This window comes from Streptomyces sp. NPDC030838, from assembly GCF_055572035.1.
In genome coordinates this window covers 110,272-167,100 of record NZ_JBVIED010000013.1, presented here as the reverse complement: position 1 = coordinate 167,100, position 56,829 = coordinate 110,272, and the positions used below count along the sequence as shown (strand labels likewise).

Sequence of the window (56,829 nt, the reverse complement as noted above, 5' to 3'; positions counted from 1 at the left end):
ATGGTCGGGGCCTGGTGCTTCGTCGACCACTACGGTCCCGACGACATCGCCGACGAACCCGGTATGCAGGTGCCGCCGCACCCGCACATGGGCCTCCAGACCGTCAGCTGGCTGCACGAGGGCGAGGTCCTGCACCGCGACTCGACCGGCAGCCTCCAGATGATCCGCCCCCGTGAACTCGGCCTGATGACCTCCGGCCGGGCGATCAGCCACTCCGAGGAGAGCCCCCGGCCGCACGCCCGCTTCCTGCACGGCGCCCAGCTCTGGGTCGCCCTCCCGGACGCCCACCGCCACACCGACCCGCACTTCGAACACCACGCCGACCTCCCGGTCGTCACGGCACCCGGCCTGCGCGCCACCCTGATCCTCGGCGACCTCGACGGCGCGACCTCACCCGGCACCGCGTACACCCCGATCGTCGGCGCCGACCTCGCCCTCAGCCGCGGCGCGGACGTACGCCTCCCCCTGGAACCGGACTTCGAGTACGCCGTCCTCGCCATGTCCGGCGAGGCCCACGTCGACGGCGTCCCCGTCCTCCCCGGCTCCATGCTCTACCTCGGCTGCGGCCGCACCGAACTCCCCCTGCGCGCCGAGTCGGACGCGGGGCTGATGCTCCTGGGCGGCGAGCCGTTCGAGGAGGAGCTGATCATGTTCTGGAACTGGATCGGACGGTCGCAAGAAGAGATCGCACAGGCGCGGCATGACTGGATGGAAGGGACACGTTTCGGCGAGGTGAAGGGGTACGACGGTGCTCCGCTGCCTGCTCCGGCACTGCCGGCGACTCCACTGAAGCCGCGGGGAAGGGTGCGTTGACTGCACAAATAGTGGATGGGTGGATGACGGTGGACGCTCCGTCGTTTGCGCTGCCTCCTGTTGTCCCACCGTGCCTCAGCCGCTAAGACGCGCCGCCGCCCGGCTCGAGGCGCTGTCGCTGCGGAGTCACCACGTACGCCGGGTCCTCGGCGGACGCGATGCCCGCTGCGAAGATGCCGAAGCGGGTGCACAGTCCCGCTGCCAGGTACGCCCCTCCGGCCAGGACGGGGGCCGGGACCGGGACCGACCGGCGATCCGGGAGAACCGACAGCACGGCTCCGGCCCCGGCCAGCGCTTTGGCCAGGGTCAGCAGCCGGCCGGGCCGGCCCGTGACGTATGGCTCACCGACCAGCCCGAGCCGTCGCTCGATGCGGTGCATCGCGGCGATTTCCATGACCGTGCCGAGGAGGCCCATCCGGGTCGGCGGCCCGTGGTCCGCGGCGGGTGCGCAGAGCAGCGCGGCACCCGCGGCGCCGGCCAGCGAGCTGCCGGCGAACAGATACGGCAACTCCGGATACGCCTCGTGCCACGCCGGCACCGCCGTGTCGGAGAGCAGCACCGCGGTGTAGGTGCACATCGCCGGTCCCAGCACGCCGGAGCCGAGGGCGGCGAGTCGGCCGAGCCTCGGCAGCCGCCCGGTGACCTGCGAGGCGGCCGAGGCGGTGGCGAGCGCGGAGAACGGCGCCAGGATCCAGGAGCCCACCGACAGCGGCGAGGTGGGCTTGAGGACGCGCAGCATGTGCGTGAAGCGCTCCGGACGGCCGAGGTCGTGGACCAGGGCGGCGACGCCGGCCGCCGACGCGGCGGCGGCGACCCACCGGCCCGTCCCGGCGAGCTCCCGACGTCCGGTCAGCTCCGCCACCGCCGCCATGGCCGCGGACGCACCGGCCGTTCCCCCGAGGAACAGATATCCCGGCACGTCCGGCACCTTCCAGGTGGGACGCTTCAGGATCGGCCGCCCGTAGTACGACCGGAACTCCGCGCGCGGAACCATGCGCTGCTCCCGCTCACCGCTCCCCGTCACGGCTTCCTCCTCTCCGTCGCCCGTCGCGGCTGCTCGCGGCCCGCCCTGCCGTTCAACGCCGTCGCCCGTGGAACGTGCCCCGCCCCACGAAGGACAGCGCCACGCTCACGGCCACACCGGCGGCGGCCGCGGCCGCGTGCCGCCACATCGACGGCAGGTCACGGGTGGTGACCACCGGGTCGGGCGGCAGCCCGTACACCTCGGGCTCGTCCAGCAGGAGGAAGAACGCGCCGTCACCGCCGACACCGTCCTGCGGATCCCGGCCGTACAGCCGTGCCTGGTCCACCCCGCGCTCGTGCAGCTCGGTCACCCGCCGGTCGGCCCGCTCGCGCAGTTCCTCCAGGCGGCCGAACTGGATGGAGTCGGTCGGGCACGCCTGGGCACAGGCCGGTTCCCGCCCCGCCCCCAACCGGTCGTAGCACAGCGTGCACTTGAAGGCCCGGCCGTCGCCCGGGCGTACGTCGATCACGCCGTACGGGCACGCCGGCACGCAGTATCCGCAGCCGTTGCAGATGTCCTCCTGCACCACCACGGTCCCGAACTCGGTGCGGAACAACGACCCGGTCGGGCAGACGTCCAGGCACGCGGCGTGGGTGCAGTGCTTGCACACGTCGCTGGACATCAGCCAGCGCACCCGGTCCTCCCCGGCATCCGCGTCGTGTCCGGGCGGACCCATCGCCGGCATGCCCAGATCGACGGGTGGCCGGTCCGGCGCCGCCTTCTGCTCGATCTTCTGCTCGATGAACGCCACGTGCCGCCAGTTGTCGGCGCTCAGCGCGCCCGTGTTGTCGAACGACTGCCCGAGCAGGTCGAGTTCCTCGGTCTCCGCCGGAAGCCGGTTCCACTCCTTGCACGCCACCTGGCACGCCTTGCAGCCGATGCAGACGGAGGTGTCTGTGAAGAACCCCATCCGGGGCGGGTGGGTGTCCGGGTAACCGGCGTCCGCGCTGGGGTCGGCCATCGGGCCGGACAGCCGGTTGTGGTCGGAAGTCATCGCTGCCCCTCTCCTGTGCCCGGCGGGGGGTCGTCGGGGAGGCCGGCGCGTCGCCGGTACGCCGCCACGTGGGCCGGCAGCGCCGGGCCCCGTGGTCGCCTGCCCGGCCGGATGTCGCAGGTCGCCGCCTTGGACTCCTGGATGCGCACGTTCGGGTCGAGCACCACGGACAGCAGTTCGTTCGCCGCGTCACCCGTGGACAGTCCCTCCGGGCCCCAGTGGTACGGCATCCCCACCTGGTGGATGGTGCGGCCTCGGACCCGCAGCGGTTTGATGCGATCGGTCACCAGCACTCTCGCCTCGACCGCCGCGCGGGCCGTGGTGATGGTCGCCCAGCCGAGGTGCTCCAGGCCGCGCTCCGCGGCGAGTTCGGGGGAGACCTCGCAGAAGAACTCGGGCTGCAGCTCGGACAGATAGGGCAGGGCACGGCTCATGCCGCCGGCCGTGTGATGCTCGGTGAGCCGGTAGGTGGTGAACGTGTACGGATACACCTCGCTGCCGGCCGGGTGGTACCGGTTCACCGGACGGTCGTAGGCCTGGAGCGCCGGGTTCGTCTGCTGCCCGTACAGCGGGTTGTCCACCGGCGACTCGTACGGCTCGTAGTGCGCGGGCAGCGGGCCGTCGGCCAGTCCGGCCGGCGCGAACAGCCAGGCCCGGCCGTCGCTCTGCATGATGAACGGGTCCGTGCCGGCCAGGGCGTCCTGGGCTCTCGCGCCCGGGGGCGGCCGGTAGTCGGGCGGCTTGTCCGCCTCGAAGTCCGGGACGTCCTCCCCGGTCCACCGGCCCTGCTGGGCGTCCCACCACACGTACCGCTTGCGCTCGCTCCACGGCCGCCCCTCGGGATCGGCGGACGCCCGGTTGTAGAGCATGCGGCGATTGGCCGGCCATGCCCAGCCCCAGTCGGGGGCGACTCGGCTCTGCTCGTCACGCGGCCGGCGGTTCGCCGCGTGGTTGTGCCCGTCGGCGCGGACCCCGCAGTAGATCCACACTCCGCAGGCGGTGGAGCCGTCGTCCCGGAGCTGGGCCGACGTCGACAGCGGCTGCGCGTCCGGCCCGTATCCGTTGATCTCGGCCAGCACGGCCTCGGCGCTCGGTTCGGCCAGCGGGCCGGACGTCGGGTAGTCCCAGGTGAGGTCGAGCAGGGGGCGGTCACGTGGGTCGGTGGACCCCGCGAGCCTCTCCCTGATGATGCGTCCGAGGTGGTGGTAGAACCACAGGTCGCTGCGGGCGTCCCCCGGCGGGTCGACCGCCGCGTGGTGCCACTGCAGCAGCCGTTGGGTGTTGGTGAAGCTGCCGTCCTTCTCCGTGTGCGCCGCGGCCGGCAGGAAGAACACCTCCGTCGGGATCTCCTCGGTGCGCAGCTCACCGGTCTCGATCTCCGGCCCGTCCTTCCAGAAGGTCGCGCTCTCGATCAGCCGCAGGTCCCGCACCACCAGCCAGTCGAGGTTCGCCAGGCCCAGCCGCTGCAGTTTGCTGTTGGCCGAACCGACCGCCGGGTTCTCCCCGACGAGGAAGTAGCCCTTGCACTCTCCCGAGAGCTGGTTCAGCACCGTCCGGTAGGTGCCGTGGTCGCCGGTCAGCCGGGGCAGCCAGTCGAAGCGGTAGTCGTTCTCCTCGGTGGCCGCGTCTCCCCACCACGCCTTGAGCAGACTCACCACGTACGCGCGCATGTTGCCCCAGAAGCCCGTCGTGCCGGCGTCCGCGGCGACGAACGCGTCCAGGTTCTGGTGCTGGTGGGCGTGCGGCATGGGGATGTAGCCGGGCAGCAGGTCGAACAGCGTGGGGACGTCCGTGGAGCCCTGGATGCTGGCGTGTCCGCGCAGGGCCAGGATGCCGCCTCCCGGACGCCCGATGTTGCCCAGCAGCGCCTGCAGGATGGACGCGGTGCGGATGTACTGCACCCCGACGGTGTGCTGGGTCCAGCCGACGGAGTAGCACAGCGCCGTGGTGCGCTCGCGGCCCGAGTTGGCGGTGATCGCGTCGGCCACCCGGGCGAACAGCTCACGGGAGACGCCGCAGACGTCCTCGACCAGCTCCGGCGTGTAGCGGGCGAAGTGCCGCTTGAGGACCTGGTAGACGCAGCGAGGGTGCCGCAGCGTCGGGTCCATGGCCGGCTTCCCGTCCAGGGCGGGGCCGCCGGCGCCGTACGACTCCGCGCGGGCGGTCTCGCGCAGCTCACGGCCTCCGTGCTGCCGGGCGGCCGCGCCCTGCTCGCCCTCGTCGCCCGCCGCCGTCCACCGGTCCCGGTCACCGGCCGCGGCCGAGGCCTGCGCGCCCTCGTACATCCAGCTGGTCGCCTCGTAGTGGTGGCTCTCCGGGTCGAAACCGGAGAACAGCCCGTCCAGGTCCTCGGTGTCGGCGAAGTCCTCCCGGAGGATCGCCGGCGCGTTGGTGTAGGCGACCACGTACTCGCGGAAGTCCTTGCCGTTGCTCAGCACATGGTTGATCAGGGCGCCGAGGAAGGCGATGTCCGTCCCGGCGCGCAGCGGCACGTGGACGTCCGCGAGCGCGCTGGTGCGGGTGAAGCGGGGGTCGACGTGGATGATCGTGGCACCCCGTTCCCTGGCCTCCATCACCCACTGGAAGCCGACCGGATGGCACTCGGCCATGTTGGAGCCCTGGATGAGGATGCAGTCGGCCTCGGCCAGGTCCTGCTGGAACGTCGTGGCTCCGCCACGGCCGAACGAGGTCCCCAGACCGGGAACCGTGGCGGAGTGTCAAATCCGCGCCTGGTTCTCGATCTGGATGGCGCCCAGCGCCGTGTAGAGCTTCTTCATCAGGTAGTTCTCTTCGTTGTCCAGCGTCGCTCCGCCGAGAGAGGCGATGCCGAGCGTGCGCCGGACGGGGACGCCGCGATGCGTGTCCTGCCAGGTCCGCCGACGGGTCTCGATGACCCGGTCGGCGATCATGTCCATGGCCCGGTCGAGCGGGATCCGCTCCCACCCCGTGCCGTGCGGCGGCCGGTGGAGGACGGCGCTGATCCGGCCGGGGCCGGTCACCAGCTGCTTGCTCGCCGCACCCTTGGGGCACAGCCGGCCGCGTGAGATCGGCGAGTCCGGGTCGCCCTCGATCTGGGTGACCTTCTCGTCCTGGACGTAGACCTTCTGCCCGCAGCCCACGGCGCAGTACGGGCACACGGACCGTACGACCCTGTCGGCCCGCTCGGTACGGGCGGACAGCCGCTCGGTACCGCGCGAACGTGCCGCGGTCCCTCTGCCCAGCGCATCGTCGCCGGTGAGCTGCCGGTACACCGGCCAGCCGTCGATCCACTGCCGCAGGCCCATGGCGATCTCCCGCCTCGCGCCCTTCCGCCGTCCCAGCCAACGTAACGCCGGGTCGGGTGGGGGGCATGTCGAGTCCCGTCGGCTGTCCCGGGAAAGCCGGCCCGCGCCGGTCGCGTCGGCCTCGGCACCCAGCACCGATCAGGCCTCGCCCCGGGCCGGGTGACCGTTCGGCGGCAGGGTACGCACGCGACGGGTGTCGTCGGGCAGCCGCTCGGTGGCACCGCGGCGGTCCAGCAGCTCCAGCAGCGGTACTGCGACCCGCCGAGTGGTCCGCAGCGCCTGCCGTGCCTGGCTCAGGGTGAACGGCTGGGGCAGTTCCGCGAGCACCTCGGCGGCCCGTGCCTCGCCGTCCGGAAGCAGGAAGACGCCGTCGGCCACTTTCAGCAGGCGGCCGGCGCGCACCGCGGCGGCCAGCTCCCGGGGACCCAGCCGCAGCTCCGCCATCCTGGCGGCGTCCGGCGCCGCGAACGGCGCATCGCGCAACTCGGCGGCCAGCGCGGCCACCGCCGCCTCGACGGGTCCGGGAAGCGCCGCAAGGCGGCCCGGCGCGCACACCCGCCCGCCCAGCACCGGCAGCGACGCGGCATCGGCGAGCCGTTCCACCACACCGGTGGTGGGCAGCCGCAACCGCTGCCGTACCGCCTCCACGGGCACCCCGGACTCCAGAGGGTGATCGCCGCCCCACTGGTCGACCACGGCACGCACGGCGGCGAGCAGCTCGCGCCACACGCTCGCGTGAACCCGTCGGCCGTCACCCACCGGCTCGCCGACCTCGGGCAACCCCATGGAGTGCAGTTCGCCCGCGGTCGTGAAGCGGCGCCGGAGCAGTATCGCCTCGGCCACCGCCCGGGGTGGGGCACCGGTCAGCGCGGCCAGCTCCACGGCACGCGACCGCGCGGCACCGCGCCAGCGCAGTTCGGGGGGCGTCACGTCGAGTACGTCGACACCGGCGGCGATGCGGTGGCGACCGGGGTCGCGCAGCAACGCGCGGTCGCCGACGCGCAGCGGCAGGGGCCGGGCCAGCCGCAGCCGGGCGCTGTCCGCTCCCAGCGGCCTGATACGGGCGGCGACGGATGCGGATCCCACGTGCAGCACGAGCTCGCGGGGAAGGTCGCGGCGTTCACCGACGTCACCGTCGCTGCTGTCGTCACTGACCTCACCGCCGTCGCCGCGCCGCCCGCGGCCGTCACGGTCGCCCTCGCCGCGCCACCCGCGCCCGTCACGGTCGCCGTCGCTGAAGCGCAGTGCGACGTCGACCTCGGCCGTCGTCAGCCACCTTCCCGGAGTGAGCAGCGCGTCGCCGCGGCCGATCGCATGGTGCTCGACGCCGCGCAGATTGACCGCCACCCGGGCCACGGCACGGACCTCGGGCGCGTTCCGGCCCAGCGCCTGCAGGCCGCGTACCCGCATCACCGCCCCGGTGGACGCCAGCTGAAGTTCCGCCCCCGCTCGCAGGGTGCCGGCCGGCAGCGTCCCGGTGACCACCGTGCCCGCTCCGACGACGCTGAACGAGCGGTCCACCCACAGCCGGACGTCGGCGTCCGGATCGGCGGGCGGGAGGGCTCCGACCAGCCGCGTCAGTCCGACACGCAGCCGGTCCAGGCCCTCGCCGGTGCGCCCGCTCACCGTCACCGAGTCGACCGGTCGCAGGCCGGCCGCCGTCATCCGGGCCAGTGCCTGTCGCCGGGCCGGTTCCGGGTCGGCCAGGTCGCAGCGGGTCACGGCGAGAAGCACGTGCCGCACGCCCAGCGCGTCGAGCGCCTCCAGATGCTCGGTCGACTGCGGCATCCACCCCTCGTCGGCGGCCACCACGAACAGCACGGCGGGGACGGGGCCGATTCCCGCGAGCATGTTGGGCACGAACCGCTCGTGGCCGGGGACGTCGACGAACGCCACCTCTGGTCCGCCCGGGAGGGTCGTCCAGGCGAAACCGAGGTCGATGGTCAGGCCGCGCCGGCGCTCCTGCTCCCAACGGTCCGGCTCCATCCCGGTGAGCTGCCTCACCAGCGTCGACTTGCCGTGATCGACATGACCGGCGGTGGCGATCACCTGCACGGCCGCTCACTCCCGTGGTCGTCCCCGCCGTCCGCGCTCCCGCCGCTCGCACCGCCTGTGTGTGATCGCCGCGCGGCGAGTACGGAATCCAGCACCGACTGCTCCTCCTCCGCCCGGATCGTGCGCAGGTCCAGCAGGCACCGTCCCCGCTCCAGCCGGCCGACGACCGGGACCACACCGGTGCGCAGCAGCGGGCCGTACCGCGCGGGCAGGCCGACGGCCGTGCTGGGCAGGGTCACCCCGGGCGCGCCGCCACCGCCCACGGCCGACTCCGTGCGCAGCACCTCCGCGGGTACTCCCTCGGCCCGCAGCCGTTCGGCCAGCCGGGTGGCGCGCTCCCGCACGGTGGTCTCGTCGGCGGCCAGGGCGGTGCGTACGGGCGGCTCCGGGCCGCGCAGCGTCGCCTCCAGCGCGGCCAGGGTCAGCTTGTCCACCCGGAGGGCCCGCGCCGCGGGGTGCCGTCGCAGTCGCTCGACCAGCCCTGCCTCCCCGAGCAGCAGCCCGGCCTGGGGACCGCCGAGCAGCTTGTCTCCGCTGGCCGTCACCAGCGCCGCTCCGGCGCGCAGAGCGGTGGCGGCGTCCGGCTCGTGGGGGAGCAACGGGTGCGGGGCGAGCAGGCCGGAGCCGATGTCCACGACCACCGGGGGTCCGAGCGCCGCAAGCTCGGCCACATCCGCCGCCGCGGTGAAACCGCTGATGTGGAAGTTGGACGCGTGAACCTTGAGCAGGAACGCGGTGTCGGGGCCGAGGGCCTCAGCGTAGTCCCGCGCATGGGTGCGATTCGTGGTGCCGACCTCGCGCAGCCGGGCCCCGGTGGACGCGAGCAGCTCCGGAATGCGGAACCCGTCGCCGATCTCGACCAGCTCGCCCCGGCTGATCACGATCTCCCGTCCGCGGGCCATCACCAGGGCGCACAGGAGCAGCGCTGCCGCGTTGTTGTTCACCACGTGCACCGCGCCGGCATCGGGTACGGCCTCGGCCAGCGCGGCGAGGGCCCCGCGTCCGCGGCGAGCCCGGCGGCCTTCCGCGAGGTCGAACTCGACGTCCGTGCATCCGGCCGCGGCCGTCACGGCGTCCCGGGCGGCATCCGACAGCGGCGCACGGCCGAGGTTCGTGTGCACCAGCACGCCGGTGGCGTTGATCACCGGCCGCAGGCCGCAGGCCCGCTCGGGCAGGTGGCCGACCACCGCGTCCACGACATCCTCCGGGGCGATCTCACCGTTCCTCGCGCGCCGCTGGGCCTCGGCGATCGCCGCTTTCACCAGGGGACGCCCCAGCATCCGTACCGCCGTGGCGATGCGCGGCTCGGCCAGCACGGAGTCGGTGCCGGGGATGCGCCGGCGCGGATCGCTCATGGCACCTCTCCTGCTCGCCGTGGCCCTCCTGCGCGGCCTGTGGCGGAGGCGGACGGGAATCGAACCCGCCAACGGCAGCTCCTGCCGTTCAACGGTTTTGAAGACCGGGCCGGTCACCAGGCCGGATACGCCTCCTCGCGCTGGCGGCCATCTTCGCAAAAGCCTCACACAAGCGCTAATGGGACATTTGCGGGATCATGGCCCATGTGACCTCATCGACGTCGCCCCGTGAAGCCGTCCGCCTCACCCAGTACGCGCACGGTGGTGGGTGTGCCTGCAAGATCCCGCCCGGTGAGCTGGAGGAGGTGCTGCGGGACCTCGGCGCCGCCGTCCCGGTCCGCGACCCCGTGGGCGAACTGCTGGTCGGGCTCGACGACGGTGACGACGCCTCGGTCGTCCGGCTGAACGACGGCACGGCCGTGCTGGCCACCACCGACTTCTTCACGCCCGTGGTCGACGACGCCTACGACTGGGGCCGGATCGCCGCGGCGAACGCACTGTCCGACGTGTACGCCACGGGTGGCCGTCCCCTGCTCGCCGTGAACCTGCTGGCCTGGCCGCGCGGGGTGCTCCCCCTCGAACTGGCCCGCGAGGTGCTGCGCGGCGGCCTGGTGACGGCCGCGGCCGCCGGCTGCCACGTCGCAGGCGGCCACAGCGTGGACGACCCCGAGCCCAAGTACGGCATGGCCGTCACCGGCCTGGTCGACCCCGGCCGTCTGCTGCGCAGCGACGCGGGCAAGCCGGGCGTGCCGCTGTCGCTGACCAAGCCGCTTGGCGTCGGCGTCCTGAACAGCAGGCACAAGGCCACCGGCGAGGTGTTCCCGCAGGCGGTCGAGGTCATGACACGGCTCAACCGGGAGGCGGCCGAGGCGGCGATCGCCTCCGGTGTCACCTGCGCGACGGACGTCACCGGGTTCGGGCTGCTCGGGCACGCCTACAAGCTCGCGCGGGCGAGCGGCGTCACGGCACTGATCGACGCGACCGCCGTGCCCTACCTCGACGGCGCCCGGCAGGCGCTGCGCGACGGATATGTCAGCGGGGGCACCCGCCGGAACCTGGAATGGGTACGCCCGCACAGCGACCTGCCGGCGGTGAGCGAGGACGAGGCACTGCTGCTGGCCGACGCGCAGACCTCCGGCGGGCTGCTGGTGGCCGGCGAGATCCCCGGCGCGCCCGTCGTGGGCGAGCTGCTGCCGCGCGGCGACCACGTGCTGGTGATCCGCTGACCCGGCCGCTGAGCCGGCCGCCGAGCCGGCGGGCGGGCCGGTTGGCGTGATCCCGTGGGGTGGGCGCGTGACAGACGCCCAACACGAAGCCCGCCGACCCGGGCTAGGCCCGGGCCGGCGGGCGGTGCCGCCACGGCAGAGCCACTGCGCTACTGCCCTGGGTGCAGGATGACCTTGGTGTAGCCCTCGACACGCTTGTCGAACTTGTCGTACGCCGTGGGTGCCTCCTCCAACGACACCTCATGGGAGACGACGAAGCTCGGCCGTGCGCGGCCCTGGATGATCAGGTCGCGCAGCTGCCGGTTGTAGCGCTTCACGTTGCACTGTCCGGTACCCAGACGCAGTCCCTTCTCGAAGAGCTTCCCGATCGCGACCATGAGCCGGCCCCGCTTGGCCTGCTCGTCCGGCGCCCCCGGGTCGGCCGGCACGTAGAGCCCGGGTATGCCGAGTGCTCCGGTCGGCCGCACGGTCTCGATGACCGAGTTCAGAACGGTCGCGGGTTCCTCGCGGTCCGTGCCCCCGGCCACGGCCTGGTACCCGACCGCGTCGATGCCCTTGTCCGTGCCTTCGCCGTCCGTCTGCTCCTTGATCTGCTCCACGGGGTTGCCCTCGGCGAAGTTGATCGGGATCGCGCCGATCTCCTCGGCCTTCTGCAGCCGCTCCAGCACCCGGTCGACGACGAACACCTTCGACGCACCGCGCAGCATGGCCGAATAGGCGGCCATCAGACCGACGGGGCCACCGCCGTACACCACGACACTCTCGCCCGGAGAGACCTGGGCGAGTTCGTTGCCGTGGTAACCGGTCGGGAAGATGTCGGCGAGCAGAACGAAATCGCGCTCGTTCTCGGTGCCTTCCGGCAGCGGCAGACAGTTGAAGTCGGCGTACGGTACGCGCACGTATTCGGCCTGACCACCGGTCCACGGCCCCATCGCCACATAGCCGTACGCGCCACCGGCGAATCCGGGATTCACGGTGAGGCAGAAGCCGGTGTAGTCCGCCACGCAGTTCTTGCAGAATCCGCAGGCGACGTTGAAGGGCATGACCACACGGTCGCCCTGCTTGATCGTCGTGACGCCCTCGCCGACCTCCTGGACGATGCCCATGTTCTCGTGGCCGAAGACGATGCCCGGCTCGGCGGCCGTACGACCCTCATACATGTGCAGGTCGGAGCCGCAGATCGCGGTGGACGTGACCCGTACGATCACGTCGTTCGGGTGCTGGAGCCGAGGCGTCTCGACTTCTTCCACCGCTACTTCGAATGGTCCCTTGTAGACAACGGCCTTCATACCGACACCTCCGTTGAGCGATATGTCCTCGCTGCCGGAGACAAACGGCCGTCAACCGAACGTAACCTGATGCGAACGGTCAGTGGAAACGGCGGAAAGAGCTGCGGCCGTTCGCCTCACGTGACCCAACTCTCATGCTCCCCCTATAGGAAGCACGGGACAAGCCGGGTATTTTCGAGTAATTATCCATTTCAACCTCGCGCCGAATCGGAGGACGAGCAAAGTGACTCAGCGCTTCGGGACCCTGCTCGTCCCTGTGCCCGGCGTGTCCGGCACCACGTACCCGCCCGGGACCCCTGTGACCATCAGCGGACGCGGGTCGACCGTCGACGCCTTCGTGGGCGGCGACTGGCTCCCGCTCGCCTGGTGGGAGTTCGCCGAGGGGCGTAACGAGGACGCCGTCGAGGGCTGACAGCGAGGGCGCCACAGCCCTCACGGCGATCGCCCCCCAGCGGTTCGGCGTACCGGCCCGCGCAGAGCCGGTGGGCACGGGCGGGCCCGGGGCCGCTATTCGACCGTTGTCCAGTCGAGGGTTCGCTCCACCGCCTTCTTCCATCCGGCGTAGCCCTCCGCGCGCTGCTCGTCGCTCCACTGCGGCTCCCACCGCTTGGACTCCTGCCAGTGACTGCGCAGTTCGTCCTCGCTCTCCCAGAACCCGGTGGCGAGCCCGGCGGCATAGGCGGCACCCAGCGCGGTGGTCTCGGCGACGACCGGGCGGCTGACCGGGACGCCGAGGATGTCGGCCTGCATCTGCATGCACAGATCATTGGCGGTCACCCCGCCGTCGACCCTGAGCACGTCCAGATGGACGCCCGAGTCGTGTTCCATGGCCTCCACCACGTCGCGGCTCTGGTAGCAGATGGCCTCCAGCGTGGCCCGTGCGATGTGGCCGCCGTGGTGGAAGCGGGACAGCCCGACCATCGCTCCTCGGGCGTCGGAACGCCAGTAGGGCGCGAAGAGGCCGGAGAAGGCCGGCACGAAGTACATGCCGCCGTTGTCCTCCACGGTCGCTGCCAGCTGTTCGCTCTCCGCCGCGCTTCGGATGATCTTCAGCTGGTCGCGCAGCCACTGCACGGCCGAGCCCGTCACGGCCATGGAGCCTTCCAGGGCGTAGACCGCCGGGCTGTCGCCGAGCTGGTACGCCACCGTGGTGAGCAGCCCGTGCCGGGAGTGCACCAGCTCCGTGCCCGTGTTGAGCACGAGGAAGTTGCCGGTGCCGTAGGTGTTCTTGGCCTCCCCGGGAGCGAAGCACACCTGGCCCACGGTGGCCGCCTGCTGGTCCCCCAGGACACCGGTGATGGGGATGGCGGCCCGCAGTGGCCGGGAGGTGCGCGCCTGGCCGTAGGCGTCGGCATGGGAGGAGGGATTGATGCGTGGCAGCATCGCTCGCGGGATGCCGAAGAAACCGAGCAGTTCGTCGTCCCAGTCGAGGGTTTCCAGGTTCATCAGCATGGTGCGGCTGGCGTTGGTCACATCGGTGGCGTGGGTTCCGCCATCCGGCCCGCCGGTCAGGTTCCACAGCACCCAGCAGTCGGTGTTGCCGAACAGCGCGTGGCCCGCCTCGGCGGCCTCGCGCAGGCCGTCGACGTTCTCCAGCATCCACTGGATCTTGCCGCCGGAGAAGTAGGTGGCCGGGGGGAGGCCCGCCTTCCGGCGAATGACGTCGCCGCGGCCGTCCCGCTCGAGCGCCGCCGCGATGGAGTCGGTGCGGGTGTCCTGCCAGACGATGGCGTTGTAGTACGGGCGGCCGGTCCTGGGGTCCCAGACCACGGTCGTCTCCCGCTGGTTGGTGATGCCGACCGCCGCCAGATCGGATGCCGACAGGTTGCGCTCCCGCATTGCGGTCTGCATCACGGTGTTGGTGCGTTCCCAGATCTCCACGGGGTCGTGCTCGACCCAGCCCGAGCGCGGAAGGATCTGGGCGTGCTCCAGTTGGTGCTTGGCCACTTCGTTGCCGTCGTGGTCGAAGATCATGAACCGAGTGCTGGTGGTTCCCTGGTCCACCGCGCCCACGAAGTCCGCCATGAGTTGCTTCCTCTCCGGAGAAAACCAGGGCTGCGCGCCGCTGGGCCGCTGGGCCGGTCAGCCCTCGGGGGCCGGGACGCGTCCCGGAGGCTCGGGTTCCGCCTTCGGCAGGAAGCGGCCGATGAGGAACTTGTAGAGGAACGCACCGAGCAGGCCACCGATCAGCGGTCCGAGGATCGGCACCCAGAAGTAGAGATTGCCGTACTGATCTCGCCACGCGCCGCCGTACCCGGTGATGAAGCTCGCCAGGCGCGGCCCGAAGTCACGTGCCGGGTTGATCGCGTATCCCGCGAGGGTGCCCCACGCCATGCCGATGGCGACCACGATGAGTCCCACGATGAACGGGGCCAGATTGGCACCCGGGGGATTGTTGAGCAGGTCCGTGACCGCCATGACCAGCAGCAGCAGAAGCGCCGTGCCGATGACCTGGTCACGGAACGCAGCCCACTCGTAGACCGGCAGGTTCGTGTTGCCGTTGGCGGGCAGGGTCGAGAAGACGCCCTGCGTCTTGATGGTGTGACCGGGATCGGCCTTCGCCAACGCCTCGGTGTAGTTCCATCGCACCAGCAGAGCGGCCACGAAGGCGCCCGCGGTCTGGGCGACGGCGTAGGGTGCCACCTTCTTCCACGGGAATCCCTTGAAGGCGGCGAGGGCGAGTGTCACTGCGGGGTTGATGTGGGCGCCGCTGATCCGCGCCGCCACATACACGCCGAGGGTCACGCCGAGCCCCCACCCCCAGGCGATGCTGTCGTGATCGCCCAGACCGCCCGGTGGAGTGGTGAGTGCTCCACCTGCGACCACTTGAGCGACCACACCGCAGCCGAACAAAATGAGCACCATCGTGCCGGCGAACTCCGCGAAGAGCTCCGCCACCAGTCCGGATGTGTCTTTGTTACGTGCCATGGAGTCCCGCTTCCCGCCGACTGAATCGGTAGCCGACTTGCCGGAAGTCCTTGCCCACATCGTAAGCCGATCAAGAGATCCCCGCCCCGCGAGACTTCCGCCCTCGCCTCACGCTGCCCGCAGTGCGGAAAAGGGACATCGCCCCGGGTGCCGTCGAACCGCGCGGCCACGGGGGCCGGCTGCCTCCGGAATTCCCGCCGATGGCGCTGAATCTCGTCGGGCTTTCGCCAACCCTGTGCTGATTCCACTGGCGAGTAATCAGATTGCTTCCGTCGAGCAGCGCTCCTTCAGCGCGCCGACACGCGGCGGGTGTGCCGGCTCTCCGGCGGCGCGCTTCCGTGCCACGGCCCAGACTGGATCCGTGCAGGGGGCACCGGTTTCCCATGTCGGCCGGCCGCAGTCGCTTGTGTCGCACGCTCGTGTCTCCGTATGTACGAGCGCACAGCGCCGAACGGGTGTCGGGAGCGTGAAACGGCGAACGTGAAACCGAAGGGAGAAAGCGCATGGACAGCCAGGGTGCGACCCCGCGGGTCGTGGTGGGCGTCGACGGCTCCCCTGGGACGTGCCGGGTGCTCGCGGTTGGTCCGCGCCGGCGGTCGACACGGAGTTCGACGAGGAGCAGGCCGAAAGGGCCTCGTCGAGGAGGTCCGAACCGTGCTCGGAGAGGCGGGTGCCGCTCGAGTCCATGAACGATTGGTCCGGGGAAATCCGGCAGAGGCCCTTCTGGACGAGGCGGAGGGAGCCGAGGTTCTGGTGGTTGGCAGCCGCGGGCGCGGTGGGTTCCGCCGGGCTCTGCTGGGCTCGGTCGGTCAGCAGTGCGCCCAGCACGCGACCTGCCCGGTGGTGATCGTCCGCCCGGGTGTCGACGTGGACAGCGCGACCTCCGAGGACCGTAACGCGGGCACCTGAACGAGCGGCCGACTGATCGCGATACATCAAGGGGCCGGGGGGTTCGGCGAACGTCAAGCCCGGACTCCGGCGTCATCACCGATGTCGGCCTGCGAGCCGAGCCGGACGGTCACGCCGCGCGATCCGCAAATGTCCGGGGCCGCCCGCCGTCGTAACGCGGAGTCGTGAAGCGGACCGTGGCGCCACGTCAGACATCGGTGCCGAGTGGCAGGGAGTCGACCTCGGCGTCACGCGCCGGGACCCATGTGTAGGATCCGCCCGCAAGTGGTTGAAGGCGCCACCTGCGATGGCAGTCAACTGCTCAACCACTCGGCAGCAGCGGCGAATTGCCCTGCGACGGGAATGGCGCGGCATATGACACGGGCCTATGGTGAATACATAACCCGCGATGCGCAGCGGCCCGGCGTGCGATGCGCAGATCACCTTCTTCACGTACCGGTCCCGTCACCGCTCAATATCTCGTGCCCGGGAGGCGCTGGGCCGGGGGCCCGGGAAAGTACGATCCGGTGGGTGCGGGATCAGCGGGCCTTGTTGCGCAGTTCCCGGGGGCTCACCCCGAAGCGCCGGCGGAAGGCCGTGCTCATGGCACTGCCCGAGGAGAAGCCCGAGGCGTACGCCAGATCCGTGATCGTCATGTGCCCGCAGTCCGCGCGCAGGAGACGCTCGCGGACCAGACGCAGGCGCTCCTCGCGGATCAGGTCGCGGGGCGTGGTGCCCACGTGCTGGAGCGCGAGCTGGATCTGGCGGAGGGACCAGCCGAGGGCGCGGGCCATCGAGGCACCGGACAGGTCGGGGTCGGCCGCGTGATCGCGTACGTAGCGGCGGACCATCGCCTCCACCTCGGTCAGATGGCCCGGGGCGTCGGGGCGGTCGTCGCCGCAGGCGAGCATGCACAGCAGTTCGACGACGCGGTCGCAGACGGCGTCGAACTGCGGGGCGGTGAGGTGGTCGCGCTCCTCGTTCAGGCTGCGCACCACGGAGTGCACCACGCGGCCCAGCCCCTTGGTCAGATCGAGCCCGGTGGCCAGCGGTGCCTTCCGGTTCAGCGGACCGTCGATCTCCTGGGCCGGGATCGACATGATGACACCGCGCAGGGACGCGCCGTGCAGGAGTTCGAAGGGCGCGCCGAGTGTGAAAAGGCTGCCGGTGCCCGGTGTCAGCCGCACCTCCTGGTCGTCCTGTCGCAGCCGCAGTTCGCCGGCGAGTGGTAGGAGGAGCCGGTAGTCGGGGTCGGGCCGCTGGCGGATCAGGCCCGGTGTGCGGACGTACTCGATCTGGTCGCTGTGCCACGTGACGACCTGGTAGCTGTCGCTGCGCTGCCGGATCATCTCGCCGCGGAAGACCTCGGCGCGGGCGTACCTGTAGTCCAGCCTGGTCTGGTACGCCGCGACGCGCTCACTCCAGAGGTCGGTCTGTTCGGTTGCCTCGACCTCGGCGGTCCTCGTCGTCTCCACGACGTAACTTCCCGTGGGCAACGCGTCCCCTTTGCTGCGACGTCTCTCGACGGCCTCGAGAGCGGCCCGGAACTCCCCGGTGTTCGACATCCGTTACTCGGCGCAGACTAGGGACCAGCAATCGGTTTCCGGAACTCGTCCCCGCTTCATTGGCCTACGCCACAGCCGAGCCGGTCGCGATGGGCAGGGCCCAAGAGCGCGCCTGCGTCCCGTGGCAACTTCTTTGCGCGCACGGACAAGTGCGGAAGCGGACGCGCCGCTACCGTCGTGCGCCCGTCGACCCGCCACCTGCTGTGAGGACTTGATGACGGAACACATACCGGAGGCGGTGTTCTGGGGCCTGGCCGTGGTCCTGGTCGCCGTCACCGTGCTGCTGGTGCGCGAACGCGGCATCACCGCTCGGCAGCGCAGACGGAACGCCGAGCTCACGGACGGCCTGCGGGCCCGGGACGAAGAGCTGCGGCACCTCGTCTCCGCCCGGCTGCCGGCCCTGGAGGACGCGGCCCACCAGCAGGTCCCGGCCGTCGGTCTGCTCGACACGCGGCTCGCCGACACGGAGTTCGCGAAGTGCCTCGACGCCGTCGTGGAGCGATTCGCCGGCGCGGTCGAGCACGCCCGGACGCGCGCCGACCAGTCGGCGAAGGCCGCCTTGAAGGCGTCGATGCGCTCCATCCAGGCCCTGGCCAACGAACAGCAGGTGTCCATCGCCGAGATGCAGGACCGGCACGACAACCCAGCCGTATTGAGCGACCTGCTCGAAATCGACCACGCCAACGCCCAGTTCGGCCGCCGTGCCCAGGCCATCGCCGTGCTGTGCGGCTCGTGGCCGGGCCGTCAGCGCGCCACCTCCGCGCTCGTCGAGGTTGTACGCGGCGCCACCTCCCGCATCCGCGACTACCGGCGCATCCGCATCAACGGCGACGTCGACATCGCCGTACGGAGCCGGGCGGTCGAACCGGTGGTGCTCGCGGTCGCCGAACTGCTCGACAACGCGGCACGTCACTCGCAGCCGGGCACGAACGTCGAGGTCACCGTCCAGACGGTGCACAACGGCGCCTGCGTGGTGATCGACGACGCCGGGGTCGGCATGGACGGCCGGGCGGCCGAGCACGCCGCCGAACTGCTCGCCGGTACACACCTGGTGGACATCACCCGGCTCGGCGATCCGCCCCGCTTCGGATTCGCCGTCATCGGGGCCCTCACCGAGCGCTACGGGTTCAGCGTCTCCGTCGACACGCTCTCTCCGTACGGCGGTGTACGCGCGGTGGTGTTCCTGCCGGCCGCCCTGCTCACGCACCTGGACGCCGCCACCCAGGCGCCCGTCCCGTCCGCCGAACCGCCCGCGCCCTCCGCCGCCGCGCCCATGCATCCCCCTGCGCAGACGCACTCGCCCGGCACGGCCCCCACCGCCGATCCGGACGCCCCCGCACCCGCACCCGCACCCGCCTCCGGTCCCGATCCCGCACCCGAACCCGAACCCGAACCCGCGGAGGCGACCACGCCGGGCGGCCTGCCCAGGCGCCGTCGCCGCTCCCCCCAGCAACCGGCCCCGCAGCCCGTACCGGCCGACGAGGTCGGTGGCCGCTCTGCCGAGGAGAACGCCCGGCGCATGGGCGCCTTCGCACGCGGCACCCGCTCCGGCAGGGCCGCCCGGCACACGCTCCACGACGACGAAGGGAACAGCCACGAATGACCGGGCCCACCAACAACACGTTGGGCTGGATGCTGGACGAGGTGCTGAAGGTTCCGCAGGCGCGTCACGCGATCCTGCTCTCCGCCGACGGCATGCTCCGCGCCTTCTCCAAGGACATCGACCGGGACGACGCCGAACGGCTGGCCGCGGGCCTGTCCGGCGTCCAGTCGATCAGCCGCAGCACGGCCGAGTTCTGCGGTACCCCGCACACCCCGTGGCGGCAGACCATGATCGAGTTCGCGCACGGCTACGTCTTCCTGGTCGCTGCCGGCGAGGGTGCCTACCTCGCGGTCTCCACCGGCGAGGACGTCGACATGGAGGCGGTCACCTACCGCATGCACAAACTCGTCGACCGGCTCGGCAAGGAGCTGACCAGCCCCGCCCGGCAGGACACCGGCAGCCCGGCATGACACCCCGGCGCCGCCCCGCAGACCGGCTGGTGCGGTCGTACGTCGTCACGGACGGCCGCGCCCACCCGACCCGCAACACCCTGGACCTGGTCACGCTGCTGATCGCGACCGACGATCTGCCGCTGACCGGACTCAACCCGGAAAAGCGCAGGCTCATGGAGCTGTGCCGGCCCGGAGCCCTGTCCGTCGCCGAGGTGGCCGGCCACCTGTCGCTGCCGGTCGGCGTGGCCAAAGTGCTGATCGCCGACCTCATGGACAGCGGCCACATCGTCACCCGCGCGCCGATCCCGGCCGCCCGGCCGACCGACGCCCGAATACTCCAGGAGGTGCTCGATGGACTCCGCGCCCGCCTCTGACGACGTCTACCTGCGGCCCAGTGTCCAGACGGCGGTCAAGCTGCTGATCGTGGGCCACTTCGCGGTCGGCAAGACCACCTTCGTCGGCACGCTCTCCGAGATCCGCCCCCTGCGCACCGAGGAGGTCATGACCGAGGCCGGCGCCCTCGTCGACGACCTGGCGGGCATGCGGGACAAGACGACCACCACGGTCGCCCTCGACTTCGGCCGGCTCACCCTCAACGACCACCTTGTGCTCTACCTCTTCGGCACGCCGGGCCAGCGGCGCTTCACCCGGCTGTGGCAGGACATGACGCGGGGCGCGCTCGGCGCACTGGTCCTCGCCGACACCCGCCGCCTCAGCCAGTCGTTCGAGGTCATGGGCGTTCTGGAGGAGCACGGACTGCCGTACGCGGTCGCCCTGAACCAGTTCCACGACGCCCCCGAGTACGAGCTGGACGAGGTGCGCGAGGCCCTCGACCTGCTGCCCGAAACCCCCCTCGTCCGCTGCGACGCCCGCGACCGGGTCTCGTCCACGCGGGCACTCATCCGTCTCGCCGAGTACCTCCTGACCCTCCCGCCCTCCCGGCTCCGCTCGAGCGACGGGACCCCCGACGGCCACCTGGAGCACGCGTGACCTCCGTACCACCCGTACCGCCGGTACCGTCTGTACCGCCGCCGGGCTGTCCCGCACACGAGTCCCTCTACGGCCCCGAGTTCGCCGCCGACCCGGCCTCCGTCTACCGGCGGCTGCGCGAAGTCGGCCCGATCGCGCCGGTCGAGCTGGCGCCCGGCGTGCGGGCCTCGCTCGTCGTCGGATACGACGCCGCCCTGCACGTGCTGCGCAGCACCGAGACGTTCTCCAAGGACCCACGCCGCTGGAAGGATCTCGCGGACGGCACCGTCCCCCTGGACAGCCCGGTCGTGCCGATGATGATGTACCGGCCGAACGCGCTGTGGACCGACGGCGCGGAACACCGCAGGCTGCGCGGCGCGATCACGGACAGCCTGGCCCGGGTGGACCCCGTGACCCTGCGCGGCTACGTCGAGGCGAGCGCGGACACGCTCATCGACCGCATCGCCCCGGCCGGGCGGGCCGATCTGCTCGGCGCGTACGCCCAGGTGCTTCCCCTGCTGGTGTTCAACCGTCTGTTCGGCTGCCCGGCCGACTACGGAGAGCGGCTGGTGCAGGGGATGTCCGGGATCTTCGACGGCGTGGACGCCGAGAAGGCGAACGAACTGCTCGCGACGACGCTGCTGGACCTCGTCACGCTGAAGCGCCGGCGGCCCGGTCCGGATGTGACGTCCTGGCTCATGGACCATCCCGCCGGGCTCACGGACGAGGAGATGGTGCACACCCTCGTCCTGCTCATGGGCGCGGGCACCGAGCCCCAGCAGAACCTGATCGCCAACAGCCTGCGGCTGCTGCTGTCCGACGACCGGTTCGCGGGCAGCCTCGCGGGCGGCAGTCTGCCGGTGGAGGACGCCCTCGACGAGGTGTTGTGGACCGACCCGCCCATGGCCAACTACGCCGTGCACTATCCGATCCACGACGTCGTGTACGAAGGGGTGCTGCTGCGGGCGGGGCATCCGCTCGTGGTCAGTCTCGCTGCGGCGAACACCGACCCGTCCCTGATGGCGGAGCAGCGTGCGGGAAACCGCGCCCACCTGGCGTGGAGCGCGGGCCCGCACAACTGCCCGGCACAGAGTCCGGCCCGGCTGATCGCGGCGGTCGCGGTGGAGAAGCTGCTCGACCGCCTTCCCGACGTCGAACTCGCCGTACCTGTCGAGGCGTTGACCTGGCGACCGGGCCCCTTCCACCGAGCGCTGGCCGCGCTGCCGGTGACGTTCCCGCCGGCCACCGTCACCCCGGCCACCGTCACCCCGTCCACCACCGGCGACGAGCCGCCCCTCGAGCGCACCGCGCCGACGCCCCGGCCGTCCGCGGTGCCCGAGGCCGGCCGCGTGCGGCGCGGACGGGCCGCCGTACGGCTGCTGGCGTGGTGGCGTGGCGAGTGATCAGGACAGGCGTACCGGAAGGGCGCGGTGGCCGTTGGAGATGAAGGAGTCGACGGGCTCCAACTCGTCCTGAGTGATGGCGAGTCGGAGTCCGGGGAAGCGGTCGAAGAGCGCCCGCAGCGCGATGCGGGCCTCCAGCCGCCCCAGCGGGGCGCCCAGGCAGAAGTGCACTCCGTGGCCGAAGGCCAGGTGCTCCTTGTCGACGCGGGTGACGTCGAAGCGGTCGGCGTCCTCGCCGTACTTCCCGGGGTGACGTCCGGCGGCCGCGTACGCGGCGAGGATGGCCTCGCCCTTGCCGATCACCACCCCGTCCGGGCCGTCGAACTCGCTCATCTTCAGGTCCTCGACGGCGTACCGCAGGGGCAGGCTGGCGACGGGCGCCTCCACGCGCAGCGCCTCCTCGACCACGTCCTCCCAGGAGACGCGGCCGGTGCGGACGTGGGCGAGTTGGTCCGGGTGGGTCAGGAGGAGATGGATGGCGTTGTCGATCAGGTTGACCGTGGTCTCGTGGCCGGCGCTGATCATGAGCACCAGGGTGTCGAGCAGCTCCTGCTCGCTCAGCCGGGTGTCGCCGTCGTCACGGGCCGCGATGAGCGCCGAGGTCAGGTCGTCGCCCGGCGACCGCCGCTTGAGGGCGACGAGTTCGCCCAGCGCCGCGTAGAAGCGTGCGTAGTTGTCGGTGACTTCCTCCGGGGTTGCGGAGGTGTGGAAGACGCCGTCCACGACGGCCCGTAGCTCCGCACCCTGTTCCTCGGGCAGGCCGAGGAGTTCGCTGATCACCTGGATCGGCAGCGGGTAGCAGAACTCCTCGCGCAGATCGACGACTTGGCCGTGCCGTCCGGCCGCCTCGACCCGGTCAAGCAGGGACGCGGTGATCTCCTCGACGCGGGGTCGGAGCGCCGTGGTGCGGCGTGCGGTGAACGCCTTGGAGACCAGGGCACGCAGCCGTTTGTGCTCGCCTCCGTAGGCGGTGAACATGTTCTGCACCGCCACCCAGGTGAACAGCGGCCATTCCGGGGTGATCTCGCCGTTGATCCACCGGGGCCAGTGCCGGCGCGGGTCCTTGGAGACGCGTGGGTCGGTGAGCAGGCGTTTGAGGAGGTCGGGACTGCTGACGGCCCAGGCCTGGACGCCGTCGGGCAGTTCGACGAGGGTCACCGGTCCGCGCTCGCGGATCCGGGCGGCCTCGCCGTGGATGTCGCTGCCGGTCGGGTCGATCACTAGGGGGTGGGGGTGTCCCATGGAAGCCTCCCAGGCGCTCGCACATCAATACGACCCGTGAAGCTACTTGGACGTAGCGTGCCCGGGCGAGGGCTGTCGGCGCGCGCTGCGCACGAGGACAACTTCCTTGCGCCCGGACGCAAGTCGGCGATTCGCCTCCGCCCTACGGTTCGGGGTGTCGGATCGGAGAGCCGGTGAGTGGGATGACAGTCGGCAGGACTCCCCGGTGGATGCGACCGGGCAGTGTCGAGGTGCGGACCATGGCCGCAGGTGGCTGGTGGGACGCCGTACGCGTACCGGTCGCCCTCGGGATCGACGCACTCCGCGACCTCGGAGACGAGACGGGGGCCGTGATCAGGGACGGCTTCAGCGAACGCCTGTACTGGCTGATACCTCCTGGTTCCGCCGCCGACTGGGAGCTCCCCCAGGTGCGTGTTCTGGGCCGCGGCTGTCACGTGGCGATCCCTCCGCTCCACCGCGTGACGCCCCCCGGCCTGTACTGGCAGGTCCCTCCGTCGCGCGACCACGAGTGGACGAGCACGCCCCGCCTGCACTCCGCCCTCCGCACGGCCCTCCTCCGCGAGAAGTCCCCCACCCTCTGACACCCGCCCCGGCCGATCCTGAGCCCGGCCGGGGTGGGCCTGGCTGTCGGCCACTACTTCGTGCGCAGCATCAGGGCGTGTCGGGTGTTGTCCCCGTAGACGCCGCTCTCGTCCCCGTGGATGCCGTACCGCTTCTGGAATCGGGCCACGGCCCGGCGGACTTCGGTGTCGTAGCGGCCGTTGACGGCGCCGCCGTCGTACAGGTGCGGGATCTGGAGCAGACGTACCTGCAACTCGTACACCCCATGTCCGCTGTCGCCCGGGCGCAGCACCCCGGTACCCGGAATCTCCAGGAGCGCTGAGTCGCCGGGAAGCGGCCGGTCCGGTTGCCCCACGGACCCGGGTGGTTCCTCCCGCACGGTGTACTCGTTGCCGAGCAGGGCGGAGGCGAGGAGCAATCCGCTCACGGCGCCCAGTCCCAGGCCTCCGGCGACACGGGTGGGCCGTCGGCCGATCAAGCGTCGACGCCCTCGGCTCCCTTCCGTCTCCGGTGGGGGCATGGCTTTGGTTCGCGCGCCGCGTGACCACAGCGGCTCGACCACGACTTCGTCCTGAGCCCGGCCCGGATGACCGGCGCGGGCGCTGACCGTGTCGCTGGGGTGACACTGCTGTCGTTCCAGCGAATGAAGGTCGGCCCGTGCGGCGTCCAGGGCGTCCAGAACGGCCTGGAAGGCATCCCGGATCTCTTGCGCGGGATCGCCCACAGGCCTGAGGGCCGGCTGTGGTTCGGTGTCGTGGAATCGCATCGGCAGTACTCCTCAGGCGACATCCGTGGACTGCTCCCCGCGTGGGCTCATCGGCTTCCTTGTGAAGCGATACGCACTCCGCGCAACGTTGTCTCAATCCGACCCTGCCCGGGACTACGACGGCGGCGCCGTGGTTGCCGACAAGGGGGCCCGTGCAAGGGCGCGTTGGGCCCCTGGGTCATTCGGCCGCGGCGAGAAGACGTGCCTCGTTCTCCTCGTACAACCGCCGGCTCTCCCGGCTGTCGGCGGCGCGGAGCCGGTGGTCCAGACGGCTGCCCAGCCAGCCCGCCAGGTAACCGAACGGGATGGAGACCAGTCCGGTGGACTCCATGGGGAACCAGTGGAAGTCGGCGTTCGGGAAGACGGCGGACGGCGTCCCCGAGACGGCCTCGGAAAAGACCATCAGCACAAGCGCGCAGGCCGCACCGCCGTAGAGGGTGGCGAGCAGGCCGGTGCGCGTGAATCCTCTCCAGAACAGGGAGTAGGTCAGGGCGGGGGCCACCGCGGATGCCCCGATGCAGATGGCCAGAGTGGTCAGTACGCCGACGTTCCAGTTCTGGACCAGGGCGGCGAGCCCGATGGCCACGGTTCCCACGGCCACGCTCGCCCACGCCGCCACCGCCATCTCCGTACGCGGCTCCGCCTGCCCCCGCCGCGCCGCATGGGCGAACAGGTCATGGGCGAGCGACGAGGCCGCGGCCAGGGTCATTCCCGCGACCGAGGACAGCAGGGTGATGAACACCATGCCCGCCACGGTCGAGTAGAGAATCGTCGTGCCCGCGGAGTCGGGGCTTCCGCCAAGCACCTGCGACAGCATGAGTACCGACGTCCTGCCGTGCGGGTCGGCGGCGGTGATGTGCTGCGCTCCCACCAGCGCCGCCGCACCCGTACCCATGACGATCACGAGCAGGCAGAACGTGGTGACCGTACCGACCGCCCACGACATGGAGCGACGTACGGCCGGCACGTCCTGCGCGGAGTACAGACGCATGGTGATGTGGGGCAGGCAGGCCACACCCAGGATGATGGTGAGCTGGAAACCGACGAAATCCAGTCGGTCGCCGGCCGAGGTTCCGAGCTGGAGGCCCTGCTCGAGGAAGGCGGCGCCCGTGCCGCTGCCGTGCTGGGCCGCCCTGAGCACCTCGCCCGGGCTCCAGTCGAAGCGGTTGAGGACCAGAGCGGCGACGATGATGCTGGTGCCGAGCAGGATGACGATCTTGATCATCTGCATGAGCGCGGTTCCCCTCATACCTCCGAGCGCCGCGTAAAGGATCATCAGGCTGCCGACCATGACGATGCACGCCGTCCTGGCGCCCACTCCGTGCGGGATGTCCAGGATGAAGGTGAGCAGCGACCCGGCCCCGGAGAGCTGGACGACCAGGAAGGGCAGGGTCGCCGAAAGCGTCACCACGCAGGCGGCGATACGGGGCGCCCGCCCGGGCATGTTGCGGGCCAGGACGTCGCCCATGGTGAACCTGCCGGCGTTGCGCAGGGGTTCTGCCATCAGGAACATCAGCAGCACCAGCGACAGGGCGGTGCTGACCGCGAGGACATAGCCGTCGTATCCGGCGAGCGCGACGATGCCCGTCGTGCTCAGCACCGTGGCTGCCGAGATGTAGTCGCCCGCGATGGCCAGGCCGTTCTTGAACGGGGTGAGCGAACGGTAGCCGGTGTAGAAGTTCGTCAGGTCGTCGCGGTCCGGTCCCGCCATCACGCACATCATCAGGGTGACGGTGGCCAGGGTGGCGAAGAGGACGAGGATGGTGGCCTGCGTCCCGGAGCTGAAGTCGTTCATCTCGCCACCCCCGTGTGCCGGCCGGTCGCCCGCTCCCTGACGGCGCGGGCCAACGGGTCCACCGAGCGTTGTGCGCTGCGTCCGTACCAGGAGACCGCCGCGAAGGTGACGACGAGCTGAAGGACCCCGAGGGCCATTCCCAGGCTCAGCTCCCCGGCGATCTTGGACCCCATCACGTCCGGTGCGTAGCAGGACAGCACCACGTACACCACGAAGGAGCCGAGCGCGGTGAGCGTGGAGACCCGGCGGAGCACGCGGTAGGCCGAGCGGAGGGCGGCGAGGTCGGCGCCGGCGCGGTGGGGCTCGTGCGCGTGCGGTTCCGGGGCCTGCCCGTACGACTCGTGTCGAGGGGCGCGGGCATACGGCTCGGTCCGCGGTTGCGGCCACTGCGGCGGTGTCGGCGGCGGGTACCGCTTGTCGTCGGGGAATGTCATGGGGTGGCCTTCCGGTGCGGCTCGGATCCGTGGTGGTGGCGTTGTGTGGTGGGGCGGCGGCGCGCACGATACCGACTGGTTGGAATGCCTGCTAAGACTGCTGAGCATCACGTTTTGAGCTCGGGGTTGCATCCGAAAGGCGGCGCCGCCTGACGGCTCGACGACCCCGAGAACCCTGGGAGCCCGACGGGGAGAGGTGGTTGTGGCCAATATCACGTGAGCAGGCGTACCTACTGGTCGGTATGGTCGCAGGGAGCCGCGACGACAGGAGGCGCGATGTCTGCGACCAACCGCCAGATCCGTCTGGCAGCCCGCCCCGTGGGCGAGGTCAAACCCGATGACTGGGAGCACTGTGCGGGGCCCGTCGACGAGCCGGGCCCGGGCCGGTTCGCGGGCCGCACGCGTGTCATCTCCCTGGACCCCGCGATGCGGGGCTGGCTGGACGACCGTCCCTCCTACCTGCCGCCGGTGGGCATCGGTGAGGTGATGCGTGCCGGATCGGTCATCGAGGTCACCGCATCGAACCACCCCGACTTCCAGCCGGGTGATCACGTGGTCGGAACGTTCGGCGTCCAGGAGTACGTGGTCTCCGACGGCAGAGGCGCCATGAAGATCGACACCTCCCTCGCCCCGCCCTCGACGTATCTCGGCGCGCTGGGCATGCCCGGTATGACCGCCTACTTCGGGCTGCTGGACGTCGGGGCGCTGAAGGACGGCGAGACCGTCGTTGTGTCGGGGGCGGCCGGCGCGGTCGGCACCATCGCGGGTCAGATCGCGAAGGCCAAGGGCTGCCGGGTCGTGGGCATCGCCGGAGGGCCGGAGAAGTGCGCGCTGCTCACCGAGGAACTGGGATTCGACGCGGCGATCGACTACCGCACCGAGGACGTCAAGAAGGCGTTGCGCCGACACGCCCCCGACGGCATCGACGTCTACTTCGACAACGTGGGAGGCGACATCCTCGACGCCGCCCTGACCCGGCTGGCGATGCACGCGCGCGTCGTGGTGTGCGGTGCGATCAGCCAGTACAACAACGCCACCGCGGTCAAGGGCCCCTCGAACTACCTCACGCTGCTGGTGCGCCGCGCCCGCATGGAGGGCTTCGTCGTCTTCGACTACGCGGGGCGCTACGCCGAGGCCGCCCAGGAGATCTCCGCCTGGATCGGCGCCGGCCGCATCAAGGTCAAGGAACACGTGGTCAGGGGGACCGTGGACGACTTCCCCGAGACGTTGCAGATGCTCTTCCGCGGCGAGAACGTCGGCAAGCTCGTCCTGGAGCTGGCATGACGGCCGCCGGGAGCGGGGCCGCGCTCCAGGACAAGGTGGCGATCGTCACCGGCGGTGCCAGCGGACTGGGCCGGGCCACGGCGCTGGCCCTGGCGAAGGCAGGGGCGCGCGTCGTGGTCGCGGACCTCGACGCGCGGGGCGGCCGCGAGGTGGCCGAGATGATCGGCGGCCGCTTCCGTGCCTGCGATGTCTCCGACCTCGAGGCCAACCGCGCGCTGGTGGACTTCGCCCAGCAGCAGTACGGCGGCGTCGACATCGCGTTCCTCAACGCTGGGGTGGCGACCGGATGCGGCGTCGACGAGGACTTCGACCTGGCGCGCTATCGCCGTGCGATGGGGGCGAACCTCGACGGCGTGGTGTTCGGCACCCATGCGGTGCTGCCGGCGCTGCGGGCCCGCGGCGGAGGGGCGATCGTGGCGACCGCGTCCCTGGCGGGCCTGGCGGCGGTGCCGCTGGATCCGCTGTATGCGGCCAACAAGCATGCGGTCGTGGGACTCGCACGCTCTCTGGGACCGGCTCTCGCGCGGGACAACGTGCGCTTCAACGCCGTCTGCCCGGGGTTCGCCGAGTCGCGGATCATCGACCACCTGCGTGACATGCTCGCCGAGCAGGAACTGCCGATCATCCCGGCTGAGGTCGTGGCGGACACGGTGCTGCGGATCGTCACCGGCGACGGCACGGGGGAGTGCTGGTTCGTCCAGGCCGGACGTGACCCGGAGCCGTTCCGTTTCCGTCATGTGCCTGGTCCGGGCAAGCCCGTCGGCATCTGAGAACGCTCACGGAAGTCTGTGTGGGCCACGCACTGCCGGTGTCACTGCTCGGCGGTTGCCATGGCGTCGGCGGCTGCCCCGAACCCACGGGTCCGGGGCAGCCGGGGCGCCGGGCAGGCTGACAGAGCCCCGGCGCCGCGCGGCACCGGGCTGCGCGGTGCCGCGCGTAGGTGCACTCCCCAGCGCGTCCGCCTGGCCGTCGAAGGTCCCGTGCCGCATCGTGGACGGTGCTGCTGACCTGCGCGAAGACCGCTTCACCTGCCCAACGCACTGAGAGGGCATGGCCACCGGTTCCAGCGGAGGAACCACGGGCGAAGGGGACAAGGGCCGGTCAGCCCAGATCGAGAAGACCGGCGTCGACGACGGCGCGGCCGAAGGGGCTCGCGAGTTCGGCCAGACGCTCACAGTCGGCGTCACCCAGGGTGGCGTAGGCGGGAAGGGCCAGACGGTCGGTGCGGTCCTCGATGTGCCGACGCAGCAACACGCCTTCCGGGCTGAGGGAATCGCCGTCGAGGAGACCTCGCTCGCGCAGGCGCTCGTGGGTGCCGGCCCACTCCTCCTCGGGCCATGCACGGCTCGCCTTGAGGAAGCCGACGGGAACCTCACCGGTCGCGGCGTGCAGAACCAGGGCCTCCAGGCCCCCGATGCCCTCGCTCAGCAGGCACGCGACATGGCCGTCTCCACGGAACTCCCGGAGCAGTGTCTGGGCATGCCACAGTTGCAGCACCGGCTCCTCCGGCCAGGGCAGTGCGGCATGAGCGGCGAACAGCGGGCGCCCCTGCGCGTGTTCGCAAGCCGCCTCGGCGGCCCGGCGGGTCAGCGCCAGCACCTCGTCCAAGCCGGGCAACTCGTGGATACCCGCCCGCCGCAGGGCTTCGGACGCCGCGGCGTACCGCGCGTCCAACACCTGCTGCGGCGTCGCTGCGTCCCAGGCTCCGTCGACCGCCTGCCGTACGACATCGGGGTTGAAGTTGTAGAAGGTCGAGATGACCAGCTCCGCGGATGCTCGGCCGAACGCGGCGCTCCGGGACGTGAAGTACCCGGCGCGTCCTCTCAGACCGAGGTCCGCGTACCGTCGCCTTCCCTCGGGGACGAAGTAGATCATGGCGTGTACGGGCTCGAGACGGCGCCAGGCCGTGCGCGCTGCCTTCATGGGGTCACCTCTTCGGAGAGTCGACGAACGGGGTATTCGCTGGACGGCGTACTCGCTGGACGGCGTATTCGCTGCCGGTTCAGTGGTCGCCGTGCGCTCGCAGGTGTTCGAGTAGGAGGCGGCTCAGCGTTTCGGGCGCCTCCTCGGGGATCCAGTGGCTGACGCCCTGGAGGGTCTCGAACCGGTACGGCCCGTTGACCCACCGCCCGGTCTCCCGTGCGGCTGCCGGGCCGAACGCGCTGTCCCCGGTGCTCCAGACGTACAGCGTGGGCACGTCGACGGCCCCGATCGCGCCGTCGGGGCGGCCGGCCCGGTACCAGTTCAGCGCCGCGGTGAGAGCCCCCGGCTGGGACAGGTGCCGTACGTAGGCCTCGGCGCTGTCCTGCGGGACCTTTCCGGCGAAGAAGCCGCGAACCTCTCGGGCGTCGTCGGCGAGCATGCGCTCCTCGGTCGCGGGTGTCGCGCGCCAGTCGATCATGTAGTGGGAGCGTGTGCGCTGGTCCTGGTCGGTGCGCAGGGTGGTGGCCAGAGCGCCGGGGTGCGGGGTCGAGACAACCGTCAGGGTGCGTACACGGCCGGGGTGGGCGTGCGCGGTCCACCAGGCCACCGCGCCTCCCCAGTCATGGCCGACCAGATCGAACGCCGCCCAGCCCAGTTCCTCGCTGATCGCGACCACGTCGTCGACGAGAAGGCCGATGCGATAGTCCTCGGGTCGCTGGGGGCGGGCGCCGGGGGAGTACCCACGCTGGTCGGGTGCCACCACCTGGTAACCGTGCGCCGCCAGCGCCGCGATCTGCCGTTGCCACACCAGCCCCGTCTGTGGGAAGCCATGCAGCAACAGCACCGGGCGACCGTCGGGCGGACCCGCCGCGATCGCGTCGAACACGCCCGCACCCGTGGTGATGCTCAGTTGGGTCACGATCCACCTCGCCATACCGACTGGTCGGTAGACTCCCTGTGGGGAGGGTGGGCTGTCAAGGTCAATGGTTGAACCTGACGCCGAATTCAACTATAACCGGTCGGGAGGCCGACTCCCGTCATCCCCGCGGCCATGGCTCGTTGTCATCGGTCACCTGAGGAGACGGTCAACGAGCCCTCATGGCGCCGCAGTTGGCGCAAGGCAGCGCCCGCCGACATCGATCCCGGCCCACGCCGCACGGATCTCCGGCCCCGAAGCTCAGGGACGAACCGAACCAGAAGAAGGCAGTGAGGCGACATGAGGGAAGCAGTCATCGTTTCGACGGCACGGACGCCGATCGGAAAGGCCTACCGCGGCGCGTTCAATGACACCCAGGCGCAGGAACTCGCCGCCCACGCCCTTTCGCACGCGGTGCAGCGCGCCGGGCTCGAGGGAGGTGAGGTCGAGGACGTGATCCTCGGCTGCGCCGTGCAGCAGGGGTCCTCGGGTTTCAATGTCGCGCGTCAGGCCGTTCTTCGTGCCGGACTTCCGGACACCGTCTCGGGGATGTCGATCGACCGGCAGTGCTCGTCGGGCCTGATGGCCATCGCGACGGCCGCCAAGCAGATCGTCGCCGACGGCATGCAGGTCGCTGTCGGCGGCGGTGTCGAGTCGATCTCCCTGGTGCAGAACGACCACATGAACACCCACCGCATGGCGGATCCCTGGCTGGTCGAGCACAAGCCGAGCATCTACCTGCCGATGCTGCACACGGCGGAGATCGTCGCCGAACGCTACGGCGTGAGCCGGGAACGGCAGGACGAGTTCGCGCTGGTGTCGCAGCAGCGCACCGCGGCGGCACAGGAGGCCGGCCGGTTCGACCGGGAGATCGTGGCGCTCACCAGCGTCAAGAAGGTTCTCGACAAGCAGTCCGGCGAGGTGCGGGACGAGGAGGTCACCCTGACCCGGGACGAGGGCAACCGCGCGTCGACCACGCTGGAGGGGCTGGCCGGGTTGGCTCCGGTGCTGCCGGACGGTCAGGTGAGCGCGCATTCCAGCGTCACGGCGGGCAACTCCTCGCAGTTGTCGGACGGGGCTTCGGCGTCGGTGCTGATGGAGTCGAAGGAGGCCGAGCGCCGCGGACTGGAGCCGCTGGGCGTCTACCGGGGTATGACCGTTGCCGGTTGCGGGCCGGACGAGATGGGCATCGGTCCGGTGTTCGCCATTCCGAAGCTGCTGAAGCAGCACAACCTCACCATCGACGACATCGGCCTGTGGGAACTCAACGAGGCGTTCGCTTCCCAGGCGCTGTACTGCCGGGACGAACTGCACATCGACCCGGAGCGGTTCAACGTCAATGGCGGCGCCATCTCGGTCGGTCATCCGTACGGAATGACCGGTGCCCGGCTCGTGGGGCACGCCCTCATCGAGGGCAAGCGCCGGGGCGTCCGGTACGTGGTGATCTCGATGTGCATCGGCGGCGGAATGGGCGCGGCCGGACTGTTCGAGGTCGCCTGACGTGGATATGTTGGCGAACGCGGTGGAAAAGACCCGAACCGCGGTCCTGGTGGACTTCGGCGGTGTCATCACCTCCAGTGTGCTGCGGGCCTTCACAGACTTCGGCGCCTCGCTCGGCGTCGACCCGCGCCTGCCGCTGGACCTCCTCGCCCGGGACCAGCCGTCACGCACCCTCCTGGCCGACCACGAGTGCGGCCGCATCGACGCCGAGGCCTTCGAGCGAGGATTCGCCGAACGTCTCCGTGTCCACGGCGCGGAGGTGTCGGCCGAGGGGCTCACGGCCCGGATGCAAGCGGGAATGTCGATCGACCAGGACATGCTCGCGCTGCTCGGCGAACTTCGAGCCGCCGGCCATCCCGTTGCGCTCGTGTCCAATTCGTTCGGAACCGGAACCTACGACGGCGTCGACCTCGCCGCTGTGGCCGATGCGATCGTCATCTCCGCCGAGGTCGGAATCCGCAAGCCCTCCCGACGGATCTACGCGATCGCATGTGAGCGCCTCGGCATCGACCCCGAGGAGGCAGTCATGATCGACGATCTGCAGCAGAACCTCGACGGAGCGGCACGGATCGGAATCGGGGGCGTACTGCACACCAGCGCCGCCGACACCCGCCGCCGGCTCGCCGAACGCTTCGGGATCACCGCCTGACCGATCGACCGACCGCCCAGCCACTTGCTCACATCCCGGGAGGCACTACCCATGACCAGCGTTTTCGATCCGGTCTGCCGCCACGCGGCCGCCACTCCCGACGCCATCGCACTGCGCGGCGCCACGGATCAGTGGACCTACCTCCAGCTGCGGGACGCGAGCGTGCGGTACGCGGGCGCCCTGGTCGCCGCAGGACTGTCCCCGGGGGACCGGGTGCTGCTCGCGGCGCCGTCGGTGCCCGAGTTCGTGGTGGCTTACCTCGGGATTCAGGCCGCGGGCTGTGTCGTGGTGCCGGTCAACACGATGTCCACCCAGGCCGAGGTCGAGTACGTTCTCGGCGACGCCGGATGCTCATTGGCGATCGCATGGCACGCCCTCGGCCCCGCCGTCGCGGAGGCGGCCGCGGCGCTCTCGGTGCCCTCGTGGACGCTGTCCCCGGGCGCGCCGGTCACCGCTGCCCCTGCTGACGTGGTCGACCGGGACCGCGACGAGACCGCCGCGATCCTGTACACCTCGGGAACCACGGGGCGGCCGAAGGGGGCCCAACTCAGCGTCGGGAACCTGCTGTCCGCCGGGGAGATCGGCGCCGAGTGCAGCCGGGCATCCAGCGCGGACCGCACCGGCACCGGACTCCCGCTGTTCCACGTGTTCGGCCAGGCATCGGTCATGATGGCGACCTTGACGGTGGGCGGCTCGATGTCGTTGCTGGCCCGATTCGACCCGGCGTCGATGCTGGAGATGCTGCGCCGCGACCGGCTCACGATCATGGCCGGCGTACCGACCATGTGGAACGCGATGCTGCACGCGGCCGGTGATGCGGATGCGGCGGACTTCGCCGGGCTCCGTGTCGCCGTCTCCGGCGGCGCGTCGCTGCCCGGGGAGATCGCCCGGGCCTTCGAGGCCCGCTTCGGCTGCACCATCCTCGAAGGGTATGGACTCACCGAGACCACCGCGTTCGCCACCTTCAACGACCTCGACCGCGGCGGCAAGACCGGGTACACCGGCAGGGCGGTGCCGCGGATGCAGGTTCAGGTGCGTGACGACCACGGCGAGGAGTGCCCGCCGGGTACCGTCGGCGAGGTCCACATCAAGGGGCCCACGGTGATGCGCGGCTACTGGAACCGCCCCGCGGACACCGCCGCGGCCATCTCGTCCGACGGCTGGTTCCGGACCGGCGACCTGGGCGAAACCGACACGGACGGCGACCTGCGCATCGTCGACCGTGTCAAGGACCTGATCATCCGCGGCGGTTACAACGTCTACCCCGGTGAGGTCGAGGAAGTTCTCTACGAGCACCCGGACATCGTCGAGGCGGCCGTGATCGGCGTTCCCGACGAGCACTACGGCGAGGAGGTCGCCGCGCTGATCGCCGCCCGGCCCGGTTCCGAGCTCGGTGCGGCCGAGGTGTCGAACTGGGCGCGAGAGCGGCTGTCCGCCTACAAGATCCCGCGCATCGTCCGGTTCGTCGACGCGCTGCCCAAGGGCCCGACCGGGAAGATCCTCAAGCGGTCCATCGACCGTACGGCCCTGGCCCGTGACACGGCGCCCGCCGACGTTGCCGCCCGACGCCACTGAGCCCCCGGCCCTTCGGCTTTGTGATTGTGGTGTCGGATTCAAGTACAGTTGCCCGGATGGAGACTACTGCGCGCGAGGAGACCGACGGCGAGCAGGCGCCGCCCATGGCACCCCTCTCGCACCTTCGTGAGCCACCCACGACGAAACGCGGAGCGCGGACACGGGCCGCTTTGGTGAAAGCCGCGCGGAAGGTGTTCGAACGGGACGGCTACCTCGACACGCGCCTGACCGACATCACCAAAGAGGCTCAGTGCGCCGCGGGATCCTTTTACACCTACTTCGCCAACAAGGAAGAGGTGCTTGCCGCCGTCCTCCTGGAGGCCCAGGAGGACATGATGCACCCCGGCATGGGCCGGGTGCAGGGTTCCGACGATCCCTATGCGGTACTCGAAGCGAGCAATCGCGCCTATCTCGAGGCGTACAAACGGAACGCGAAGCTGATGGGCCTGCTCGAGCAGGTCGCGCAAGTGGAGCCGGAGTTCCGCGAGTTCCGAAGCCGGCGCGCCGACGCGTTCATCCGCCGCAATGCCCGGGGCATCGCCGACCTGCAGGCGCGGGGTGTCGCAGACCGTGAAGTCGATCCGATGATGGCCTCCCGCGCGCTGTCGGGCATGGTCAGCGTCATGGCCTACAACGCCTTCGTGCTCGGCGAACGGCAAGAAGAAGGCACGCCCGTGGACTTCGAGGAGCTCTTGTCCACGGTCACCCGGCTCTGGGCGAACGCCCTACGGTTCCCCGGCCACCGCTGATCCGGCCGCTGATCCGCCTGTTCGGAAGCCGCTCAACCCCCTGGGGTTGGGCGGCTTTCTCCATGCGGCGCCGCGCACCCAACTATTGAACTTGACGTCGGATTCAATTATACAGGTCGCACGCATCGCACGCCCCGTCAACGGAGAGGGTTGCCGTGAACGTTGCACAAAGAGTCGCCATAGTCACCGGTGGTGGTGGCGGCATCGGCAGCGCGCTGGTCGCACGGCTCGCTCGCGAGGGTGCCCGTGTTGTCGTCGCAGACCTGGACGCTGACGCCGCGCGGGCGGTGTCGGAGGGAGTCAACGCCGACCATCCGGGAAGCACCGTCGGCGCCGGCGCGGACGTGTCGGACACCGAGCAGATCCAGCAGCTGGTCGACCTGGCGGAGAGCGCCTTCGGTCCGGTCGATCTCTACTTCGCGAACGCGGGCATCGCCGGCGCGCTCGGCCTCGACGCGAGCGAGCAGGACTGGGACCGCTCGCTCGACGTCAACCTGCGAGCCCACATCCGCGCGGCACAGCTGCTGGTACCGCGGTGGCTCGAGCGCGGCGAGGGCTACTTCGTCAGCACGGCTTCGGCGGCCGGACTGCTCACCCAGATCGGCTCCGCCACGTACGCCGTCACCAAGCACGCGGCCGTCGCCTTCGCCGAATGGCTGAGTGTCACCTACGGCGATCGCGGGGTCCGCGTGAGCTGTGTGTGCCCGATGGGGGTGAACACCAAGCTGCTGTCCTCCGGGGAGGACTCCGGCGACGCGCTGGGGCGAGCCGCGACGCGGGCCGTCACCTCCGCCGGAGACGTCCTGGAGCCGGCCGAAGTCGCCGACGCCGTCCTGGCCGCGATGCAGGACGAGCGCTTCCTGATCCTGCCGCACGAAGACGTTCTTGAGATGTACCGGCACAAGGGCTCGGACTACGACCGCTGGCTGCGCGGGATGCGCCGCTATCAGAGCTCCCTGCTGGCGCAGGCATGACCGGCGCGGCGGGCGAGCTCGTTCTCGCCAACACCGAGGGCCGGTGCTGGTGCTCACGTTCAACCGCCCCGCCAAGCTGAACGCCTGGACCGACGAACTCGAGGACCGCTATGTCGCGCTGCTCGACGCCGCCGAGGACCACCCGGAGCGATCAACGGGGGCGGAAGACCTCATGCTCCATGCCGTCCGCGGGTCCGAAGCCGTCGAGGGCGTGGCCAGTCATCTGGACGAACGCCCGCCCACCTTTCCCTCCCTACCCACCAGGAGTTCGAATGTCCCTGTTTGAGATGTCGGACCGCGCCAAGAAGTACCGGGCGGATCTGCTCGAGTTCATGGATGCGCACATCTATCCCGCCGAGGCGGTGTACCACGAGCAGATGCGCGCGTCGGGTGACCCGCACTTCCACCCGCCGATCCTCGAGGAGCTCAAGGCGGAGGCGCGCAGGCGTGGACTGTGGAACCTGTTCCACCCGCACCCGGAGTGGGGCCCCGGTCTGACGAACCTCGAATACGCGCCGCTGGCGGAGATCATGGGCCGCAGCCACATCGCCTCCGAGGCGTGCAACTGCAACGCTCCCGACACCGGCAACATGGAGGTGCTCACGCTGTTCGGCAGCGACGAGCACAAGGAGAAGTACCTCAAGCCCCTGCTCGACGGAACGATGGCCTCGGCCTTCGCGATGACCGAGCCGCGTGTCGCCAGCTCCGACGCCACCAACATCGAGCTGCGGATGGAGCGCGACGGCGACGCGTACGTGCTCAACGGCCGCAAGTGGTTCGCCTCGAACGCGATGCACAAGAACTGCAGGGTGCTCATCGTGATGGGCAAGACCGACCCGACGGCGGCCCCGCATCGCCAGCAGTCGATGATGGTCGTCCCGATCGACGCCCCCGGGGTCACCGTGCTCCGCAACCTCCCCGTGTTCGGGTACGCGGACCGCGAAGGCCATGCGGAGATCGTCTTCGAGAACGTCCGGGTGCCGGCCAAGGACCTGCTCAAGGGCGAGGGTGAGGGTTTCGCGATCAGCCAGGCCCGGCTCGGGCCCGGTCGTATCCACCACTGCATGCGGGCCATCGGCATGGCCGAGCGGGCGCTGGAACTGATGTGCCGGCGCGCACAGTCGCGGGTGACCTTCGGCAGTCCGGTCGCCGAGCGGTCCAACATCCAGGACTGGATCGCGGAAGCGCGTATCGACATCGAGATGATCCGCCTGCTCACGCTCAAGGCCGCGTATCTCATGGACACGGTCGGGAACAAGGAAGCGCGCACCGAGATCGCGGCCATCAAGGTGGCCGCCCCCAATATCGCGTTGAAGATCGTCGACCGCGCGATCCAGGTACACGGGGGAGCGGGAGTCACCGACGACTTCCCCCTGGCGATGATGTACGCGGGTCTGCGGACGTTGCGGCTGGCGGACGGTCCCGACGAGGTCCACAAGCGGGCCATCGCCAAGCAGGAACTGCGGCAGTACCGCGACGCGGCGACGACGGCGGTGAGCTGAGATGGCAGGACTCGATCTCACCGGTCGCACCGCCGTCGTCACCGGTGCCTCGCGCGGCATCGGACTGGCGATCGCCCAGGCCATCGCGGAGGCCGGCGGAAACGTCGTCCTGACCGCCCGGTCCCAGGAGGCGGCGGACGCCGCCGCGGCCCAGGTCAAGGGCACAGCGATCGGCGTCGGTGCGCACGCGGTCGACGAAGAGGCGGCCCGGCGCTGTGTGGATCTGACGCTCGAGCGCTTCGGCAGCCTGGACATCCTCGTCAACAACGCGGGGACCAACCCGGCCTACGGGCCGGTCATCGACCAGGACCACAGTCGGTTCGCGAAGACCTTCGACGTGAACCTGTGGGCGCCCGTCCTGTGGACGGGTCTGGCCACGCGGGCCTGGATGGGGGAGCACGGCGGGGCGGTCGTCAACACCGCGTCGGTGGGCGGCATGGCCGCCGAGGCGAACATCGGGCTGTACAACGCCTCGAAGGCCGCACTGATCCATCTCACCAGGCAACTGGCCCTGGAACTCTCGCCGAAGGTCCGCGTCAACGCGGTGGCACCGGGTCTGGTGCGCACGAAGCTGGCCGAGGCTCTGTGGAAGGAGCACGAGCAGGCCATGTCCGCCTCGATGGCACTGGGCCGTATAGGGGAGCCCTCCGACATCGCCTCCGCGGTCGCCTTCCTCGTCTCGGACGCCGCGAGCTGGATCACCGGCGAGACCATGCTGATCGACGGCGGGCAACTGCTCGGCGACGCGCTCCCGTTCAGGCAAGGAGCCGGTACCGGTGTCTAGCACGGACATCGTCGGAATCGACGCCGCGGCCGCGGGCCGCTGGTTCGCAACCCTCGGCGTCGACTTCACCGGGCCCTTGACCTTCGAGCGGATCGGGCTGGGCCAGTCGAATCTGACGTATCTCGTCCAGGATCAGGGCGGCCGCAGCTGGGTGCTGCGGCGCCCACCGCTGGGACGCCTGCTGGCGTCGGCCCACGACGTGGCCCGCGAGGCGCGGATTCTCACCGCCCTGCAGAGCACCGCCGTCCCGACCCCGCGGGTGCTCGGGCTGACCGATGATCCCGCCGTGACCGACGTCCCGCTGCTGCTCATGGAGTTCGTGGACGGCCAGGTCGTCGACAGCATGTCGATCGCGCGGTCGTTGACGCCCGAGCGCCGCCGGGCCATCGGATTGTCGTTGCCACGGACGCTGGCGAAGATCCATGCGGTCGATCTCGAGGCGACCGGGCTGACCGGTCTGGCCAGCCACAAGCCGTACGCACAGCGTCAGCTCAAGCGGTGGTCGGCCCAGTGGGAGAGGTCCAGGACCCGCGAGCTGCCCGCCCTGGAGGACCTCACCCGGCGCCTCGCCGCGTCCGTGCCGGAGCATCGCGAACTGACGCTCGTGCACGGCGACTTCCATCTGCGCAACGCCATCACCTCCCACGACAGCGGGGAGGCGAACGCGGTCCTCGACTGGGAGCTGTCGACGCTGGGCGATCCGTTGGCGGACATGGGCAGCCTGCTGGCCTACTGGCCGGCCAAGGGTGAGAACACCTCGGGCGACTTCGTCGCGACCGCTCTCGACGGCTTCCCGCCCCGCGAGGAACTCGTGGCGGCCTACTCGGCGGCGTCGGGACGCGACCTGACGGCGCTGGGCTACTGGCACGCGATGGGACTGTGGAAGGTCGCGATCATCGGGGAGGGCGTCATGCGCCGTGCGCTGGACGAGCCGCGGAACAAGGCCGCGTCCGGGACCCCGACCGCAGAGCGCATCGACGCACTGGTGGCGAAGGCTCACGAGGTCGCGGACACGGCAGGTATCTGAACCGTGTCTACACCTGGGTGATCGGCTTCCTCTCACCGGATTGGCTGTGGGACGAACTGTTCGCCATGCTGTCGTTCACCACCGTCCCGCGCAGGAACCTGCTGTCGTACACCTACAACAGCATGGGCGCGTTCCGGTACGGCGACCACATCGCCAAGATCCGCACCGTGCCGACGGCCGAGTCCCTGGCCTCCCTCGCCCACCAGATCGTGGACGTGCGCGCGGACAACGAGGCGTTCCGCCACACCCTGGTCGCCGAGGCCGCGGAACGGGACCACTCCTTCGAGCTCCAGGTGCAGCTCAACACCGATCTGGTGCGCATGCCGGTGGACAACACGTCCGTGAAGTGGCCCGAGGAACTCTCCCCCTGGGTGACCGTCGCCCGCGTGGACCTCCCGCGCCAGGACATCGGCGGGGACGACAACCTGGTGGCCGCCGACGCGACGTCGATCACACCGTGGCGCTCACGCGAGGAGCATCGGCCCATCGGCGAGATCCAGCGGGTGCGCCAGGAGGTGTACCGGCGCTCGTCCATCGAACGGCACCGCATCAACGGACAACAGCGGCGCGAACCGGCCGGCAGCGCCCAACTGCTCGGCTGACCGGCCCAGCCGCACCCGGCGGTCAAGAAGCCCTTGCCTCACTGTGATGACAGGGGTTGCTCGGCCCAGATGGTCTTTCCGTCGCGGCCGTAGCGGGTGCCCCACCGTTCGGACAGCTGGGCCACCAGGAACAGGCCACGTCCGCCCTCGTCGGTGCTCCGGGCCTGGCGCAGGTGGGGGGAGGTGCTGCTGGTGTCCGAGACCTCGCAGATGAGATGGCTGTGCCGGATCAGTCGCAGCAGTACCGGGCCGCCGGCGTACCGGTACGCGTTGGTGACCAGTTCGCTCACGATCAGTTCCGTCGCGAAGGCCACCTCCTCCAGCCCCCACTCGGTCAGCTGGTCCGTCACCAGCCCCCGGGCCCGACCGGCGGCAGTGGGGTCGGCCGGCAGCTCCCACGTGGCCACCTTCTCCGCGGCCAGCACCCGGGTGCGGCCCAGCAGCAGCGTCACGTCGTCGGCGGGCCGGTCGGGCAGCATCGCATCCTCCACCGCCTTGCACGTCTGCTCCAGGGAGCGGGCCGGACCGGCCAGTACGGTGCGCAGCAGTGTCAGGCCCTGGTCGATGTCCCGGTGGTCGGCCAGGAGCAGTCCATCGCTGCACAGGGCGAGCAGACTGCCCTCCTCCAGTTCGAGGTCGTCCGTCTCGAACGGCAGCCCGCCCACGCCCAGGGGTGGCCCGGCGGGGAGGTCGATCAGACGCATCCGGCCGTCCGGCCCCAGCACGGTCGGCGGCGGGTGTCCCGCGCGGGCCATGGCGCAGTGCCGGGAGACCGGATCGTAGATCGCGTACAGGCAGGTGGCGCCGACGATCTGGGCGGCGTTGTCGTCGGCCTGCCGCTGTTCGGTGGCCAGGTGGTCCACCAGATCGTCGAGCCGGGAGAGGACCTCGTCCGGAGCCAGGTCGAGATGGGCCAGGGTGTGCACGGCGGCACGCAGCCGTCCCATGGTCGCCGAGGCGTGCATGCCGTGCCCGACGACATCGCCGACGACCAGCGCGACGCGCAGTCCGGACAGCGGGATGACGTCGAACCAGTCGCCGCCGACACCGGTGGAGGCCTGGGCGGGCAGGTAGCGGTGGGCGGTCTCGACCGCCGGGTGCTCGGGCACCTCGCTCGGCAGCAGGCTGCGCTGCAGGGCCACGGCCGCCTGGTGCTGCTGGGTGTAGCGGCGGGCGTTGTCGATGCAGACCGCGGCCCGGGCGGCGAACTCCTCCGCCAGGGTGAGGTCGTCCTCCTCGAACGGCTCGGGCCGCTGCAACCGCCAGAAACAGACCAGGCCGAGCACCACCCCGCGCGCGGCCAGGGGCACCACCATCAGCGAGTGGACGCCCAGCGCCACCATCCTCTCGGCCCGCTCACGGTCGGCCAGGAGCCATCCGCGGTCGACCTCCAGGGTGGGCTGAATGACCGAACGCCGCTCGGCCAGGCACCGCGCCGGCGCGGTCTGTTCGGGGAAGGAGAACAGATGGTCCAGCGGGTACATCAGCCGCAGCGCCTCGGGCAGGACGCTGCGGACCGCCATCCGGCGCAGCGGGCCCACGGCATCCGGGGCGGGCTCCTCCCCACGGGCCACGGGTTCCAGCAGGTCCACCGAGAGCGCGTCGGCCAGCGCGGGAACCGCCGCCTCGGCCAGCTCACGCGCCGTCCTGGCCACATCCAGGGTGCTCCCGATCCTGGCGCCGGCCTCGTTGAGCAGTGCGAGGCGCCGACGGGCCCGGTGGCGGTCGGTGACATCCTCGACGATCTCGGTGACGCCGAGCACCCGGCCGGACGGGTCCTGCATCCGGAAGGCGGAGACGGAGACGAACAGTTCCTTCTGCGGGTCCCGTCGCAGTCGGCAGGGTTGCTCGGCGAAGATCACGGGCCGGCCCGTCTCCAGGACCGACCGGAGCCGCTCCTCGACCAGCTCCGCGTCCGGAGCGAGCAGGAAGTCGCCGGTGCGACGCCCGGGGTAGGCCTCGGCCGGCAGCCCGCCGAACCGTGCGATCGCCCGGTTCACCCGCAGCAGGCGCAGGTCCGGGTCGAGAACCGCGACACCGACCGGGGACCGGCGGAAGAAGCCGTCCAGCACGGCCCGGTCGACCTCCCACTGGACGACGTCCTCGGCGAGCGAGCCCACGAGCAGCCATTCGACGGTGGAGTCCAGCCGCTGCACCCTCCGGGCGCGGAACCCCACGTACATGCGGTGGCCCGAGCGATCCAGGACCGGCAGCAGCCCGAACCAGCCGCGCTCCCGTCGGCAGGCGGCGGCCGCCTCGGCGACAAGGGCCTCGTCACCGTCGGCGACCAGGACCTCGCGTATCGGCCGTCCCAGCACCTCGTCGGCCCGATGACCGAGCAGGCTCGTGGCCTGTTCGCTCCAGGCGACGATCCGCCCGTGGTCGTCGAGGACGGCGGACGCCGACTGGTGGATCGAGAACGGGTCCTCCGGGCTCTCGCTGAGCGTCGTCAGGGATGTGTCGTCCATCGTCCCATCAACCTCGCACCGTTCGAGGGACTCGCACTGCGGTGCGCCGGGGCGCTCCCACCCGTCCCGTGTGCCTGGGTCTGCGGCGGCTCATCCCCAGTATCGACCGCGCGGGCGCCGCGCGCTTCGTGGTACGGGCTTCGCGGGGCGTGACGGCCCACCTGGCCCGTGTCGGTGACGTCGTAGGCCATCGAGGCAGTGCTGTGGTGAGGAGCAGCGCCACGTCGTCGCGTGCCATCGCGTGCATGACGCGGGCCAGGAGGTCGTCGCAGACCTCGTCCAGGGGTGGCCGAGAAGCCGCAGCGCCTGGGCGAGTCCCCCTGTCCGGCGACGCCGGGGGACGCGCCCTGCAGCCGCGTCCCGGCCTGGCATGCCCACCGCCGGCAGCGGTACACCGCGCCGATGCTGCACACCGGGACATTGCGGCGACTGCCCCCGCCGATGGACGGCGGCGGGATTGCCGGCCACAGCGGGGAGCTCCACCTTGGTCGGTTCAGGGACGTCAAGGAGAGGAAAGCAGCTCCTCATGAGCGATCATGTGCACGTGCGACTCAGCCAGGGGCTGAGCGTGTCAGAAGACGGGGAACTGATCGAGATGCCGACGGCGGGGGGCCGGACCGCCCGACCCGGTCGTGATGCGCGCCCGCGCCCACGCAAGAAGTACTGGCACCGCCCGACCGGATGGCCTGTTTCCGTATGGCCTCGGCGCGGCGAGCAGTCGCGTCGCTGCGCAAGCGCGGCATCCGCCACGGCACCGCCCGCACAGGCATCGAGTCCGCCGAACGGCTGGAACGCAACGCCGAGCACTTCCTCGCCATCGTCGGCATGGCCGCAGCCCTCATGGTTGCCGCCGACTCACCCACTGAAACGACGTCTTCAACAGCGACGCCACTGGCGGGGTACGGGAGCTGGCTCCGGCGCTGGTGGTGTCGGGCACCGGGTCACAGCGACGAGAAACATGGCGACGATCCCGCCGGCCACCACGAACAGTGTCGTGCTGATTCCGTCTGCCGTCGCGATGCGCAGGCGTTCGCCGGTGAGGTCGTCGAGGCCGGCGGTCGCCACGAGGACGAGGATGGCGAGGCCGACTGCGGCACCGACGCCGGAGGCGGTGGATGCGATACCCGAGGCGATGCCTTGTTCTCGGTCTGCCACTCCGGTCGCGGCGGCGATGAACATGGTGGTGAACACCACGCCGTCACCGATGCCGAGCGCGACGAGTCCTGGGACCAGTTCGGCGTACGAGCCGTCCGGCGAGATAGCAACGCCGAGCAGCACAGCGCCGAGCGCCCCGACGGCGAGAGCAGCCACCAGCGTGCGCTTCAGCCCGTAGCGAGTCACGAACTGGCCGGCCGTCGTCGAGCCTGCCACCACGACCGCTGTGGGGATCAGGAACCCGGCGCCGGTTTGCAGGGCGTCGTAGCCGAGGATCTGTTGAAAGTAGATCGACAGGAAGTAGAGCACAGAGCCGAAGGTCGCCATGAACATGAAGGCGATGACGACGCCGGTGATGAGGTTCGGGTTCGACAGCAGCCGAGGGGGCATGAGCGGGTCAGGGCTGCGCCGCTCGATTACCGCGAATGCTCCGATCAGCAGCAGGCCGACCGCGGCGCTGATCAGAATGCCCGGCGAGAGCCAGCCCAGGTCGGGTCCTCGCACCAGCGCGAACAGGATCAAGGTGACACCCAGAGTGACGCTCAGCGCGCCAGGCAGATCGAACGTGCGGCCCTTCTCACGTTCACCGTCGGGCGGGATCAGCAGGAATGCGAGCAGCAAGGCCGGACCCGCCAGCGCCACATTGACCAAGAAGACAGCTTCCCAGCCGAAAGCCTGGGTCAGCACTCCGCCGAGCAGTACGCCGATCACCAGGCCGGCCGCACCTGCACCGCCCCAGATGCCCAGAGCGCGGTTGCGTGCCTGCCCCTCGGAGAACGTGGTGTTGATGAGTGCCAGCGTGGTGGGGAAGACCAAGGCTCCACCGAGTCCTTGAACCGCGCGTGCGGCGAGCAACATGCCCGGCCCGGTGGCGAGTCCGCCCGCCAGTGCCGCTCCGGCATACAGCGCAAGTCCGGTCGCCAGGATCCTGCGCCGCCCGAGCAGGTCCGCGGCGCGACCGCCGAACAGCAGGAAGCCGGCTGAGGCCACCGCGTAAGCGCTGATCACCGACTGAAGTGTTTGCGCTGAGTAGCCCAGATCGCGTGCGATGTCAGGCAGCGCCACCACGACGATGTACTGGTCCAGCGAGACGATCAGCATGGCGAACGACAGCAGCGCCAGTGTCGCGGTCTCTCGGTTCCAGCCGAGACTGCCGGGCGCTGATGAGGCATCCGTAGATCGCAAGGCAGCACTCCTGGTCGACCGGGCAAGCCGTCCCTACCCCGGCTAAGACCTTAAGACCGTGATCCCCAACCGGAGCTACAACACCCCGCCAGACGAGACGGCGTCCACCGACCTTGGATGCGTGATGTCGTGTCGTGACAGAGGCCGTGGGCGGAGCCAGGGTCACCCAGCCGGGCGTGATCGGTGGCGCGGCGCACAGCGCGGTGTTTGGCTGAGGTTTCCAGGGGCTGACGGGTCCCCTGTGAGGGCGTATGGGCGCAACATCGTGGTGGTAGGCGTCGGTGATCACGAGCCGAGCCAGTCGAGGAAGGCGCGGGGTGCCGCCGGGGGTCGGTGCCGCGAGATGTCCGGCGGGCACAGAACTCGGACCGGGCCCTCCTGGCCGTGATCACCGCCCGAAACCGAAAGGGATGAACCATGGATACCCCTACCCTCGAGCAGCTGAAGGCTGAGTACCGCAAGAGCGGTGCCAGGACGGGCATCAGGCTTGACGATGACGAGATGCGGGAGGTCATCTCACTGCTCCCACACCAGGGACCTGTGGTCGAAACTCCCGCCACGGAACTCCGCTACATCGAGGGTCTGCTGAGGCTTCCGCTTGATTCCATCGGCGCATTCTCGGTCATCCCCGCCTCCGGCCGGCCACGCTGTCCGTGCGGTCGCACACCGACCGCGCTGGACATCGTCGCCTACGCCGTCGACCACAGGGTGCACGACGAACAGCTCCTGCGCGACACCGTGATCGGCGTGTACAACGTATTCGAGTTCGCCGACGAGGGACGCACGGCGCCGTGCCACCGGTGCGGACGGGACTTCACGGCCAGGAGCTACTGGACCAACAGCTACCTGTATGCCTGACGCGGCCTGGCGGTGGTGGGGCACCCGCAGGGCAGCCATGAGAGAGGACTCCGTCGTCGTCGGGCATGACAGCAGTGCACAGAGGCATCTGTTCGCCCGCATATACCGACAGGAGTGCGGCAGCGCGGGCACTGGATATCCGGGCTGTCAGTTCCGGGAACTCGTCCTCGTCGGCGATGGTGCATCCAGGTCGGTGTGCAGCGGGTGGTGGTCCGAGTGCGGCGTCGGAGAAACCCGGTGCTCGAGCGAGCTGATACCTCGCAGGAAAATGTAGTCGAACTTGCTCTGCCAGTCGGTGGTCGGCTCGCACTTGCCGGTGGACGAGGGACGGCACTGGGGATCTGCGTCCGCGGCCAATGCCCACATCCCGGCGAGTTCGGCGGCGTCCGGCACAGCGTTGAAGTCGCCGAGAACGATCGCGCGGTCGTGCCGGGCGACGTCTGTGGCGAGTACGCGGGCCTGGTCTGCTCGGACTGCCTCTTGACGCCGTTCGGCGAGGTGCGTGTTGAAGACCCGGACGGGCTGGCCGCCCACTGTGGTGGTGACTGCCATGTACCCACGGTCTTCTGAACCGCCGTCGGGATATTCCACGTTGACGGGGTCCGTCATCGGTGCCGCCGAGAGAACCGCCTGGCCGTAGGCCCCCGGACTCCATGGCGCTCCACCGCAACGGCCCCAATTCCGAAGAACCGTTCCGTACTCGACGTGGTAATCCAGCCCGTGAAAGATCTCCAGATAGTCCCGGATCGCCTCGACGTCACGCACGCACGCTTCTTGGAGACCGACGACCTGGGGCGCATACGTGGCGATCTCCGCTGCCCGGTCCACGTTGCTCTGCTCGCAGGGGTTGCAGATGTTCCACGTCATGACCCGGTTCGGTACGACATCCCTTATGGCTTCGACGGGCCGTGACCCGGCGAAGGGGCCATCGCTTGGTGCACTGCGCCCGACGAGCACCATGCAGGCCACGATCAAGGTGCCCGCGAGCACACGCGTCCCTCTGCCGAGCACCATCGCCTCCTGAAGTGGATCCCCATGGCATCTGACGTCCCCATGCAAGAGGTTATGGGACGCAGTTGCCGGCAACACCTCCCGCACCCGGTCGCCGCGCTGCAGACCGAGCACTCCCTGTGGACGCGCGACCCGGAGGCCGAGCTGCTGCTGCGCGAACCCGGCATCGGCTTCGTGGTGCCCTACTCGCCGCTCGGCCACGGCTTCATGGGCGAGAACCTCCGGCTCAACCTGCGCATCGTCGACGACTGGCTGACCACCAGCGAGCCGGAAGCGCCCTCATCGGTGCGGAACAACACCCCTGCCAGGTCCTCGGTGGCGCTGCGCACCCGGCCGCCGTCGGGAGTGTCCCGTTCCGGGATCGCGGTGGCGGTGAGGCGCGATCGAAGCACCGCTGTCCTCACCGAACGGCCGTGAGTTGCAGGCCCCGCTCAACCGATGTCCGCCGGGGAAGTGTGAGCGGGATAGCCGACCTGGAAGCGGCGTACCCATAGTGGTCAGCGGCGCCTTGAACGCTCACGCGGCGTTACGGACTGCATGGGTATGTTCGAGGGGTCGGACAAAAGCGTGGGGCGACAGGCGGGCGGCCGACGGCATGTCCTACGGTTTCCGGAAGGTGCCCGGAGTTTTCCGGGCGTGCAGCCAGGGAGGTGGGGATGATGGCCGGGGAAGGCGCTCAGCGCAAGACAGGCACGCGGAGCCCGGAGGGGGCCCCGAAGGTGACGATCACCGAGATCGCGCGGGAGGCCGGGGTGTCCGTGCCGACCGTCTCACGGGTCGTCAACGGGCGCTCGGACGTTTCGCCCGCCACCCGTGCCCGGGTCGAGGACCTGCTGCACCGGCACGGCTACCGTCGCCGCCCGGCCGCGTCCGGCACCCGGGCGGTCCTGCTCGACCTCGTCTTCAACGATCTGGACAGCCCCTGGGCCGTCGAGATCATCAGGGGCGTCGAGGAGGTCGTGCACGAGGCCGGCGTGGGCGCGGTGGTCTCCGCCATCCACGACCGGGCGGGGTCCGCGCGGCAGTGGATGACCAATCTGCGGGCCCGCCCGTCCGATGGCGTGATCCTCGTGACCTCGGTGCTCGAGCCGGGCATCCACGACGAACTGCGCCGACTGGGTGTGCCGTTGGTGGTGATCGACCCGGCCGGTTCGCCGGCCACCGAGGCGCCGACCGTGGGCGCCACCAACTGGACGGGCGGGATGGCCGCGACCGAGCATCTGCTCCAGCTCGGACACCGCAGGATCGGGTTCATCGAGGGACCGCCCAGGCTGCTGTGCTCGCGCGCCCGGCTCGACGGCTACCGCGCGGCGCTCGACGTGGCCGGAGTGGCGGTCGACAACGCCCTGACCGTGCCCGGTGACTTCTACCACGAGTCCGGATTCATCGGCGCGGGACAGCTCTTGGACCTCGATGAACCGCCGACCGCGATCTTCGCGGCGAGCGACCAGATGGCACTCGGAGCGATCGAGGCGTTGCGGCGGCGCGGGCTTCGGGTGCCGGAGGACATGAGCATCGTCGGCTTCGACGACCTGCCTGAGGTGCGCTGGTGCGCGCCTCCGCTGACGACCGTTCGCCAACCCCTGTCCGACATGGGCAAGTTGGCCGCCAGGATGCTCCTCGACCTCGCGCGTGGCGTCGAGCCGGCCTCGCCGCGAGTGGAGCTGGCGACCGAGCTGGTGGTCCGCGCGAGCACCGCACCGCCACGCCGCGCATAGCGGAAGATACCGCTCCGGGGGTGTCAACGACCTTTTTTGTCAAGGCCGTTGACACCCCTCTTGCATGCCCGTAACTTCCATGGCCATCTCGCATAGTTATCGGAAATTTTCCGGAAGGTGTGCCATGTCAGCCTCCGCTCGAGCCGTCACTTCCGTCTTCGGCGCCTCGTCCTCCTCCTTGTCCCGCCGCCGGTTCCTGGGGACCGTCTCGGCGGCGGGCCTGGGGGCGGCCGGCCTGTCCGCCTGTTCGGACTCGGGGTCCTCCAGCACCGACAGCCAGGGTCGGACCATCGTGGAATGGTGGAATATCCAGACCACGGAGCCGTCGAAGAGTGTCTGGCCCGAGCGGGCGAAGGCGTTCGAGGCCGCGCACCCCGATGTGCGCATCAAGCTCGTGACGATGGAGAACGATGCCTACAAGTCGAAGATGACGGCGCTGACCAGTTCCGGAAAGTTGCCGGACATCTACCACACGTGGGGCGGCGGCGTTCTCAAGCAGCAGATCGACGCAGGCCTGGTGGAGGACCTCACGTCCTCCATCAGCTCCGTGATCGACACCCTCGTGCCGGCGTCGGTCAAGGCGTACCAGTTCGACGGGAAGACGTACGCCATGCCCTTCGACATCGGCGCCGTCGGGTTCTGGTACAACAAGGCCCTGTTCGCCGAGGCCGGGATCCAGGCACCGCCCGCCACCTGGGCCGACTACCTCGACACGGTCAAGAAGCTGAAGAGCGCCGGAATCACCCCCATCGCCCTCGCGGGCAAGGAGAAGTGGCCCGGCATGTACTACTGGGCGTACCTGGCCATGCGGATCGCCGGGATCGACGGCATGCAGGCGGCCGCCGACGCCAAGGACTTCACCGGCGACGACTTCGTCAAGGCGGGCGAGCACCTCAAGGAACTCGTCGCGCTCCAGCCGTTCCAGAAGGGCTTCCTCGGCGCCGCGTACTCCACGCCCACCGGCGAGGCGGCCGCGATGGGCAACGGCAAGGCGGCGATGGAGCTGATGGGCCAGTGGGCGCCCGTCGTCCAGGCCGACGCGGGCAAGGGCATCGGCAAGGACCTCGGGTTCTTCCCGTTCCCCGCCGTCGCCGGAGGCAAGGGCGCGCAGACCGACGTGTTCGGTGGAGGCGGCGGCTACGCGGTGCGCAAGGGCGCGCCCAAGGCCGCCGTGGACTTCCTGAAGTTCTTCATGTCGGCCGAGTCCGACCGCATTCTCGTGTCGAAGGGCTCGATGATGCCCGTCGTCGAGGACGCCACGAGCGCCCTGACCGATCCCAACCTCAAGCTCGTCTCCGACGCCCTCGGCAAGGCGACCGGCTTCCAGCTCTACCTCGACCAGGCGTACCCGCCCGCCGTCGGCCAGGAGATCAACGACTCGGTGGCCGCCCTGATCGCCGGATCCAAGTCGCCCGAACAGGTGGCCCGTTCGGTCACCCAGGTCGCGAAGAGCCAGTGACCGCCATGGCCTCCACGTACGTGAAGGACCCCGCGGCCGCCCCCGCTCCACCGAAGCAGCCGGACGCCGGGGCGGCGCGGTCGCGGGCCCGGCGGATCGTCGACTGGCTGACCGCCATCACCTTCACCCTGCCCGCCCTGCTCCTGTTCGGCGTGCTGGTGCTCGCCCCGATCCTGTACGCCCTGTACGTCAGCCTGTTCAACTGGGGCGGCTTCGGCTCCCCTTCGGACTACGTCGGTCTCGACAACTACGGCCGACTCCTGCGCGATCCGGTCTTCCTGGGCGACCTGTGGCGCGGGCTGCTGCTCGTGCTGTTCTCGGTGGGCGTGCAGCTGCCGTTCGCGCTCGGCATGGCCGTGCTGCTCAACCAGAAGCTGCGCGGCCGGGCCCTGTACCGGACCTTGTTCTTCGCCCCGTACGTCCTGTCCGAGGTCATCACCGGCGTCCTGTTCTCGATGATCTTCGCGCCGGAGGACGGGCTCGCCGACAACGTGCTCGGCTCGGTCGGCCTCGACGGCCTGGGCGGACTGTGGTTCGCCGACCAGGACCACGTACTGCCGACCCTGTTCCTCGTCATGACATGGAAGTACTTCGGCTTCCACATGATGCTGTACCTGGCCGGACTGCAGGGCATTCCCGCCGAATTGCACGAGGCGGCCCGCATCGACGGCGCGGGCCCCTGGCAGCGCTTCCGCCACATCACCCTGCCGTTGCTCGGACCGACGATCCGCATCAGCGTGTTCCTCTCCGTGATCGGCGCCATCCAGCTCTTCGACCTGGTGTGGGTGGTCACGCAGGGTGGCCCCGACCACCACTCCGAGACCATGGCCGTGACCATGTTCCAGTACGGCTTCAAGCGTTTCGAGATCGGCTACGCCAGCGCGATCAGCATCGGCATGTTTCTCATCAGCCTCGTCTTCGCCCTCGTCTACCAGCGCTCCGTGCTGCGTCGCGACACCGAAGGAGCCCTCACCACCATGCGAGCCTCCCGATGAGCGCGGGCACGCGCACAAGGCTGCGCTCCGCACCGCTGTACGTGATCGTGTGGCTGGTCGGCGTCGTCATGGTCACGCCGCTGCTGTACGCGTTCGTGTCCGGGTTCAAGTCCACCGATCAGCTCTCCCGCAACACCTTCGGCCTGCCCTCGCCGTGGGTGACGTCCAACTACACCGATGTGCTCGCCTCCGGCTCGTTCTGGCGCATGCTGGGCTCGTCCACGCTGATCGCGGTCGGCACGGCCGTACTGACCGTGGGCACCGCGGCCCTCGCCGCCTTCGCGCTGGCCCGATTCGCCTTCCGCGGCCGGGAGTTGCTCTTCACCCTGTTCACGGCGGGGCTGATGTTCCCGTTCGCCGTGGCGATCCTGCCGCTGTTCGTCCTGTTGCGCACCTTCGGGCTGCTCGACAACCCATGGGGCGTGATCCTGCCGCAGGCGGCGTTCGGCCTGCCCATGACCATCGTCATCCTGCGCGGCTTCTTCCGGGAGATCCCCGGAGAGCTCGAGGAGGCGGCCACCCTCGACGGCTGCTCGGCGTTCGGCTTCTTCTGGCGGATCCTGCTGCCCATGGCGCGGCCCGCCCTCGGCACCGTGTCGATCCTCGCCATCGTCGGAAGCTGGAACAACTTCCTTCTTCCGCTGCTGGTGTTCAGTGAACAGACCTGGTGGACGATCCCCATCGGCGTCCAGCAGTTCCAGGGCCAGTACGCCACCGACATCGCCCGCGTCTTCGCCTATCTCGTCCTCGCCATGGTGCCGGCCCTCGCCTTCTACGCCGTCGCCGAACGGCAGTTGATCGGCGGCATCACGATGGGCGCCACCAAGGGCTGAGTCCCCGCGCAGGCCAACCCCGTACCAGCACCACACCTGAGGAGTTCCATGGTCGAGTCATGGCAGGACACCACCCTGCCCGCCCACGTCCGGGCGGCGGACCTGCTTGCCCGGATGACCACCGAGGAGAAGACCGCCCAGCTGTCCAGCGTCTGGATCGGTGCCGACACCGAGGGGGCCGACGTCGCACCGGGCCAGCACACCTACGCGGCCCGCAGCGCCGCCCTCGACGCGCTCCTTCCCTACGGCCTGGGCCAGCTCACCCGGCCCTTCGGCACCGTTCCCGTCGACCCCGCCGAGGGCGCCGCCCGCCTCGCCGGACTGCAACGCCTGATCCGCGACGGCAACCGGTTCGCGCTGCCCGCGATCGCCCACGACGAGTGCCTGACCGGGTTCACCGCCTGGCAGGCCACCGTCTTCCCCACGCCGCTCGCCTGGGGCGCCACCTTCGACCCCGAGCTGATCACCGAGATGGCCCGGTCGATCGGTACGTCGATGCGCGCCGTCGGCGTTCACCAGGGCCTCGCCCCGGTCCTGGACGTCGTACGGGATCCGCGGTGGGGCCGCACCGAGGAGTGCATCGGCGAGGACCCGTACCTCGTCGGCACCATCGGCACCGCCTACGTGCGGGGCCTCGAGACCGCCGGGATCGTCGCCACGCTCAAGCACTTCGCCGGGTACTCGGCCTCGCGCGCCGCCCGTAACCACGCGCCCGCCTCGCTCGGCCCGCGCGAACTCGCCGACGTGATCCTGCCGCCGTTCGAGATGGCGGTGCGCGACGGCGGCGCCCGATCCGTGATGCCCGCCTACAACGACATCGACGGCCTTCCCGCCCACGCCCACACCCAGCTGCTCACCCGGCTCCTGCGCGAGGAGTGGGGGTTCACCGGCACCGTGGTCTCGGACTACTACGGCGTCTCGCTCCTTGAGGAAGCGCACCGGCTCGCCGACGGAGAGGACCAGTGCGCACGGATCGCTCTCGCGGCAGGGGTCGACGTGGAACTGCCGGCGGCCCGCTGCTTCAGCCTTGCGGACCCGCTCCCCGAGGACCTGCTCGACCGGGCCGCGCTGCGCGTCCTCACACAGAAGTGCGAACTCGGGCTGCTCGACCCCGACTGGGAGCCCGTCACGGGCGGGGAGCCCGTCGACCTCAACCCCCCGCACATGCGGGACCTGGCGCGGAAGGTCGCCGAGGAGTCGGTCGTCCTGCTCGCCAACGACTCCGGCGTGCTGCCGCTACGCGACGGCCTGCGCATCGCGCTGCTCGGCCCGCTCGCCGACGAGCAGGCCGCGATGCTGGGCTGCTACACGTTTCCCCGGCACGTGGGCGTGCACCATCCCGAACTGCCGACCGGGGTCGAGGTGCCGACGCTCGCCGAGGCGCTGCGCGCCGAACTGCCGGGCGCCGTGTTCGTCGACGATCCGGCGGCGGCCGAAGTCTGCCTGGCCGTGGTCGGGGACCGGTCGGGTCTGTTCGGGCGCGGCTCGTCGGGCGAGGGATGCGACGCGGAGGACTTGCGACTGCCCTACGGACAGGGAGAGGTGTTGGACGAGGCGCTGGCCTCCGGCGTGCCGGTTGTCATCGTCGTACTCAGCGGAAGGCCCTACGCGCTCGGCCGCTGGGCCGACCGGGCAGCCGCCGTGGTCCAGGCGTTCTTCCCCGGGCAGGAAGGCGGTGGCGCCGTCGCCGGCGTCCTGTCCGGGCGCGTGGAGCCGTCCGGACGGCTGCCGCTCGGCGTGCCGCGCACCCCCGGCGGCCAGCCCGCGCTCTACCTCGCCCCGCCGCTCGGCCGGCACGGCTTCCCCAGCACCGTGGACCCGACGCCCCTCTACCCCTTCGGGCACGGCCTGTCCTACACCACGTTCGCCTGGGACACCCCCCAGTGTGACGCCCCCGAACTGCCCACCGACGGCGAGACGACGCTGCGGCTCACCGTCCGCAATACCGGCGAGCGGCCCGGCACCGAGGTCGTCCAGCTCTACCTCCACGATCCCGTCGGCACCGTCGCCCGCCCCGAGCTCCGGCTCGTCGGCTACGTCCGCGTCACGCTCGAGGCCGGCGCGTCCGCCGAGGTCCACGCCACGTTCCCGGCCGACCTCGCCGCGTACACCGGCGCCGATGGCCGCCGCGCAGTCGAACCGGGCGCCCTGGAACTGCGCGTCGCGGCATCCAGTGAACACGTCCACCACACCGTGCCGCTCACCCTGACCGGCCCCGTACGCGAGGTCGGGCACGAGCGGCGGATGTGCTGCGAGCTTCGCGTGAAGTGACCCCACAAACCGGCTCCGCGCACAGCAACTGCACCGTACCGTTCCACAGTTGAGGAGATGCACCATGCGCACACCCGCACGCCGTTTCCGCGTCGGATCCGCCGCGCTCGCCGCGTCCGCGGCCCTGCTGCTCGGCCTCGCCGCAGCGCCCACCGCCCAGGCCGGCACCGACGGCGCGAAGGCGACGAAGACGCTGCACGAACTCGCCCGCGAGTCCGGTCGCTACTTCGGCGCCGCCGTCGACAACCCGGAGCTCGCCGACACGGAGTTCGCCGAGCTGCTCGGCACCGAGTTCGGCCAGACGACCCCTGGCAACGGCATGAAGTGGTACGCCACGGAACCCCAGCGCGGTGTCTTCGACTTCACCGCGGGCGACGAGATCGTGAACTACGCCCGCGCCAACGGCCTGAAGGTCCGCGGGCACACTCTGCTGTGGCACTCCCAGCTCCCGGACTGGCTCACCTCCGGCACCTGGACCGCCGACGAACTGCGCTCCATCCTGAAGAACCACATCACGAAGGTGGTGAAGCACTACAAGGGCAAGGTCTTCGCGTGGGACGTCGCCAACGAGATCATGAACGAGGACGGCACCTACCGCGAGAACATCTTCTACAAGACCCTCGGCCCCGGCTACATCGCCGACGCCCTGCGCTGGGCGCGCGCCGCCGACCCCAAGGTCAAGCTGTACCTCAACGACTACAACGTCGAGGCCCTCGGCCCGAAGTCCGATGCGTACTGCACCCTGATCAAGCGGCTCAAGGCGGACCGGGTCCCGATCGACGGGTTCGGCCTGCAGGGCCATCTCGCCCTGCAGTACGGGTTTCCCGGCGGCCTGAAGAAGAACCTGCAGCGCTTCGCCGACCTCGGCGTCGACGTCGCCATCACCGAACTCGACATCCGCATGATCCTTCCCACCGACGAGACCAAGCTCGCCGAACAGGCCGACTGGTACGGGCAGGTGACCGACGCTTGCCTGGCCGTACGGCGCTGTGTGGGCATCACACTGTGGGGCTACACGGACCGGCACTCGTGGATCCCCGCGGTCTTTCCCGGTGAGGGAGCGGCCCTGCCCTGGGACGAGAACCTGAGGCACAAGCCCGCCTACGACGCGATCCGCAACGCGCTCACGGCGGCCGGGTCGTAGGCGTCAGGGGCTGCTTCGCCCCGCCCGCCCGAACGTCACATGGGCCAGGTGCGTGCGTGGCAGGGCGCCGCCGCGGCCGTAGGTACGCTCGGCCTTGGCGCGGAAGTCGGGGTCGGTGACGAAGATCCAGGAGCGGTACTGCCACGGCTTGAGCCGTGAACGGGGGCGGTCGACCGGGCGCGGGCGGTCGGCCGGCCATACCCTCTTCGGTGAACCGGCCCCGCCAGGTCCGCACGGTGTCCACGTGCAGACCCGTCTCGCGGGCGATGCGCGCGTTGGAGCGGCCCCGTACTGCGTGGAGAGATCTCGACTACGGCGACAGGAGCACACCCGTGACAGGCGCGATGTCCTTCCTGCTCGAACGCCTGCACGCGGCCGGCCTGACCGACGTCGTCGCGGTCGAGCCAGCCACTGGAGGCCTCGCCGCGACCGCAGGGCTCGCGCGCCGCGGTGACGGCACGTCGGTGTTCGTCAAGGCGTTCGGCGAGCCGCCGTCGGACGACGCCTTCGCCGCGGAGGCCGAAGGGCTCACCGCGCTGCGCGAGGCGGGCGGCCTCGCCACGCCCGAGATCATCCTCGCGGACCGCGACCTGCTCGTGCTGTCCGTGCTGCAGCCCCGGCCGGCCACCGAGGCCTTCTGGGAGCAGCTCGCGCATGCGCTCGCCCACCTGCATACCACCACGCGGTACCCCCGATTCGGGTGGCACCGGGACAACTGGCTGGGCCGTCGTCGGCAGGTCAACACCTGGGATGACGACGGGTTCGAGTTCTTCGCCCAGCACCGTCTGCTGCGCTGGCTCGGCGAGCGGCGCGTCCAGGAGGCGCTTGACGCCCCGGACCGGGCGGCGCTGGAGCGGCTGTGCGACCGGCTGCCCGAGCTGCTGCCGGTCAGGCCCGCGTGCCTGACGCACGGCGACCTGTGGGCACTGAACGTCATGGCCACCCCCGACGGGCGGCCCGCGCTGATCGACCCGGCCGTGTCGTACGCGTGGGCCGAGGTCGACCTGGCCCACTTGTGGACCACGGCGCCGCCGCCCGAGGCGCATGTGTTCTTCGAGCTGTACGCCGAGCTGACCGGGCTCGACCGCGACTGGCGCGAACGGATGCCGATCCTCCAGCTACGCCAGCACCTGGCCGTGATCGCCCAGTTCGACCCCGACTGGGGCGCCGCCGACCTCGTGCGCGCCACGCTCGCCCCGTTCCGGCAGCGGCGCTGAGCGCAGGCCATAGCCTATTTGCTCGGGCTGCTGTCGAGTGTCGAGCACACCGCCTCGGCGGGAGTGCAGCGGCAGTACACCGGCACCGCGGGACGCATCGAAAACTCCCAGGTCGGCGTCTTCCTCGTCCTGGCCACCGACCCGGGGGGCGTTGATCGACCGTCGGCTCCATCTGCCGCCGCGAGGCCCGAATACCCGAGAAGGTGCAGTTCGCGCGACCAAGCCCCGTCTGGCCGGGGAGATGATCGCCGCCGCGGGGGAGGCGGACGGTGGTGAGTCAGTCGTGCCACCGGCCTGGCTATGAACCCACCCACCCCACCCTGAGAACCTCAGTGGCTGCGCTGACGTTGTCGCGTGACCTGGGCGGGGGGGGGGGGGGGGGGAGGGGGGGGAAGGGGGGGGGGGGGGGAAGGAGAGAAACGAAGAGAAAAATAAAAGAGAGAA

49 protein-coding genes, 1 tRNA gene and 2 pseudogenes (1 of these 52 only partly in view) are annotated in these 56,829 nt (G+C 70.5%); 32 read left to right on the top strand and 20 right to left on the bottom strand.

Annotation, left to right across the window (positions count from 1 at the left end; translation table 11 throughout):
- On the top strand, positions 1-813 hold the 3' portion of the coding sequence (locus ACZ42A_RS29045; RefSeq protein ID WP_468530240.1) for a pirin family protein. The gene continues 153 nt to the left of window position 1, outside the view; only the last 813 of its 966 coding nucleotides appear in the window; the start codon falls outside the window, past its left edge; its stop codon occupies positions 811-813.
- An 82-nt stretch (positions 814-895) separates the two neighbouring features.
- Here the strand turns inward: ACZ42A_RS29045 and nrfD are convergent, their stop codons facing one another.
- The 6 genes from nrfD to ACZ42A_RS29015 all read right to left on the bottom strand — a co-directional run bounded on the left by nrfD (position 896) and on the right by ACZ42A_RS29015 (position 9,660).
- The gene (gene nrfD, locus ACZ42A_RS29040) at positions 896-1,837 is read right to left on the bottom strand and encodes an NrfD/PsrC family molybdoenzyme membrane anchor subunit (RefSeq protein ID WP_468530239.1); all 942 of its coding nucleotides are present in this window, start codon (positions 1,835-1,837) and stop codon (positions 896-898) included.
- A 52-nt stretch (positions 1,838-1,889) separates the two neighbouring features.
- The gene (locus ACZ42A_RS29035) at positions 1,890-2,831 is read right to left on the bottom strand and encodes a 4Fe-4S dicluster domain-containing protein (RefSeq protein ID WP_468530238.1); all 942 of its coding nucleotides are present in this window, start codon (positions 2,829-2,831) and stop codon (positions 1,890-1,892) included.
- A complete protein-coding gene (gene fdh / locus ACZ42A_RS29030) occupies positions 2,828-6,115 on the bottom strand; it encodes a formate dehydrogenase (protein ID WP_468530237.1) in 3,288 nt (1,095 codons plus the stop codon). Before fdh ends, ACZ42A_RS29035 begins: the two co-directional genes overlap by 4 nt.
- A 138-nt stretch (positions 6,116-6,253) precedes the next feature.
- Entirely contained in the window at positions 6,254-8,170 is a 1,917-nt protein-coding gene (gene selB / locus ACZ42A_RS29025; RefSeq protein ID WP_468530236.1) for a selenocysteine-specific translation elongation factor, read from the bottom strand.
- Positions 8,161-9,525 (bottom strand): L-seryl-tRNA(Sec) selenium transferase, encoded by a 1,365-nt coding sequence (gene selA / locus ACZ42A_RS29020; RefSeq protein WP_468530235.1) that lies wholly within the window; start codon positions 9,523-9,525, stop codon positions 8,161-8,163. Before selA ends, selB begins: the two co-directional genes overlap by 10 nt.
- A gap of 40 nt (positions 9,526-9,565) precedes the next feature.
- A tRNA-Sec gene (locus tag ACZ42A_RS29015) sits at positions 9,566-9,660 on the bottom strand.
- A 71-nt stretch (positions 9,661-9,731) separates the two neighbouring features.
- Here ACZ42A_RS29015 and selD point away from each other — a divergent pair.
- Entirely contained in the window at positions 9,732-10,751 is a 1,020-nt protein-coding gene (selD, locus tag ACZ42A_RS29010; RefSeq protein WP_468530234.1) for a selenide, water dikinase SelD, read from the top strand.
- 149 nt (positions 10,752-10,900) lie between these two features.
- Here selD and ACZ42A_RS29005 read toward each other — a convergent pair whose 3' ends face one another.
- Complete coding sequence (locus ACZ42A_RS29005; protein WP_468530233.1) at positions 10,901-12,040, bottom strand: glutathione-independent formaldehyde dehydrogenase; 1,140 nt, start codon at positions 12,038-12,040, stop codon at positions 10,901-10,903.
- A gap of 223 nt (positions 12,041-12,263) precedes the next feature.
- On the opposite strand from ACZ42A_RS29005, the gene ACZ42A_RS29000 reads away from it, so the two are divergent.
- Positions 12,264-12,452 (top strand): hypothetical protein, encoded by a 189-nt coding sequence (locus tag ACZ42A_RS29000; RefSeq protein WP_365763860.1) that lies wholly within the window; start codon positions 12,264-12,266, stop codon positions 12,450-12,452.
- Positions 12,453-12,547: 95 nt separating this feature from the next.
- Here the strand turns inward: ACZ42A_RS29000 and glpK are convergent, their stop codons facing one another.
- Together glpK and ACZ42A_RS28990 are read right to left on the bottom strand one after the other, a co-directional pair.
- On the bottom strand, positions 12,548-14,065 hold the full coding sequence (glpK, locus tag ACZ42A_RS28995) for a glycerol kinase GlpK (protein WP_468530232.1): 1,518 nt from the start codon (positions 14,063-14,065) through the stop codon (positions 12,548-12,550).
- 57 nt (positions 14,066-14,122) lie between these two features.
- On the bottom strand, positions 14,123-14,968 hold the full coding sequence (locus ACZ42A_RS28990) for an MIP/aquaporin family protein (RefSeq protein WP_468530231.1): 846 nt from the start codon (positions 14,966-14,968) through the stop codon (positions 14,123-14,125).
- 429 nt (positions 14,969-15,397) lie between these two features.
- Here ACZ42A_RS28990 and ACZ42A_RS28985 point away from each other — a divergent pair, with 429 nt between their 5' ends.
- Positions 15,398-15,877 carry a universal stress protein gene (locus tag ACZ42A_RS28985; protein ID WP_468530230.1) on the top strand — a complete coding sequence of 160 codons (480 nt, stop codon included), beginning with the start codon at positions 15,398-15,400 and terminating at the stop codon, positions 15,875-15,877.
- A 518-nt stretch (positions 15,878-16,395) separates the two neighbouring features.
- Here ACZ42A_RS28985 and ACZ42A_RS28980 read toward each other — a convergent pair.
- The gene (locus tag ACZ42A_RS28980; protein WP_468530229.1) at positions 16,396-17,352 is read right to left on the bottom strand and encodes a cupin domain-containing protein; all 957 of its coding nucleotides are present in this window, start codon (positions 17,350-17,352) and stop codon (positions 16,396-16,398) included.
- 283 nt (positions 17,353-17,635) lie between these two features.
- On the opposite strand from ACZ42A_RS28980, the gene ACZ42A_RS28975 reads away from it, so the two are divergent.
- Genes ACZ42A_RS28975 through ACZ42A_RS28955 form a run of 5 tightly spaced genes read left to right on the top strand, consistent with a single transcriptional unit; the run spans position 17,636 to position 21,788 of the window.
- Complete coding sequence (locus ACZ42A_RS28975) at positions 17,636-19,024, top strand: ATP-binding protein (RefSeq protein WP_468530228.1); 1,389 nt, start codon at positions 17,636-17,638, stop codon at positions 19,022-19,024.
- Positions 19,021-19,434, top strand: a complete 414-nt coding sequence (locus ACZ42A_RS28970; protein ID WP_031488119.1) for a roadblock/LC7 domain-containing protein — start codon at positions 19,021-19,023, stop codon at positions 19,432-19,434. Before ACZ42A_RS28975 ends, ACZ42A_RS28970 begins: the two co-directional genes overlap by 4 nt.
- Positions 19,431-19,790, top strand: coding sequence for a DUF742 domain-containing protein (locus ACZ42A_RS28965; protein ID WP_362952110.1), 360 nt, complete (start codon positions 19,431-19,433; stop codon positions 19,788-19,790). The genes ACZ42A_RS28970 and ACZ42A_RS28965 overlap by 4 nt, the downstream gene beginning before the upstream one ends.
- On the top strand, positions 19,768-20,406 hold the full coding sequence (locus tag ACZ42A_RS28960) for a GTP-binding protein (RefSeq protein WP_468530227.1): 639 nt from the start codon (positions 19,768-19,770) through the stop codon (positions 20,404-20,406). The genes ACZ42A_RS28965 and ACZ42A_RS28960 overlap by 23 nt, the downstream gene beginning before the upstream one ends.
- Entirely contained in the window at positions 20,403-21,788 is a 1,386-nt protein-coding gene (locus ACZ42A_RS28955; protein WP_468530226.1) for a cytochrome P450, read from the top strand. The genes ACZ42A_RS28960 and ACZ42A_RS28955 overlap by 4 nt, the downstream gene beginning before the upstream one ends.
- On the opposite strand, the gene ACZ42A_RS28950 is transcribed toward ACZ42A_RS28955, so the two are convergent.
- Entirely contained in the window at positions 21,789-23,030 is a 1,242-nt protein-coding gene (locus ACZ42A_RS28950) for a cytochrome P450 family protein (protein ID WP_468530225.1), read from the bottom strand.
- 239 nt (positions 23,031-23,269) lie between these two features.
- Here ACZ42A_RS28950 and ACZ42A_RS28945 point away from each other — a divergent pair, with 239 nt between their 5' ends.
- Positions 23,270-23,611 (top strand): hypothetical protein, encoded by a 342-nt coding sequence (locus ACZ42A_RS28945; RefSeq protein ID WP_468530224.1) that lies wholly within the window; start codon positions 23,270-23,272, stop codon positions 23,609-23,611.
- Positions 23,612-23,664: 53 nt separating this feature from the next.
- Here ACZ42A_RS28945 and ACZ42A_RS28940 read toward each other — a convergent pair whose 3' ends face one another.
- The 3 genes from ACZ42A_RS28940 to ACZ42A_RS28930 form a co-directional block, all read right to left on the bottom strand.
- Positions 23,665-24,018: a peptidoglycan-binding domain-containing protein gene (locus tag ACZ42A_RS28940; RefSeq protein WP_468530223.1), complete on the bottom strand. Its 354-nt coding sequence runs from the start codon at positions 24,016-24,018 to the stop codon at positions 23,665-23,667.
- 517 nt (positions 24,019-24,535) lie between these two features.
- A complete protein-coding gene (locus ACZ42A_RS28935; protein WP_468530222.1) occupies positions 24,536-26,152 on the bottom strand; it encodes a sodium/solute symporter in 1,617 nt (538 codons plus the stop codon).
- Positions 26,149-26,586: a DUF485 domain-containing protein gene (locus ACZ42A_RS28930; protein ID WP_468530221.1), complete on the bottom strand. Its 438-nt coding sequence runs from the start codon at positions 26,584-26,586 to the stop codon at positions 26,149-26,151. The genes ACZ42A_RS28935 and ACZ42A_RS28930 overlap by 4 nt, the downstream gene beginning before the upstream one ends.
- Positions 26,587-26,862: 276 nt before the next feature.
- On the opposite strand from ACZ42A_RS28930, the gene ACZ42A_RS28925 reads away from it, so the two are divergent.
- The gene (locus ACZ42A_RS28925; RefSeq protein ID WP_468530220.1) at positions 26,863-27,870 is read left to right on the top strand and encodes an NADP-dependent oxidoreductase; all 1,008 of its coding nucleotides are present in this window, start codon (positions 26,863-26,865) and stop codon (positions 27,868-27,870) included.
- Positions 27,867-28,640 carry an SDR family NAD(P)-dependent oxidoreductase gene (locus ACZ42A_RS28920; protein ID WP_468530219.1) on the top strand — a complete coding sequence of 258 codons (774 nt, stop codon included), beginning with the start codon at positions 27,867-27,869 and terminating at the stop codon, positions 28,638-28,640. The genes ACZ42A_RS28925 and ACZ42A_RS28920 overlap by 4 nt, the downstream gene beginning before the upstream one ends.
- A gap of 331 nt (positions 28,641-28,971) precedes the next feature.
- Here ACZ42A_RS28920 and ACZ42A_RS28915 read toward each other — a convergent pair whose 3' ends face one another.
- Positions 28,972-29,793: an SCO6745 family protein gene (locus ACZ42A_RS28915; RefSeq protein WP_468530218.1), complete on the bottom strand. Its 822-nt coding sequence runs from the start codon at positions 29,791-29,793 to the stop codon at positions 28,972-28,974.
- A gap of 79 nt (positions 29,794-29,872) precedes the next feature.
- Positions 29,873-30,703 carry an alpha/beta fold hydrolase gene (locus tag ACZ42A_RS28910; RefSeq protein WP_468530355.1) on the bottom strand — a complete coding sequence of 277 codons (831 nt, stop codon included), beginning with the start codon at positions 30,701-30,703 and terminating at the stop codon, positions 29,873-29,875.
- Positions 30,704-31,009: 306 nt separating this feature from the next.
- Here ACZ42A_RS28910 and ACZ42A_RS28905 point away from each other — a divergent pair, with 306 nt between their 5' ends.
- The 10 genes from ACZ42A_RS28905 (at position 31,010) to ACZ42A_RS28860 (ending at position 40,071) form a co-directional block, all read left to right on the top strand.
- Positions 31,010-32,209 carry an acetyl-CoA C-acyltransferase gene (locus tag ACZ42A_RS28905; RefSeq protein WP_468530217.1) on the top strand — a complete coding sequence of 400 codons (1,200 nt, stop codon included), beginning with the start codon at positions 31,010-31,012 and terminating at the stop codon, positions 32,207-32,209.
- 7 nt (positions 32,210-32,216) lie between these two features.
- Positions 32,217-32,858, top strand: a complete 642-nt coding sequence (locus ACZ42A_RS28900) for an HAD family hydrolase (RefSeq protein ID WP_468530354.1) — start codon at positions 32,217-32,219, stop codon at positions 32,856-32,858.
- Positions 32,859-32,909: 51 nt separating this feature from the next.
- Positions 32,910-34,433 (top strand): class I adenylate-forming enzyme family protein, encoded by a 1,524-nt coding sequence (locus ACZ42A_RS28895; RefSeq protein ID WP_468530216.1) that lies wholly within the window; start codon positions 32,910-32,912, stop codon positions 34,431-34,433.
- Between the two features lie 56 nt (positions 34,434-34,489).
- Entirely contained in the window at positions 34,490-35,182 is a 693-nt protein-coding gene (locus ACZ42A_RS28890; RefSeq protein WP_468530215.1) for a TetR/AcrR family transcriptional regulator, read from the top strand.
- Positions 35,183-35,337: 155 nt separating this feature from the next.
- Positions 35,338-36,156, top strand: coding sequence for an SDR family oxidoreductase (locus tag ACZ42A_RS28885; RefSeq protein ID WP_468530214.1), 819 nt, complete (start codon positions 35,338-35,340; stop codon positions 36,154-36,156).
- Positions 36,157-36,199: 43 nt separating this feature from the next.
- Entirely contained in the window at positions 36,200-36,442 is a 243-nt protein-coding gene (locus ACZ42A_RS28880; RefSeq protein WP_468530213.1) for a hypothetical protein, read from the top strand.
- A complete protein-coding gene (locus ACZ42A_RS28875; RefSeq protein WP_468530212.1) occupies positions 36,429-37,658 on the top strand; it encodes an acyl-CoA dehydrogenase family protein in 1,230 nt (409 codons plus the stop codon). The genes ACZ42A_RS28880 and ACZ42A_RS28875 overlap by 14 nt, the downstream gene beginning before the upstream one ends.
- Position 37,659: 1 nt before the next feature.
- Entirely contained in the window at positions 37,660-38,442 is a 783-nt protein-coding gene (locus ACZ42A_RS28870; protein ID WP_468530211.1) for an SDR family oxidoreductase, read from the top strand.
- On the top strand, positions 38,435-39,469 hold the full coding sequence (locus ACZ42A_RS28865) for a phosphotransferase family protein (RefSeq protein ID WP_468530210.1): 1,035 nt from the start codon (positions 38,435-38,437) through the stop codon (positions 39,467-39,469). Before ACZ42A_RS28870 ends, ACZ42A_RS28865 begins: the two co-directional genes overlap by 8 nt.
- 17 nt (positions 39,470-39,486) lie before the next feature.
- Positions 39,487-40,071 (top strand): catalase family protein, encoded by a 585-nt coding sequence (locus ACZ42A_RS28860; RefSeq protein WP_468530209.1) that lies wholly within the window; start codon positions 39,487-39,489, stop codon positions 40,069-40,071.
- Between the two features lie 38 nt (positions 40,072-40,109).
- On the opposite strand, the gene ACZ42A_RS28855 is transcribed toward ACZ42A_RS28860, so the two are convergent.
- Entirely contained in the window at positions 40,110-42,539 is a 2,430-nt protein-coding gene (locus ACZ42A_RS28855) for a SpoIIE family protein phosphatase (protein WP_468530208.1), read from the bottom strand.
- Positions 42,540-43,415: 876 nt separating this feature from the next.
- Complete coding sequence (locus tag ACZ42A_RS28850; RefSeq protein ID WP_468530207.1) at positions 43,416-44,879, bottom strand: MFS transporter; 1,464 nt, start codon at positions 44,877-44,879, stop codon at positions 43,416-43,418.
- A gap of 417 nt (positions 44,880-45,296) precedes the next feature.
- On the opposite strand from ACZ42A_RS28850, the gene ACZ42A_RS28845 reads away from it, so the two are divergent.
- Positions 45,297-45,737, top strand: coding sequence for a hypothetical protein (locus ACZ42A_RS28845; RefSeq protein ID WP_468530206.1), 441 nt, complete (start codon positions 45,297-45,299; stop codon positions 45,735-45,737).
- 147 nt (positions 45,738-45,884) lie between these two features.
- Here ACZ42A_RS28845 and ACZ42A_RS28840 read toward each other — a convergent pair whose 3' ends face one another.
- Positions 45,885-46,751, bottom strand: a complete 867-nt coding sequence (locus tag ACZ42A_RS28840) for an endonuclease/exonuclease/phosphatase family protein (protein ID WP_468530205.1) — start codon at positions 46,749-46,751, stop codon at positions 45,885-45,887.
- Between the two features lie 51 nt (positions 46,752-46,802).
- Between ACZ42A_RS28840 and ACZ42A_RS28835 the strand changes: the two genes are divergently transcribed.
- From ACZ42A_RS28835 to ACZ42A_RS28805, 7 genes are all read left to right on the top strand, one after another.
- On the top strand, positions 46,803-47,165 hold the full coding sequence (locus tag ACZ42A_RS28835) for a hypothetical protein (protein WP_468530204.1): 363 nt from the start codon (positions 46,803-46,805) through the stop codon (positions 47,163-47,165).
- Positions 47,166-47,404: 239 nt separating this feature from the next.
- Positions 47,405-48,466 carry a LacI family DNA-binding transcriptional regulator gene (locus ACZ42A_RS28830; protein WP_468530203.1) on the top strand — a complete coding sequence of 354 codons (1,062 nt, stop codon included), beginning with the start codon at positions 47,405-47,407 and terminating at the stop codon, positions 48,464-48,466.
- Between the two features lie 124 nt (positions 48,467-48,590).
- Complete coding sequence (locus ACZ42A_RS28825) at positions 48,591-49,925, top strand: extracellular solute-binding protein (protein ID WP_468530202.1); 1,335 nt, start codon at positions 48,591-48,593, stop codon at positions 49,923-49,925.
- 5 nt (positions 49,926-49,930) lie between these two features.
- Complete coding sequence (locus ACZ42A_RS28820; protein WP_468530201.1) at positions 49,931-50,920, top strand: carbohydrate ABC transporter permease; 990 nt, start codon at positions 49,931-49,933, stop codon at positions 50,918-50,920.
- Entirely contained in the window at positions 50,917-51,753 is an 837-nt protein-coding gene (locus tag ACZ42A_RS28815; protein WP_468530200.1) for a carbohydrate ABC transporter permease, read from the top strand. Before ACZ42A_RS28820 ends, ACZ42A_RS28815 begins: the two co-directional genes overlap by 4 nt.
- A 48-nt stretch (positions 51,754-51,801) precedes the next feature.
- Positions 51,802-54,024: a glycoside hydrolase family 3 N-terminal domain-containing protein gene (locus ACZ42A_RS28810; protein WP_468530199.1), complete on the top strand. Its 2,223-nt coding sequence runs from the start codon at positions 51,802-51,804 to the stop codon at positions 54,022-54,024.
- 64 nt (positions 54,025-54,088) lie between these two features.
- The gene (locus ACZ42A_RS28805) at positions 54,089-55,168 is read left to right on the top strand and encodes an endo-1,4-beta-xylanase (protein WP_468530198.1); all 1,080 of its coding nucleotides are present in this window, start codon (positions 54,089-54,091) and stop codon (positions 55,166-55,168) included.
- Here ACZ42A_RS28805 and ACZ42A_RS28800 read toward each other — a convergent pair.
- Positions 55,149-55,454, bottom strand: a pseudogene (locus tag ACZ42A_RS28800) (helix-turn-helix domain-containing protein); the annotation flags it as partial. The gene ACZ42A_RS28805 and the pseudogene ACZ42A_RS28800 overlap by 20 nt on opposite strands.
- Before the next feature lie 46 nt (positions 55,455-55,500).
- Between ACZ42A_RS28800 and ACZ42A_RS28795 the strand changes: the two are divergent.
- Positions 55,501-56,385, top strand: coding sequence for a fructosamine kinase family protein (locus ACZ42A_RS28795; RefSeq protein ID WP_468530197.1), 885 nt, complete (start codon positions 55,501-55,503; stop codon positions 56,383-56,385).
- Between the two features lie 54 nt (positions 56,386-56,439).
- A pseudogene (locus ACZ42A_RS28790) lies at positions 56,440-56,602 on the top strand (transposase); the annotation flags it as partial.
- Positions 56,603-56,829: the final 227 nt, after the last annotated feature.

Bases quoted from the DNA above. Each gene is read 5' to 3' on its own strand.
- ACZ42A_RS29035 (WP_468530238.1), bottom strand. From the start codon at position 2,831: ATGACTTCCGACCACAACCGGCTGTCCGGCCCGATGGCCGACCCCAGC.
- selA (WP_468530235.1), bottom strand. From the start codon at position 9,525: ATGAGCGATCCGCGCCGGCGCATCCCCGGCACCGACTCCGTGCTGGCC.
- ACZ42A_RS29005 (WP_468530233.1), bottom strand. From the start codon at position 12,040: ATGAAGGCCGTTGTCTACAAGGGACCATTCGAAGTAGCGGTGGAAGAA.
- glpK (WP_468530232.1), bottom strand. From the start codon at position 14,065: ATGGCGGACTTCGTGGGCGCGGTGGACCAGGGAACCACCAGCACTCGG.
- ACZ42A_RS28990 (WP_468530231.1), bottom strand. From the start codon at position 14,968: ATGGCACGTAACAAAGACACATCCGGACTGGTGGCGGAGCTCTTCGCG.
- ACZ42A_RS28985 (WP_468530230.1), top strand. From the start codon at position 15,398: ATGTACGAGCGCACAGCGCCGAACGGGTGTCGGGAGCGTGAAACGGCG.
- ACZ42A_RS28975 (WP_468530228.1), top strand. From the start codon at position 17,636: ATGACGGAACACATACCGGAGGCGGTGTTCTGGGGCCTGGCCGTGGTC.
- ACZ42A_RS28970 (WP_031488119.1), top strand. From the start codon at position 19,021: ATGACCGGGCCCACCAACAACACGTTGGGCTGGATGCTGGACGAGGTG.
- ACZ42A_RS28965 (WP_362952110.1), top strand. From the start codon at position 19,431: ATGACACCCCGGCGCCGCCCCGCAGACCGGCTGGTGCGGTCGTACGTC.
- ACZ42A_RS28960 (WP_468530227.1), top strand. From the start codon at position 19,768: ATGGACTCCGCGCCCGCCTCTGACGACGTCTACCTGCGGCCCAGTGTC.
- ACZ42A_RS28950 (WP_468530225.1), bottom strand. From the start codon at position 23,030: ATGGGACACCCCCACCCCCTAGTGATCGACCCGACCGGCAGCGACATC.
- ACZ42A_RS28945 (WP_468530224.1), top strand. From the start codon at position 23,270: ATGGCCGCAGGTGGCTGGTGGGACGCCGTACGCGTACCGGTCGCCCTC.
- ACZ42A_RS28935 (WP_468530222.1), bottom strand. From the start codon at position 26,152: ATGAACGACTTCAGCTCCGGGACGCAGGCCACCATCCTCGTCCTCTTC.
- ACZ42A_RS28930 (WP_468530221.1), bottom strand. From the start codon at position 26,586: ATGACATTCCCCGACGACAAGCGGTACCCGCCGCCGACACCGCCGCAG.
- ACZ42A_RS28925 (WP_468530220.1), top strand. From the start codon at position 26,863: ATGTCTGCGACCAACCGCCAGATCCGTCTGGCAGCCCGCCCCGTGGGC.
- ACZ42A_RS28920 (WP_468530219.1), top strand. From the start codon at position 27,867: ATGACGGCCGCCGGGAGCGGGGCCGCGCTCCAGGACAAGGTGGCGATC.
- ACZ42A_RS28915 (WP_468530218.1), bottom strand. From the start codon at position 29,793: ATGAAGGCAGCGCGCACGGCCTGGCGCCGTCTCGAGCCCGTACACGCC.
- ACZ42A_RS28905 (WP_468530217.1), top strand. From the start codon at position 31,010: ATGAGGGAAGCAGTCATCGTTTCGACGGCACGGACGCCGATCGGAAAG.
- ACZ42A_RS28900 (WP_468530354.1), top strand. From the start codon at position 32,217: ATGTTGGCGAACGCGGTGGAAAAGACCCGAACCGCGGTCCTGGTGGAC.
- ACZ42A_RS28895 (WP_468530216.1), top strand. From the start codon at position 32,910: ATGACCAGCGTTTTCGATCCGGTCTGCCGCCACGCGGCCGCCACTCCC.
- ACZ42A_RS28890 (WP_468530215.1), top strand. From the start codon at position 34,490: ATGGAGACTACTGCGCGCGAGGAGACCGACGGCGAGCAGGCGCCGCCC.
- ACZ42A_RS28875 (WP_468530212.1), top strand. From the start codon at position 36,429: ATGTCCCTGTTTGAGATGTCGGACCGCGCCAAGAAGTACCGGGCGGAT.
- ACZ42A_RS28870 (WP_468530211.1), top strand. From the start codon at position 37,660: ATGGCAGGACTCGATCTCACCGGTCGCACCGCCGTCGTCACCGGTGCC.
- ACZ42A_RS28855 (WP_468530208.1), bottom strand. From the start codon at position 42,539: ATGGACGACACATCCCTGACGACGCTCAGCGAGAGCCCGGAGGACCCG.
- ACZ42A_RS28845 (WP_468530206.1), top strand. From the start codon at position 45,297: ATGGATACCCCTACCCTCGAGCAGCTGAAGGCTGAGTACCGCAAGAGC.
- ACZ42A_RS28840 (WP_468530205.1), bottom strand. From the start codon at position 46,751: ATGGTGCTCGGCAGAGGGACGCGTGTGCTCGCGGGCACCTTGATCGTG.
- ACZ42A_RS28835 (WP_468530204.1), top strand. From the start codon at position 46,803: ATGGGACGCAGTTGCCGGCAACACCTCCCGCACCCGGTCGCCGCGCTG.
- ACZ42A_RS28830 (WP_468530203.1), top strand. From the start codon at position 47,405: ATGATGGCCGGGGAAGGCGCTCAGCGCAAGACAGGCACGCGGAGCCCG.
- ACZ42A_RS28825 (WP_468530202.1), top strand. From the start codon at position 48,591: ATGTCAGCCTCCGCTCGAGCCGTCACTTCCGTCTTCGGCGCCTCGTCC.
- ACZ42A_RS28820 (WP_468530201.1), top strand. From the start codon at position 49,931: ATGGCCTCCACGTACGTGAAGGACCCCGCGGCCGCCCCCGCTCCACCG.
- ACZ42A_RS28815 (WP_468530200.1), top strand. From the start codon at position 50,917: ATGAGCGCGGGCACGCGCACAAGGCTGCGCTCCGCACCGCTGTACGTG.
- ACZ42A_RS28810 (WP_468530199.1), top strand. From the start codon at position 51,802: ATGGTCGAGTCATGGCAGGACACCACCCTGCCCGCCCACGTCCGGGCG.
- ACZ42A_RS28805 (WP_468530198.1), top strand. From the start codon at position 54,089: ATGCGCACACCCGCACGCCGTTTCCGCGTCGGATCCGCCGCGCTCGCC.